Below are 57,352 nucleotides of genomic sequence, written 5' to 3'. Positions count from 1 at the left end.
CGATGATGGGCAGATTCACCTGTCGGTGCACAAGTCGGTATACACAAATTCAGATAATGCGGCGACGGACCGTATGCGTGATCTTTCGCCGGTGTTTGAAGGTGCGGATGACAACCTGACGCTGCGTGTTCCCACGGTGCAGGGCGGTACAGCCGATGTGACGCTGCTAGTGCCTCCCACAACCCGTCTGCTGCTGAACAGCACACGCGGTGACGTTCATGTGACGAATATGAAGGCGCCGCTGGTGGTGACAGCGGACAACGGCGATGTGGAAGTGGCAGCCATCACCGGCCCGGTGCAGGTGCACGGCAACAATCGCCATCACGACGTGAATATCCGCAGCGTTGCGGGTGATACGACGGTGGACGGCACCGGCAACGAAGTGACGTTGACCGACATTACGGGAAGCGCGACGATTCATGGCGACTTCTTTGGCGGAGCGAATGTGCAGCGTGTGAGCGGACGGGTGGCCTACAACAGCAGCCGCACCGATCTGAGTTTCTCGCGGCTGTACGGCAGTTTCTCCATCGATCGCGATGACATTGAGGCGGACCAGGTGGTGGGACCTGCGCTGGTGCAGACCCGCAGTCGCAACGTGACGCTGGATAAGGTCTCCGGCGAACTGAAGGTAGTGAACAATCACGGTGACGTGAAGGTGGATGCGGCGCTGCCGGTTGGCTTAATTACCATCGACAACCAGAATGGCTCCGTGACGCTGACGCTGCCGGACAAGGGCAAGTTCAATCTGCAGGCAGAGACCAGCGATGGCGATGTGAACAGCGAGTTCGATTCCACGAATTCGCCGGGCAAAGGCATCCTGACCGGTACGGTGAACGGTGGTGGGCCTCAGGTGCGGATCAACACCTCGCACGGTGACATTAACGTAAGCCGCAATACGGCGGGTGGTGGTTTGAAGCCGCCGGCTGCGCCGCAGAAGCTGTCGGGTGTGCCGGTTCCTCCCATGCCACCCACACCACCGGATACCCTCACTATTCAGATGCCGGATGTGAACGCGATTACGGCGAACGCGTTGAAGCAGGCGGAAGATGCGCTTGCGGCCAGCCAGAAGTCGCTGGAGGATGCAAAGGACCTGACCCGGGAACAGAAGGACCATGCGCGCCGGGAGATGGAGCAGGCGCGCGAAAAAATGAAGGAAGCGCGTGAGAAGCAGAGGCAGGCGGAACAGTTGTCGCGCGATGCTGCTCGAAGAGCGAAAGAGCAGGCCGATCAAATGGCACGCGAGGCTCGAAAGCAGGCACCGTAAGCCTGTTGCCAGTACAAATACCGAGGCCGCTTCCAGGTGGGAGCGGCCTCAGTGTTTGTACTGTTCTGTACTGCAAAAGCGGAACTACTTCACTTCGTAACCGGCGAAGAAGTAGCCGATCTCAAAAGCTGCGGTGTCCTCGGCATCGGAGCCGTGGATCGCGTTCTCTTCGATGGATGCGGCGAACTGCTTGCGGATGGTGCCTTCTTCAGCGTTGGCCGGGTTGGTGGCGCCCATCAGCTTGCGCAGGTCAGCAATCGCGTTGTCCTTCTCCAGAACCATGGGGAAGATGGGACCGGAGGACATGAACTTTGTCAGGTCCTTGAAGAAGGGGCGCTCGCTGTGAACGTGATAGAAGCCCTGCGCCTGCTCGTCGGTCAGCGACATCTTCTTGATGGAGACGATCTTGAAACCAGCCTCTTCAATCTTGGCGAGAATGGCTCCGGTGTGACCCTTGCGGACGGCGTCCGGCTTGACGATGGAAAACGTGCGCTGCGACATGGTGCTCCCTAGGTGAGTTGTGATCTCAACCCTACAATTGTACCGTTTTTTGTGGATTCAGGCGGCTCGCGCTATCCGTTCGTCTTCAGAGGATTGCTGTTCTATGACGACAGCATCCGGGATGAAGACGGAAAATGTGGTGCCGCCGTGGCTTCCGCCGCCTGTCCGGGAACGCATGGAGATACGACCGCCCATGCGGATGGCCAGCGTGCTGGAAATCCATAGACCCAGACCCGAGCCCCTGGCACCCTTGGTGGTGTAGAAGGGCTCGAAGATGTGAGCGGAGGTATGGCGCGGCATGCCGTGTCCGGTATCTGAGACGAGGATGCGGATGCCGGATTGGCCGGTGTGCCGATCGCGGGCGGGGGCGGTCCGCAGCGTCAGTGTGCCGCCTTCCTGACTCATGGCATCGATGGCGTTGCCCACCAGATTGTTAAGGATCTGGCGCACGTCGCCTTCCGCGCAACGGAACGCCGTGGATGGACGGTGCCTGCGATGAATCTGGATGCGGCGATGATGGAGCCGCCCCTGATGCAGCGACAGTACGGAGTCAATTAATGCTTCCGGGACGACTTCCGTTGGTATGGTACCGGCGCGCTGGAAACGCAGTGTCTGCGACACGATCTGCGTAACACGCGCCAGTTCTTCTTCCGCCTGGCGCAGGTATTCGTCCGATTCGCTGGAGAGGGATGTGTCATGCCGCACGATATAAAGCAGGTTGGTGACGGCTTCGAGAGGGTTGTTGATCTCGTGGGAGATGGAGGCTGCGAGACGTCCTACCGCGGCCAGTTTCTCCGATTCCAGAAGACGATCCTCGGCGGCGCGTTGCTGCGCCCGGAGCTGCTGTGTGGCGGCGCGTTCGGTTGCTACGGCGATTTCTCGCTGATGCAGTTCCTTTTCCCTGGCAAGGTCGCGTTCGATGCGGGCCGCGGCGTCGCGTTGGCGCAGCGCTTCCGTCTGCTCGTACTGGGCGTGCTCCAGACGTTCCTGCAGGTGGTGTAGCGAGGTGCCGTCCTGAATCGTGACCACTGTTCCTTTGCCGTTGGGCAGCGGGACGGAAGACCCAAACACATGGATGGGCTTGCCTGAGCGGGACCACAAGACCTCGTTCACGTTGCGAATCTTTTCGCCTGTGGTGGCGGATTGAAGGAAGGGGCAGGAGTTGCGGTCGTAGACGCTTCCGTCTGCGTGACGGGCGTGCAGAAGGGCGTGGATGTCTGCACCCAGGAGTTCGGAAACTTCATAGCCGAACATCCTGGCGGCGGCCGGATTCACGTGGGTGCAGATGCCTTGCGCATCTATTGCAAAGACCGCAACGGTTACATGCGACAAAAGGTCATCCGCAATGTTTTGCGGTGTTTTCTCCACGTCCCTTCGTCGTCCCGGCCTTTCCATTGCTGCTTCTCCAAGGCAACGAAGCTCCGTCAAGCAACCCTGCTACTCAAGATGGATGCAAAAGATGGCTGTGGCGTCTTTTCAGGGATTTAAAGGGTTTCTCCGGGTAACACGGTTCTTTGAGGCGGTGAAAGAGGGACCGGGAAAGACAACAGGGGACGCCGTGTGGCGTCCCCTGAGAGGCTGATGGTTAGGAAGGTTTACTTTCCGAGTACCCGCGCCATGGTTTCTCCAATGTCGGCGGGCGATTTCACCACGTGGATCCCGGCGGCAGTCATGGCTTCCATCTTGCTTTCGGCTGTGCCTTCACCGCCACTGATGATGGCTCCGGCGTGGCCCATGCGGCGTCCCGGAGGCGCTGTCTGACCTGCGATGAAGCCGACGACGGGCTTCTTCACGTGCGCCTTGATGTACTCGGCTGCCAGCTCTTCGTTGGTGCCGCCGATTTCGCCGATCATGACGATGGCCTCGGTGTCGGGGTCGTCGTTGAGCATCTTGATGGCGTCAATGTGTTTGGTGCCGATGATGGGGTCGCCGCCGATGCCGATGGCGGTGGACTGGCCGATGCCGCGCTGCGTGAGCTGATGGACGGCCTCATAGGTGAGCGTTCCAGAACGGGAGACGATGCCGACGTGGCCCTGCTTGTGAATGCGACCGGGCATGATGCCGATCTTGGCCATGCCAGGCGAGATGACGCCGGGGCAGTTGGGCCCAATCAGGATGGACCTGGAATCCTGCACGACGGTCCACGCCTTCACCATGTCCAGCACTGGGATACCTTCGGTGATGCAGACGACCAGCGGGATCTCCGCGGCAACGGCTTCCATGATGCCGTCCGCCGCAAACGGAGGCGGAACGAAGATCATGGTGGCGTTTGCGCCGGTTGCCTTCACGGCTTCTTCCACCGTGTTGAATACGGGCCAGCCTTCATGCGTGGTGCCGCCCTTACCGGGGGTTACGCCGCCGACAACCTTGGTGCCGTACTCCTGGCAGCCCTTGGCGTGATAAGTGCCTTCGCGGCCGGTGATGCCCTGCACAATGAGGCGGGTTTCGTTGTTTACCAGAACTGCCATCTTCGTTCTCCTCAGCAGAGGGAACAGGGAACAGGGAACAGGGAACAGGGTTCGAGGCTAAATCTTGTTCATCATCGCTACGAGCATTTTTCCGACTTCGTGCGAGAGTGACTCTGATTCCTTGAACTTCACTGGGTCTCCGAAACCTAACTCTCCTGCAATCACCAACTGCGTTTGAACTTCCATATTGGACCCGCGAGCCATGCCGAGAAATTGCTTGTACTCTCCCGTTGACCTGCGACCGTAACCTTCTGCGATATTGCTTGCTACTGACACCCCGGCACGCCGGAGTTGGCTCGTTAAGCCGTAAAGCTCTTCCCTCGGAAATGTCGCCGTCAGCTTGTAGAGAGCAACGCTCAGTTGGACTGCTCTCTGCCAAACGATGAGATCCCGATAGGATTCGCCAATCACACTGTTCCCTGTTCCCTGTTCCCTGTTCCCTGAGCTGCCTCCACGGCCAGCTTTGCAGCTTCTGCCATCGTCGCTCCTACCGCATACTTCAGGCCGGACTCCGCAAGGATTTTGCGGCCTTCTTCGACGTTGGTGCCTTCGAGACGAAGGATGAGAGGAAGCGTGACATTCAGATTGCGCGCTGCTGCGACGACTGCGGTTGCCAGTACGTCCACGCGCAGGATGCCGCCGAAGATGTTGATGAAGATCGCCTTCACGTTCGGGTCGGCGAGCAGGATGGCGAAGGCTGCTTCAATCTGCTGCTGGTTTGCGCCGCCACCTACGTCGAGGAAGTTGGCAGGCGAGCCGCCGCTGTACTGGATGATGTCCATCGTCGCCATCGCGAGACCAGCGCCGTTCACCATGCAGGCAATGGAGCCGTCGAGGCGGATGTAGTTCAGCGAGTCCTTGCTGGCTTCCACTTCAAGCGGGTCTTCTTCGCTGATGTCGCGGAGTTCCTTCAGGTCCTTGTGACGGAACATCGCATTGTCGTCGAAGTTGATCTTGCAATCGAGCGCGAGCAGCTTGCCGTCCTTGGTGGTGACGAACGGGTTGATCTCAAGCAGCGAGCAATCCGTTTCCACGTAGGCCTTGTACAGACCCATCATGAAGCTGACGGCCTGGTTGATCTGCGAGCCTTCGAGGCCGAGCTTGAATGCGAGATTGCGTGCCTGCCAGGGTTGGAGGCCGAGCGCGGGCTCGATGGCTTCCTTGTAGATGGCGTCCGGATTCTCGTGCGCGACTTCTTCAATCTCCATGCCGCCTTCACGCGATGCCATGAAGGTGAGCTTGCCGTTGCCGCGATCCAGCGTGACGCCGAGATAGAGTTCGCGGTCGATAGCGGAACCCTGTTCGATGAGCAGGCGCTGCACCTTCTGGCCCTGGGGGCCGGTCTGGTGCGTGATGAGCTGCATACCGAGGATGGCCTTGGACGCCTCGTTGGCTGCGTCGATGTTCTTGGTGACCTTCACGCCGCCGCCCTTGCCGCGACCGCCTGCGTGAATCTGCGCCTTGACCACAACGACGGGGTTGCCCGCGTCAAACAGGCCCTTGGCTGCGCGGTCGGCCTCTTCCAGCGTGGTGACCATTTCGCCTTCGGGGACGGGGACGCCGTATTTCCGCAGGATCTCTTTCGCCTGGTACTCGTGAATCTTCATCGTTCAGAACAACTCCGGAGCGGCGTTTTGTCCGGGGACAAAGCGCTCTTGGTTCAACACGGCTCATGGTAGCGGAGCGCGATGAAACACGTAAATGGATATCGCACGTGTGTTCGGTTATCGGATTACATCGCGCATCTGCGACCATGGAGATGCATGGCTTCCACCGATCTCTTTCAGTCTGTAGTCCACCACGGCGAGACGCTGCGTTTTGACGGCGCAGAACAGTTATTGACCGCTCTTTTGAACGGCGCGTTTGACGAGAGCGAGATGGCTGCTCTGTTGACGGCGTTGCATCGTCGTGGCGAGTCGGCAGAGGAGTTGGCGGGTTTCAACGCGGCGATGCGACGTGCTGCAACGACGTTGCCCCTGAGTGACGAAGAGCGCGAAAACACTGTCGATACGTGCGGTACAGGCGGTGATGGATCGGGAACGTTCAATATCTCCACGGCGGTGGCACTGGTGGCTGCGGCGGCGGGAGTGACCGTTGCAAAACATGGCAATCGTGCCATTACGTCGCGCAGCGGGTCCGCGGATGTGTTGCATGCGCTGGGCATTGAAACAGAGCATACGGCGGAGTCGGCAACGGCTGCGTTGCACGCGCATGGTTTCGCTTTTCTACTGGCGCCGAGGATGCATCCGGCTATGAAAATCGTCGCACCGGTGCGACGGGCGTTACCGTTCCGAACGGTATTCAACCTGCTGGGACCGATGACCAATCCGGCGGGAGCAAAGCGTCAGGTGCTGGGTGTGTACTCTGCCGAGGCGGTGGATCACGTGGCCCATGCGCTGGCCCATAGCGGCCACATGCATCATGCGCTGGTGGTGCATGGCGCGGGTGGTCTGGATGAGTTGTCGCTCTCCGGAGAGAGCATCGTCACAGAGGTGAAGGGGAGCAGCATACGCCGTTACACAGTGACACCGGAGAGTGCGGGATTGCAGGCTACAGACGATCCTTTGGCCGGTGGCGATGCGGCAGAGAATGCCGCGATTCTGCGCAGCATCTTTGCAGGAGAGACAGGGCCGCGACGGGATATTGTGTTGCTGAATGCGGCGGCTGTGCTGCAGGTGGCGGATGTCGTACAGAATCTGGCTGAGGGCGTGCAACGTGCTGCTGTCGTGATTGATAACGGTGCAGTGACAACGCTTGTGGACCGCTTGAGCGAGCGTGTGCGGTAGTCTTCCACGCACCCTTGGGCTTGTCGGCTCCATCTAACGACTCGAAGAGGGGACAGGACATGGATCTGGGACTCAAGGGAAAGCGTGCACTTGTAACGGGATCGACTGCGGGCATTGGGCTGGCGATTGCGAAAGGGCTTGCGGCGGAAGGTGCGACTGTCTGGATTAACGGACGCACGCAGGAACGCGTAGACGCTGCGCTGAAGCAGGTTTCTGGCGATGTCCATGGCATTGCTGCGGACCTGAGCACGGCGGAAGGCGCGCCGGCATTGTTCAAAGCGCTGCCTCAGGTGGATGTGCTGGTAAATAACCTGGGCATCTTTGAGCTGAAGCCGTTCCTTGAGATTGATGATGCAGAGTGGATGCGTTTTCTGGACACGAACGTGTTGAGTGGTGTGCGCATTACGCGTCAGTATCTGCCCGGGATGCTGGAGCGTAAGTGGGGACGCGTGTTGTTTGTCTCCAGCGAAAGTGGTGTCCAGATTCCGCCGGAGATGGTGCACTACGGCGTGACAAAGGCCGCGCAGATTGCACTGGCGCGTGGCATTGCGGAGACGATTCCAGCGAGCGGCGTTACGGTAAACAGCCTGTTGCCGGGGCCGACTGAGAGCGAAGGCGTTACCGCGATGATGGAAAAGATCGCGAAGGAAAAAGGCATCACTGTTGAGGAAGTGGAGAAGCAGTTTATTGCCACGGAACGCCCATCGAGCCTGAACAAGCGACTGGCCAAGGTGGAAGAAGTGGCCGCGATGGCTGTCTACCTTTGCAGCGAGCAGGCAAGCGGAACAAATGGTTCGCCAGTGCGTGTGGATGGCGGTGTGGTGAAGAGCGCCTGGTAGTACTTCGTACTGTCCTCGACGTGCTTTGCACGTGTTGTGGCTGGCTGGACCGGATCTTTTGGTTGCCGACGTCCGAATGTGGAATGTCGGCAATTCTTTCTGGGTAGTAGCACCGTCTTTAGTGCAACGCGATAAGCTGTTTCGCTTGATATTCGCTGCATGAGAGAATTGAAGTGATGATCTCTGTCTCGAATGTCACGATGCGGTACGGCTCGAAGATTCTGTTTGAGGACGTATCGACACAATTTATTGCGGGCCGTCGTTACGGTCTGACCGGTCCGAATGGCGCGGGTAAGTCGACCTTCATGAAGGTCCTTACCGGCGAGCTGGAAGCACAGAAGGGCACCATCGTGCGGCCGCGCAAGTTGGGCGTCCTGAAGCAGGACCAGTATGCCTTTGACGCCTATCGCGTGATCGATACCGTCATCATGGGCAATGCGCCGCTGTGGGCCGCTCTGGAAGAGCGCGAGACGCTGTACAACAAAGCCGAGCTGACCGACGATGACGGCATTCGTCTTGGCGAGCTGGAAGGCGTTGTGGGCGATGAGAATGGCTATGAAGCCGAGGCCGATGCGGCCATCCTTCTGCAGGGCCTCGACATCCCCGACGAGATTCACGAGCGCAAGATGAGCGAGTTGCAGGGCGGCCAGAAGGTGCGTGTGCTGCTGGCGCAGGCGCTGTTCGGTGAGCCGGATGCGCTGCTGCTGGACGAACCGACGAACTATCTCGATCTTGAGTCGGTGCACTGGCTGCAGGACTTCCTGCTGGCGTATCGCGGCACGCTGATTACGATCTCGCATGATCGCCATTTTCTGAATGCGGTCTGCACGCACATCGCCGACATCGATTACCAGACGATCATCACCTACAACGGTGGCTATGACGACATGGTGATGCAGAAGGTCAGCGTCCGCACACGCATCGAATCGCAGAATGAAGAGCGCGAAAAGAAGATTGAGCAGTTGAATGACTTCATTGCGCGATTCAGTGCCGGTACGCGTTCGTCGCAGGTGAACAGCCGTAAGAAGGAAGTGGAGCGTCTGGCCACGACAGAGCTGGCGCGTTCCAACATTCAGCGCCCGTTCATCCGCTTTGATCTTTTGCGTCCCAGCGGCAAGCACGTCCTCGAAGTGGAGAACGTTACGCACACCTATGACACGCCTGCTCCCGATGGAACGCATGGGCCTGTGTTCAAGCCTTTCACGTCGCAGTTGATGCGTGGCGAGAAGGTCATTCTGATGGGTCGTAACGGTACGGGCAAGACGACGCTGCTGAAGTCGTTGCTCTCGGGCATGCCGGACCTGCAGGACAATGACTTTCCGCGCTCCGCGGGTGAAGTGAAGTGGGGCCATGAGGCGCAGATTGGTTATTTTGCGCAGGACCACAAGGCTGCGATTCAGCACGGAACCACGGTTTCAGAGTGGCTGCACGGCTTTGATCCGAAGAAGTCGACGGAAGAGATTCGCGGCATCCTGGGTCAGATGTTGTTCCGCGGTGAAGAAGGTCTTAAGAAGACCGAGGCGCTCTCCGGTGGAGAGGCTGCACGTCTACTGTTCTGCAAGTTGATGATGCAGAAGCCGAACATCCTTATCCTGGACGAACCGACGAACCATCTTGATCTGGAAAGCATCAATGCGCTGAACCAGTCGCTGCAGAAGTATGAAGGCACCGTGCTGCTGGTGACGCACGATCAGGACCTGATTGAGGAAGTGGGCACACGTATCTGGCACTTCGAGCATGGACAGGTTACCGATCACAAGGGGCCGTACGAGGAGTATCAGCAGCAGCTTGCGATGAACGCGAAATAGCTCTCTCGCAGTAAGAATGAAGCGGTCACTTTGGTGGCCGCTTTCTTTTGTTTGTCATTCTGAGCGACGCGAAGAATCTCAAAGGATTTCACACTGGCAATGCAGCATCCGGCTTTTTTGCGAGAAAGCTTGTGGATGTATCGGTTGGGATACGTCGTTGGGATTCTTCGTCGCTTTGCTCCTCAGAATGACGGGCGTTGTTACTGGGCGTTCTGATGCGCGTTGTTACTGGGTGTTCTGACGGATGCTTTAATGGTCGCTTGCGGCTGCTACGAGCGCGTCCAGTGCGGAGACCTGTGTGCCTGCATTGATCTCTGCGGGAAGCCCGCTCCACACCACGCCTAGCTGATCCTTGCCTGTGCGCGCGTGTTCCCAGATGCTGGCAGCATTTGTGGCGAAGAAGGCGCGATAGCGGGGTTCATGCAGGTCGTGATCGAGAATGCGCAGATTGCGCACGAAGATACCTTTGAACTGGTTCGCATCGGAACCGCATTTCGGTTCGCAGGTGTCATGCAGGATGCCGTTGCTGTCGGTGAGATGGGTGAGTCCGGCATCGGCGAGAACGCGTGCATCGTCCAATGCTTTTGCGTCATGCGTGGCGCGCGAGTATTCGGCTAATGCGCCGAGCACGACGCCCTGGTTATAGGTCCATACGTTGCGTTTGTTGTTGCGGCAGGTGCCTTCGGACTTGTTGATGTCAAGGCCGTCGTTTACGAGATGGTCGGCGTTGATCATGCCGGAGGATTGGAACCATGCCCATTCCTTCTTTGCCCATGCCAGTGCTTCGGCACGGTCCGTGTGTGTGCCGCGGCGTGCAAGCGATGCGCTAACGTCAAAGAAAAGTTCGTTGGCGATGGCGTTCTTGTAATGGCGCTTCTTGCTCCACCAGATGCCGCCGCCGCAGGTGTCATCCCATCCGGTCTGCATGTCGCGAAAGATGGACTGCGCCATGGAAAGGTACTGCGGCTTCGATGTGAGGTCGTAGGCGTCGATCCATGCCAGGGCCCACCAGCCCTCGTCGTCGTAGAACTCGTTCAGGAAACCGGGATTGCCGCTCATCTTTGTAAGTTCACCGGTTTGTTCGGACCTGGGGACAACGATCTGCGCCTGCGTGAAGGTGTTGCTTACGAGGGCTTCGTTGGTGTGAGGCAGGCCCGCGTGCATGGCGTCCACCAGCACGGTGATGGCGTTGGCGGAGTTCCACCATCCGGTGGTCCGATACAAGCCCGTGCGTTGCACATACCAGCGCTGCAGCGCGGTGATGCCTGCTTCCACGCGGCGCATCGCTTCTTTGTGCGAGACGGCCGGTTGCTGTGCCGGAAGCGAGACTGCAGTAAGAACGAGAACGGCGAGAAAGAAGCGTCGCAGAAACATGCTCACAGTTGTACCGGGTGTGCGGCGGCTCTGTCTCGCTCCTATACTGGAAGAAGGAGTGTCGCATGTCATTTGTAGAACCCGTCAAAGCGGAATCGAAGAACGTATTGGGTCAGCCAATGCAGACATGTGGCTGTGATCCCATGACCGGCTTCTACCGCGATGGATGTTGCGACACCGGGCCGGATGACGTGGGTGTGCACACGGTGTGCTGCGTGGTCACGGAGGAGTTCCTGGCTGTATCGAAACACCTGGGCAACGACCTGATGACGCCGATGCCGCAGTACGGCTTTCCGGGGCTGAAGCCGGGTGATCGCTGGTGTGTGTGCGCGGCGCGTTGGCTACAGGTGTTTGAGGCGGGTGCAGCGTGCCCCGTGGTGCTGGAAGCTACGCACGAAAACACACTGCGCATTGTCCCCTTTGAACTGCTTTTGCAACACGCCGTGATCCCGGACAAGCTGCACTAATCGACGCGATTGAAACTGCCCGCAAGTCTATGATTTTCAGGAAATTCGTACATTCTGCCATAGATGTACGGGTTTTCCTGCGACAACCTGCGTCCGTTTACTTTCTTTTCATTTTTCTTGCTTGACATAGGGTGCAGACCTGCCCGACCGTAGAAATATCACTCTAATTTGCGTTTTCGACTTAATTGAACGGAAACAGATACTTCGATCGAAGCGCGAAAAACGCCGATGTTACGGCGAAGTTTTTTGAACCCGCGGCCACCCTCTAATGCCGCGGAAATCTGCATGAAGTTTTCAGGAGCCACCAGTTGAAGAACAACATGGGAACAACGAAGCTTTGGGCTACGGCGGTACTCGCCTGTAGCCTCAGCGCTGCAACCGCATTTGCGCAGACCGCCGCGCTGGGTAACATCTCAGGAATTGTGCGCGATGGTGCCGGAGCTGTTGTGCCGGGTGCAACCGTAACGGTGATTAATACCGGTACCGGTGCGAAGCGCGATCTTGCCACTGACAGCGAAGGACGCTACCTTGCTACCTTCCTGCAGCCCGGCCAGTACGAGGTGATCATTACCGCTTCTGGTTTTGGCAAGCTGGATCAGAAGAATGTCGCCGTAGTGGTGGGTAATACCAACACCATTGACGCGACGTTGCCCGCTGCTTCGGTCTCCACGGACGTGACCGTGACCACAGAGCAGACGTTGCTGGACGCGGACAAGGTAGACATTTCGCAGACGGTTTCAGAGCAGATGGTTGCCAATCTTCCGGTGAACGGGCGTCGCTTTGATAACTTCGTGTTGCTGACGCCGAACGTTGCTCCTGACGGTAATACTGGCCTCCTGAGCTTCCGCGGTATCTCCGGTCTGTACAACAGCAACCTGGTGGATGGCGCCAACAATAACCAGGCATTCTTCTCGGAAGCACGTGGCCGTGCGATTGGCGCTCCCTATGTCTTCCCGATCGACGCGATCAAGGAATTTCAGGCTGCCTCTTCCGGTTATTCGGCGGAATTCGGCCAAGCTGCCGGCGGCGTCATCAACGCCATCACCAAGAGCGGTACCAACAGCTTCCACGGTGATGTGTACGAGTACTACCGCACACCGGGTTATAACGCGCTGGATGCAGTAAGCAAATTCAGCAAGCTCTATACCCAGCCGGTAAAGGTGCAGCATCAGTTTGGCGTTTCCGTCGGTGGTCCGATCATCAAGGACAAGCTGTTCTTCCATGCCGTGTATGACGGCTATCGCCGTGTCAATCCCATCACCTATCTGTCGACGTACAACACGGCGACGCAGAGTATCGGTGACCTGACGGCCCTTTGCGATGGACGTACCTCGAACTATCTGACGCGCGGAAACAGCATCTATCCGTCGACGATTCCGGGTATCACCCTGTCGCAGTGCCAGCAGTCAGTGACGTTCGCCAATACGAAGCTGTTGGGTACATTCGGGCGTAACACGACGCAGGATATCTACCTGCCGCGCCTGGACTACCAGCTTTCGTCGAAGACGCATCTTTCGGCATCGTTCCTGTTTGAGAACCTGAAGCAGCCGAATGGTTATAACTCGTCTCCGACGGTTACGAACGGTTCCGTCACACAGAATGGCGCGATCAATTTCCACGAGCGCTTCCTGTTTGCGAATGCTGAAACCGCCATCAATGCCAATACGGCAAACGTGGTGCACTTCCAGTGGTCGCGCGATCTGGAAACAGCAGGGACAAACACGGGTGGCCCGGCCAACAACCTGACCAACCTGTACTCTTATGGCGAAACTTCGGCGCTGCCGCGTGGTGCGTTCCCGGATGAGCACCGCTGGCAGATTACGGACATCTTCTCCAAGACCATGGGCAAACATACTGCCAAGGTCGGCGCGGATGTGAACCTGATCCACGAACAGATTGCAAACCTGTTTGGCGGTAATGGCCAGTTCAACTACGCCAATGCGACCGCCGAGTACAACTTCGCGAGCTGGATCCAGGACGTTTACCAGGTGAACGGCGGTCGCCACTACAACTCGTTCTCGCAGACCGCTGATCCCATCACCGGTATCGGTGCAGACGACTTCTGGAACAAGAACATCGACTTCTTTGCGCAGGATGACTGGAAGATTACGTCGAAGCTGCTTCTGTCGCTGGGTGTGCGTTACGATCTGCAGCTGGTGCCGCAGCCTGATCGCCCCAACACGGCGAATCCGGTAGCATTGGCCGCAACACAGACCATCAACACCGACACCCACATGGTTGCTCCGCGTTTTGGCTTCTCCTGGAACCCGCAGGCTGGGACCGTGGTTCGCGGTGGATACGGCATCTTCTACGGCCTGACCTCGAACTCGCTGTGGTACACGCTGCGTCGTGAGAACGGTGTTTATCAGCAGCAGTTCTCCACGCCAACGGTTACGGTGGCAGCTTACGGTGGCCCGGCTCCCGGTACACCGACTGGACAGCCAAACATGGCCCTGCAGCAGCCCGCAGCAGGGGCTTATGCCTCCTATGCTCCGCAGGGTGGTATCCCCGCGTTCCTGCCGCCCGGACCGGCACCCGTGAATCAGGTGACAGGTACTTCGATCACGCCTGTGAACCCGGGACTGCCGTCGTCGGCAATCGGTGTTCGCGGTGCGAGTGCCAGCTTCCTGAACCCCTATACCCACTCCTTTGATCTGACCGTGGAGCAGCAATTGCCGGGGCGTGCCACGCTGACCATTGGTTACGTGGGAACCCGTGGTATGCGTCTGCCGGTGTATGTGGATACGAACGTCGATCCGACATCGGCTGTGAACCGTACCTACTCGCTGACGCGGTCTAACGGTCAGACCAGCACGTTCAGCTTCCCGTACTACACGCGTCGTCTGTACTCGAGCACGACCTCGGTGCTGACTGGCTTCTCCGATGTAAACAGCTGGTACCACTCCGGTGTGTTCTCGGTGCGCAAGCCCTTCTCGCACGGACTTGAGGTATTGGCGAACTACACCTGGGCGCGCACGATGGATGCGGGCCAGGCGGGCGCACCGAACGGTACGTTCAACGGTACGAATGCTCCCATCATTCCGTTTGCACAGGGCCACCGTCAGGGGCGTGGCGCAGAGTACTCGCGCTCTGACATCGACCAGCGCGGTCGCTTTGTAGGCACTCTGCTGTACCAGACCAGCTTCCCCATTGCCAACAAGTTTGCGGCATATGCGGCAAATGGATGGCAGATCTCCGGAAGCGTGACGGCGCAGAGCGGCTTCCCGGTGACCGGCTTCATCAACGGCTCCATCACCTCGCAGCTTGCAGGCGATGGTGGTATCAGCGGCGCGATGGTCACCTCCGGTACGGGCTATCGCGTGCCTGATGTGATTGCACGCCGTAACGGTTTCTCCGGTCCGGGAGTGCACAACACCGATATGCGTCTGTCTCGCGTGTTCCCGATCTGGCGTGAGGGTATGCGTCTGGAGCTTGCGGCGGAAGCATTCAACATTGCAAACCATCGCAACGTCCTCGCTGTGAACACCAGCGCGTACTCCTATGCGGCTCCTGTGAATGGCAGCGCAACCTGCCCGACCAGCCTGTACACGGGCGGCTGCTTCACACCGTACTCGCAGTTCTACACACCGACGTCGACCTCCAGCACGATCTATGGTCCGCGTCAGCTGCAACTGCTGGGGCGCCTGTACTTCTAAGCGAACTGCATCAACAACAGAAAGCCCCGGATTCGTTCGGGGCTTTTCTTTTGTTGATGTCTTTGTCGATTTCTACGCAAGAGAAAACCCCGGCGGTTGCCGGGGTTCTTCGTCGTTGCGAATATGGTGCACCCGAGAAGATTCGAACTTCTGACCTACAGCTTCGGAGGCTGCCGCTCTATCCAGCTGAGCTACGGGTGCTCGAGTGTTAGTGTACTACTGCGATGGTGTCGTACCCGCTGCTTCTTTCTTTTTGCGGATCTCTTCCATGGAAGAGCCGATGAGTTCCTTGGCGTCGTTGATACCGCGCATGACGGCCTGAATGTCGAGCGCGGGAACAGTCGGGTTGCGGTTGGAGGTGCAGTAGACGCCGTGCTGGCCTACGAGGGCGAGCGCGTCTGTCAGCACGTCCATGGCAACTGCCAGGCGGCCACGCTCGACGCCCATCATGAATTCGTATTTTTCGAGTTCGTCTTTGTGGTCCCAGAAGGCGGACATGGGTGGCTCCCTTCAGGTATGAAAGAGCGTCCGCAAAGTTCGCTAAGTTACCGCAAAGTTTCTTTTGCGTACTTCGTGTGACCATTGCGAACTTTGCGGACGCTCTTAAAGCTTATTGACCTTTCGATGGATGCCATCGCGAAGACTGGCAACATTGAAGTTAACAAGCAGACCGAGATGCTTATCTGAAAGTCTCAAGTAGCTCAGCAGTTGGGCATGGTGCACAGCGGCAATTGCTTCCACAGCCTTTATTTCCAATATCAGATGGCCGGATACAAGAAAGTCCAGCCGATAGCCTACATCCGCGAGCTTCTGGCCGTTGTAGACAAGAGGCATCGGGAGTTGTTGCTGAAATGGAAGGCCACGATGCGTAAACTCGCTGGCCAGGCATGCCTCATAAGCACTCTCAAGTAAGCCGGGGCCAAGTTCTGTATGCACGGCAAAGGCCGCATCCAGAACTCGTTTTGACAGTGTGTTGAGCGCGGCCACATCCATTGTGGTTTGGGTTACCACTCCTTGGCGGCGGTGTCTGCCTCCACTTCTTCGGGTGGGCCCTGCCAGCGCAGGATGGGTTTGCGGGCGGCGGCGGTTTCGTCGAGGCGGCGGATGCGCGTGGTGTGCGGTGCGGTCTTTACCAGCTCCGGGTTTTCCGCGGCTTCGCGGGCGATCTGCTGCAGGGCGTCGATGAGCAGGTCGAGTTCCTCGCGCGATTCGCTCTCTGTGGGCTCGATCATCATGGCGCCGCTTACGATCAGCGGGAAGCTGACAGTGTAGGCGTGGAAGCCATAGTCGATGAGGCGCTTGCCCATGTCGCCGGTCTTGACGCCGTTCTTTGCCTGTAGCTTGTCGCTGAAGACGACCTCGTGCATTGACTTCGTCTTGTAGGGCAGGTCGAAGACACCTTCGAGCTTGGCGCGGATATAGTTCGCGTTGAGCACAGCGTCTTCGGTGGTGAGGCGCAGGCCGTCCGGGCCGTTGGCCAGTGTGTAAGCGAGTGCGCGGACGAACATGCCGAAGTTGCCGTAGAACATGCGGACGCGGCCCACGGTATGCGGGCGGTTGTATTCGAATGTGAGCGTGCCATCTGCCTTCTCGACGACGATGGGCGCGGGCAGGAAGGGCTCAAGGATGGCCTTGCATGCAACGGGGCCGCTGCCTGGGCCACCACCACCGTGCGGGGTGGAGAAGGTCTTGTGCAGGTTCAGGTGCATCACGTCCACATCGAAGTCGCCGGGGCGTGTCTTGCCGACGAGCGCGTTCATGTTCGCGCCATCCATGTACAGCAGCGCGCCCTTGGCGTGCAGGATGTCCGCGATTTCCTTGATCTGCGATTCGAAGACGCCGATGGTGGAGGGGTTGGTGAGCATGAGCGCGGCGGTGTCTTCATCGACGGCGCGGCGGAGTTCTTCGAGGTCAACGCCGCCATCGGCGTTCGACTTTAGGTTCTGAATCTGGTAACCAACGACGGCAGCAGTGGCAGGGTTGGTGCCGTGCGCGGAGTCGGGGATCAGCACTTTCTTACGGGCGTTGCCCTTGCTCTCGTGATAGGCGCGGATCATCAGGATGCCGGTGAATTCACCGTGCGCGCCGGCTGCGGGCTGCAGCGTGATGGCATCCATGCCGGTGATTTCAAGGAGGCAGTCCTGCAACTGCTTCATGATGCCCAGCGTGCCTTGCGAGAGCGATTCCGGCTGGTAGGGGTGCGCTTCCGCGATGCCTTCCAGGCGTGCGACGGCTTCGTTCACGCGGCCGTTGTACTTCATGGTGCAGGAGCCAAGCGGGAACATGCCAAGGTCAATGGCGTAGTTCCATGTGGACAGGCGCGTGAAGTGGCGAACGATTTCGATTTCGCTCAGCTCCGGCATCAGGCCCAGGTTGTCTGTGCGCACGGCGTCGCCGAGCAGGGAAGCTGCGTCGATCGCCGGTACATCAAGCTGGTCCAGCCGGTAGGCCTTCTTGCCGGGTGAGCTCTTCTCGAAGACGAGGCCTTCGTTCTGGTTGACGTGCGTGGTGGCCTTGCGCGGCGTTCCAACAAAAGGTGTGTCTGCCATCAGATGTCCCTCGAATCGTTTGCGGCGTGTGTGGTTGTTGCTTCACACGCAACGGGAAAGTTAACGGAATTGGCGATGAAGCAAAGTTCATGCGCGCGATGATGCAGCGCATCTGCCTTGATAAGGTCGTGTCCTGCGGCGATGGTTACCTGCGGATGCAGCGTGACAGAGGTGAAATGGCCTGAGCCGTCCGGGGTCAACTGCATGGTGCCTTCGGCGTTGTCGCTGTAGGCGATGACAGAGATGCCGGCGTCTGCACACAGATGCAGATAGCTGAGCATGTGGCATGAGGACAACGAGGCGAGCAACATATCCTCGGGATTCCACTTACTGGCTTCCCCACGGAAGGTCGCATCGGATGAACCTGCGATGAGAGGCTTGCCCGGCGCGCTCAGGTCATAGGAGCGCGCATAGTCGCGATACGACGAAGTGCCGGTGCCGCGATTGCCCGTCCAGACGATGCTCGTGTTGTAGTGATGTTCGTTCTTCATAGAGCGCCCTAGAAGTCGAAAACCTCGCCATGAATATTGCGGAAAGAGCCTGCATCTGTGGCGTCGTCCCGATCCTCATCCCGCAGGCTCAGCGCGAGCAGGGTGCCATTTTCAAACTCGACAGTGAGCGCAGTGTCGTCGTGAAACTGCGCTTCACTCACGGTCTCTCCGATGAGGGAACAGAGCGCATCGCGATAACCTGCCTGCCCGTGGCCCACGGAGATGCCGTCAGCGTCCGCGACTTCAGGCCAGATGTAGAGGGTCAGCAATGCGTCGTCCGCAAAGCGAAGTTGCAGGTGCTTTTCTACGAATTCCACTGCGTACAGCTCTTCGCCTTGCAGGCTGTTCAGATCCATTGAACTCTGTCCCTCAGCGGCTAAAGCCGCGTCGATTCTAGCCATTTGATGGACGGGCTGAAGCCCGTCCCCTTCAAAACGTCTTTCACGCAAGCACCCTGCTCGTGGTTGACGTTTGGTATGCAGCGAGACGTTACGCCTTGCTGAGTGCTGCCGCTACTGCGTCGATTTCCTGGCGCGTGGTCAGTTCCGTGGCGCACCACAGCGATGCATTTTCACCAAGCTCCGGATACCACTTCGACAGCGAGAGGCCGCCGATGATCTTCTCTTTCAGCAATGCCGTGTTGGTGGCGTCTGCGGATTTTGGCGTGGTGATGACGAACTCGTTGAAGCGCGGTGCGCCAGCAAACAGCAGCTTCGCGCCGCTCTTTTCCAGCGACTGCGCGGTGAAGTACGCCTTGGCCAGGTTCTGCTCTGCCAGTTCCTGCAGGCCTTTGCCGTAAACGGTTAGGAAGACCGTGACCATCAGCGCGACGAGCGACTGGTTGGTGCAGATGTTGCTGGTGGCCTTCTCGCGGCGGATGTGCTGCTCGCGTGTGGAGAGTGTCAGCACGAAACCGCGGTCGCCGTTCTGGTCCACGGTTTGGCCGCAGAGACGTCCGGGCATCTGGCGCAGGAACTTTTCTTTTGCAGCGATGACACCGCAATACGGGCCGCCGTAGCCCACGGGAACGCCGAAGCTCTGCGCTTCCATCGAGACGATGTCGGCTTCCTTCGGCGGCTTTACGATGCCGAGTGAAACCGCTTCAGCGATAGAGACGATGAGCAGAGCACCCTTGGCGTGCGCGATTTCCGCGATCTTTGCGACATCTTCAATGGTGCCGAAGAAGTTGGGCGACTGGATGAGTACGCAGGCGGTGTCGCTGGTGATGGCGGCATCCAGCGCGGCATAATCCACGCGTCCATCGGTGGTGTAACCCACTTCCGTCTGCGGAATGCCCTGGTGCTGCGCGTAGGTGGCCAGCACTTCGCGGTATTCCGGATGTACGGTGCGTGCGATGACAGCGCCATTGCGACCAGTGACGCGCACCGCCATCATCACGGCTTCTGCCGCGCCGGTGCTGCCGTCGTACATGGAGGCATTCGCCAGGTCCATGCCGGTGAGTTCGCAGATCATGGTCTGGAACTCAAAGAGCGCCTGCAGCGTGCCCTGCGCGATTTCCGGCTGATAGGGCGTATAGCTGGTGAGAAACTCGCCGCGTGAAACGACCGTGTCAATCAGCACCGGGCGATAGTGATGATAGGCACCCGCGCCCAGGAACGATGAGTATCCCGTAGCGTTCTGGTTTGCGAAGACCTTGAACGCTTCAATGACTTCGTGCTCCGAGTGCTGGCGGGGAACGTTCAGATCACGTGTGAGGCGAAATTCGGCGGGGACGGAATCAAACAGGTCGTCGATGGAAGCAGCGCCAATCTCCTGGAGCATGGCGGCCCGGTCGGCGGGCGACTTAGGAAGGTAACGCATGGGAATGTTGCCTCGTCTGGTGTGGGTGCGGAGGGCGATGAGCAGAAGGTTCGCGGGCCGCTGCTGCGGAGCGGCGGCCCCTTTCGAACAGAAACTCGTTTAGTGCGTTTCTTCCGCTACGAAAGCTTCGTATGCGGCGGCGTCCAGCAGACCATCCAACTCGGATGCGTCCTTCAGCGTGAGCTTGATGAGCCAGGTATTGTTCGCGTCTTCGTTGATCTTTTCCGGTGCGTTGGCAAGCTCTTCGTTCGCCGCGGTCACGGTGCCTGAGACGGGGGCATACACGTCGCTGACCGCCTTCACGCTTTCTACCGAACCGAAAGATGCCTTATGGGCCAGCTGCGTGCCTGTCTTTGGCAGATCGACGAAAACAATGTCGCCAAGCAGGCTTTGCGCGTGTTCGGTGATGCCCACGGTGGCTTCGTTGCCGTTGACCTCAATCCACTCGTGTTCCTTGGTGTAGCGGTAGTTTGCCGGATAGCTCATAGCTTTGATTTTAAAGCCGTGATCCGGCTCTGAGGCCGAATATCGCCGGGAAATCCTCTGCGCGGGGAAAGAATCAGCTTCCCAGCGTAGGGGAGCCTGCCTCGTCAGGATGAGCGGTCGTTTGCGGCTGCGGCGGGGGAGCTTTCACCTTCCAGTCGCGGACGGCAAAGGCCGTGGCGGTGCGTGGAAGTTTGGCACGACCGCGGGTGAGGAAATCCACTGCAACGGCGCCCGTTGCAATGGGTTGCAGAATGGCCAGCGGAATCAGGTATTTCTTGCTCTTCACCAGCGATTCTGACACGCCATCAATGTTGCCACTGCGCGGCATTTCACCCGGAACCTGGTGCATTTCAAAGGTGGTCGGGTGCAGTTCCGGGTGTTTTTCCCCATATTTCACCAGGGAATTTGCAGCAGCCTTGGGCGTGGTCAAGCCAAGGTCGGCAAAGATGTTGCGATGAATCGCGCCGGGGTAATACATGTTCAGCACTGTGCGGGAGAAGTCTGCGCAGTTGTGGAAGAACAGGTTGAAGTGACCCACGTTGCGGCGGTCGTTAAAGATGGCGATGAAGCGATCATCCTGCTCCTGTGTGGAATGCACGGAGAACCCGAAGATGGTGCGGTCAAATAATGAACCTACAAGCTGCGGCCATTCGCCTTTGGGGGCGTCGCCATTTTTATTCGGCGGGGCAATCTGCTGCAGATGGTCGTGCCAATAGGCTTCGCGCAGTTGCTTCACCTGATCCTTCGTGACGGAGGCGGGAATCTGCGAGGGGCGTTCCACGCCGTAGAGATAGGGAACCAGCGGCATGGCGATCCAATCCTGGTGATGGATCTTGTGATAGCGGCTGATGACCGAGCCGTATTCGCCGGGACGGCAGCGGCGTAGTTGTGTCGGCGTCTCGGCGCAGATGTCGCTGAGAAAGACTGCAGCATGGCCTGTTGGATTGTATTTGCCGAACTCGCCATAGGGCTGTTCCATGAGCAATGCCACATCTGCGCGGGATGGCATTGCGCACGCAAAGGCACATAGAAGAGTGGCGGCAGCAAACAGTCGTTGCATCATCGCGATAGTACGAGCATATCCGTTCGTATGCGTGAAAGCTGTCTGTTGCTGCCGCGCGTTTGACGTCATCACAAGGCATCTTCCGGAAACGATGGACGCCATGCAGACGCCCACCTGGAGGGCTTTGCCCCCATGATGACGTGAAGCGTGGTGCCGGACTGGATCTGTTTCCATGTGATGACGGGCTTGTCCAGCGGCTTGACGTTCAGTGTGGCGGACTGGATGTAGACGTTGCTGCGGCTGTTGTTATCTGCGATGACGGTGAAGGTCTTGCCATTGGCCAGTTTGAGGCTCATGCGGCCGTACATGGGGCTGCCGATCATGTAGTCGCCGCTGGCGGGATTTACCGGATACATGCCGAGTGCGGTGAACAGGTACCACGCGGACATCTGGCCGCAGTCATCGTCACCGTCCAGACCCGCGGGTTGGTTGGCGTATTCCTTGTATGCAATTTCACGGACCCTGGCCTGCGTCTTCCAGGGCTGGCCGGTGAAGTCATACAGGTAGCCGTAGTGGTGGCTGGGTTCGTTCTTATGGACGTTGTGGTTACCTGCGAAGTGCTGATCAATCTGCTTGCTGGCGATCTCTGCGCCGCCCATCAGCCTTTCCACTCCGGCGATGTCATGGAAGGGCGACCACGTGTAGACCCATGCGTCGCCTTCAGTCCATCCGGAGACGCTGCGGTTGCCGTTGGTGTCTTTACTGCCGCCAAGCGGTGCCCACTTGCCGTCAGAGGTTTTGCCGCGCATCAGGTTGTTGGTCTTGTCGAAAAGGTTGCGGTCGTTCAATGAGCGCTTCAGGAAGAAGCGGTAGTCGTCCATGCGGCCAACCGCTTTCGCCACTTGCGCCACGCACCAGTCGTCATAGCTGTCTTCCAATGTGCGGCTGGTGGCTTCGTCGGTCTTATCGGTGGGGATAAAGCCAAGCTGCTTGTAGTAGGTCAGGCCAGCGCGCGCCTCATAGGGAGTGTGCTCTTCACGGTCCAGCCAGCGGCGTGTGGTGTCGCCATCGGGCGGTGACATGGCGTCTTTGTAGACGGCCTTCCATGCCAGTTCACGATCAAAGCCGTGGAAGCCTTTGCGGATGGCTTCCGCCACCATGCTGTCGGCGTGCGTGCCGATCATGATGTTGGTGTAGCTGGGATTGGGCCACTTGGGCATCCATCCGCCCTCTTTGTAATCCTGCAGCAGCGCGGTAATCATGCCGTCAATACGTTCCGGTGCGACGAGTGTCAGCAGGCTGTGTTCTGCGCGGAAGGTATCCCACGTGGAGTAGTCCGTGTACGACGAGCCGTTGTGAACGGTGTCGTCAAAGGCGCTGTAATAGCGGCCATATTCCGAGAACACGCGTGGATACAGCAGCGCATGATACAGCGCGGTGTAGGCTGTGGTGCGCTCGTCCTGCGTGGCGCCTGCAATGGTTAAGTTGCCTAACTTCTGTTGCCATGTAGCGTGGAGCTTCTGGCGTGTGGTGGCGAAATTCCATGTGGGAATTTCTTTGGCGATGTTCTCGCGCGCCTGATCGATGCTGAGGAACGAGGTACCGATGCGCATTTCAATCACGGTAGGCGCGGTTGTCTTAGCAAAGGTGACAGAGGCTCCGTGGGCAGCGGCTGTGTTCAGGCCATAGGTGTCGCCGCCGGTGGTGTGCTGGTGGAACTGCGCAACGAAGTAGCCGCTGAAGTTTGGCAGAGCGAATGGTCCAAGGTTGTTGTCGATACGGTGCGGGTTCTGGCCGGTGATTTCGCCATTGGTGATGCTGACTTTGCCGTCAATCTTTGGGCGTGACGCTTCCAGCAGAATGCGCGGTTCCACGCCAGCAGGGAAGGTGAAGCGCAGGTAGGCGCAACGCTCAGTCGCGGTCATCTCGGCGTGTATGGTTTTGCCGTCCTGCGTCTTCATGTCCACGCTGTAGAAGTCTGGATGCGTGGTTTCATGTGCATGGTCGTAGGCGAGCGCGCGGGCTTCGGGTGTGGTTTTCAATGCGCCGATCTCAGGCATCAGGGTGACGTAGCCGAAGTCGCCCATCCAGATGGCGGCCTGGTGCGTGCCCATGAAGCCCTGGATGGTCTTGTCACTGTACTCGTAGCTGGTAACGCTGAGGCGGTTCTGTCGCGTCTGCGGGGTCCAATTCGTCATGCCGAAGGGCGCGGTCACAAAGGGCATGGTGCCGCCGTAACCGATGGGGCCGCTGCCCGTACCGATGAGTGGATTCACTTCATTGACAACATCTTTTTGAGCGACTGCGGAGAGAGCGCAGAACAGCGACAGGCAGAAGACGAATCGTTTGCAAAACCGGACCATGGCGGAACGCTATCGTGTTCGGTGTACTCTCAGCAACTCGTTCCACCATGCACTTCCGTCATCCTGAGCGAAGCACGAAGTGCGCAGTCGAAGGACCTGCTTTCTTCTCCCATACTGGAGTGCTTAGGTGAAAGCATCCCTCTTCCTCAACCTGGCGTGTTCTTGTCTCCGTAAGAATCGTAGTGGGCACAGAAGAAAGCAGGTCCTTCGGCTGCGCTACGCTCCGCTCAGGATGACGGACCTGTGGGGGGCGGTGGATGAATCTTTTCTTTCGATGTCGAATCAATTATTGCGGAGGGTTAAGACAATGGCTACCGAACGGGCGAAGATCCAAGGGCTGCATCATGTGACGGCGATTGCTTCTGATCCGCAGCGCAACTTGGATTTCTATACGCAGGTGTTGGGTCTGCGGCTGGTGAAGAAGACCGTGAATTTTGATGATCCGGGGACGTATCACTTTTATTTTGGTGACGATGCCGGCACGCCGGGGACGATCCTTACGTTCTTCCCCTGGCCGGGTGCACGTCGTGGACTTGCAGGCGCGGGTGAAGTGACGCACACGGCATTCTCTGTGCCGACGGCTTCCATCCCTTACTGGGAGAAGCGGCTTACGGAGGAGGGCGTTCTGGTGGAACACACCGGTCTGCGCTTTAACGGCGCGGAAGATGTGCTGACGTTTGCTGATCCGGATGGCATGAAGCTGGAGATTGTGGGTCATGCAGATGCTCCTGCGGCGACGAAAGTACCGCGGTATGCGGACGTGCCTGCGGAACACAGCATTCGCGGCTTCTTTGGCGTGACCATGCTGCACCGCAGTGAAAAGGCGACGGCAGATACGCTGGCATGGATGGGCTTCGCTGAAACTGGCCGCGATGGTGACCGCATTCGTTATGCAGCGCCAGAAGGTGCGGCATTGGGCAACCACATGGATGTGGTGGTGAACCCAAATGCTGGTTATGGACGTAGCGGTGCGGGGTCGGTGCATCACATCGCGTTCCGCACGCCGGATGATGCCTCGCAGCTTGCATGGAGAGAGGAGATTCTGAAGCATCTGCCGGTGACCACGGTGCAGGATCGCGATTACTTCCACTCCATCTACTTCCGCGAGCCGGGTGGTGTGTTGTTTGAGATGGCGACGGATCTTCCGGGCTTTGCGATTGATGAGCCGGTGGAGACACTTGGGGAGGCGCTGCGTGTACCGAAGATGCACCAGGGGCTGCTTGATCAGATTGAACGCCGGTTGATGCCGGTGGAATTGAAGCAGTCGTCGAAGACGGCGGTGACGGCGTAAGGCCGTCCTCTCCGCGAAGAAGGGAGATTGAGAATGCAGGGACCGCATGATTTGAGCCCGGTTTACACGGCAGGCGAGCCTCTGAAGGAGGCCGCAGGAGCCGTTGTGCTGCTGCATGGCCGCGGCAGCAGCGCGGGAGACATTCTGGGGCTGTCGCGCGCTTTTATGGATATGAAGTTGGCGTTCGTTGCGCCGCAGGCTGCGGGCAATGTCTGGTATCCGCAGCGATTCATTGCGCCACGCGAAATGAATGAGCCGGATCTTTCTTCGGCTTTGACAAAGGTGAAGCGTGTCGTCGATGGGCTTGTGGGCAGTGGTATTCCCACAGCGCGCATTGTCATTGCAGGTTTTTCACAGGGTGCATGCCTGGCGTCGGAGTTCGTGGCGTCCAATCCTGCGCGGTATGCGGGTTTGATCGCTTTTACTGGCGGCTTGATTGGGCCGCTAGGAAGCGATCTGCATCACGACGGCGATCTGGCAGGCACGCCCGCATTATTTTTATGCGGCGACCCTGATCCGCACATACCTTTTGTGCGTGTGGAGGAGTCTGTAGAAGAGCTGAAGCGGATGGGCGCGGAAGTTTCATTACATCGTTATCCTGGAAAACCGCACAACGTAAGCGCGGAAGAACTGGAGCAGGCGCGTATCCTTCTCCAGAAGGTTTTTTCGCAGAATTCAACGAACTAGCAGAAGATGGAGAAAGCGCATGCAGACGATGCACGAATCCGAAACGAGCGAAACGCACTTTACATCGGCAGCCAGCCTATGGCTCGTGATGATGAAGGCGTACCGTTCCATGGAGGCGTATATCGAAAGCACCGTGGCGGCGCAGGACATCGGTCTGAGCGACTTCATGATCATGGAGGCCCTGATGCACAAGGGACCCATGAGCATGTCGCAGATCGGTGAGAAGGTGCTGCTGGCGAATCCCTCCATGACTGCTGCGGTCGACCGGCTGGAGAAGCTGGGGTATGTTTCGCGATGTAGCGGCACAACGGACAAGCGTGTCCGTACTGTGGACCTGACCAAAGAGGGCCGCAGGGTGATCCGCCGCATCTTCGCGCAGCATGAACTGGATCTGGAAGAGGTCATGGCGGGTGTCTGCGCGACCATGCGCGGGCCGGTGCGCGAGGCCTTGAAGAAGATCGGTCTTGCGGCCAAGGCGAAGACCGTAGCACGGTCCTGAATATCGGATTGGTTGCTTTCCAGCGCGTTTCCTTACGAATGTCGCAACATCCGGTGTGATCTCCGTACAATGTCTGCATGGATCGGGAACGTTTTGGACGTGTGCTTGGACGCGGAGCCCGCATGGCGGCACGCACTGCCCTGGAGGCAGTCGATGCGGCTACTTCTCCGTCGCCAGAAGCGCCATCACGGCCAACTTCTCCACCTCAACCACAAGTGATTCCGCCTCGTGCAGAGCGTGTGGTGCAACGGCCTGTCTCGCGCTCCGTTGCCACGGTTCGGCCAGACTTTTCGCAGGCGGCTGCGGCAGCCAGGCAAGGTGTGGCGGCTCCGCTGAAACGTGCGTCGAAGGCGCTGTGGCATGAACTTACGGGGAGCTTCTTCGCGTTGTTTGCGCTGTCATTCTCAGCAGCCACGTGGAAGACGCGACACAACGCGATGAGTGCCATTGCGGATGATCGTCACCGCTTTTATGCCTTCTGTGTGCTGGCTTTGTTGTTCGGCTATTTCAGCGTGAGCAGCTTTGTGCGGGCCCGCCGCGCCTGATGGTGGACATCACCTTTGGCTTCTCTGCATCTCATGGAATGAAATGCGGAAAGTGATCTTGCGCGTCCAACAATGAGGAATGGATAAGAGTATGGCGCTGAAGAAATCGTTGTTTGTGATTGGTGGTGTCTGTGCTGCGGCGGCGGGATGGATTGTGTGGGGCCCGAAGCGCACAGAGGTCGTGCAGGAATTGGCACGGCAACTGGAAACGGCCTGGTCCGATCATCATACGCAGGCATAAAAACGGACGACATTTCCTCACGCGATGCCCGATTGCGATGGGAGAGTTGCCCGCGTAAGGTAGAGAACACTGCACTTGCACGATGCGCTTCCGGACAGTTCGGACCGCACTTGACGGTAACGCAGGAGGAGGCGAGATGAACGGACGCATCAAGGAACTGATTCAGCAACTGGGCGAGGCCATTCACGAATCCGTCTCGGAGTCAGAACAGATATCCGGCGTGGTGCGGGAAATCCGTGAAGAGGGTTTTGATGTCCTGCTGATGTTGGAGGCCACCATTGGCCTGAATGAAGTCAGCGAGGATGACGATGCGGAAGAGGTTACGCAGCCGGGGGAAACTTTCACGCGGAATGATGTTTCGTTTCTGAAGTCGCTGCGCATCTCATTGCCTGACGAACCTGCTGATCCAGAAGAAAGCGAATCGTAATCTCATCGCGCTATACTCCTGCCGCGGTTGTCGGATTCTGCATCGAAGGGATCAGTGGGTGAAAGCTTCCGACTTGCGCAGACTGGTAGTGTCTGTCTAATGTTTCGCTGAAGCCTTTGAGGTCCGCCTGGGGATGAGTGAATGAAAGATACGCTTGGAGTATTGCTGGCGGGGGGCGCTGGCGAACGTCTGTTTCCGCTGACCAAGGAACGCGCAAAGCCCGCGGTCCCATTCGGCGGGCAATATCGCATCATCGACATCACGCTCTCAAACTGCATCAACAGTGGCCTGCGCAAGGTCTACATCATGACGCAGTACAAGGCGCTGAGCCTGAATCGCCACATCCGCGAAGGCTGGGGCACGGTCGTGGCGAATGAACTGGGTGAGTTCATTGAAATTCTGCCGCCCATGCAGCGTGTAAACAAGAGCTGGTATCAGGGCACGGCAGATGCGGTGTATCAGAACATTTATTCCATTGGCTCGGAAGAGCCAAAGCACGTGATCATCCTCTCCGGCGACCATATCTACAAGATGAACTATGGCCTGATGATGGATCAGCATGTGCAGAGCGGTGCGGCATGCACCATTGCCACGCTGCCGGTCGATCCCGGCGAAGTAGCGGGCTTCGGTGTGGTGGAAGTGTCCAGCAGCGGTGAGGTGATCGGCTTCCAGGAGAAGCCGAAGAGCACCAACATCCGGTCACCCTTCAACCCAGAGAAGGTGGATGCTTCCATGGGCATTTACATCTTCAATACGGACGTGTTGCTGCCGGAACTAATGGTGGACGCGGAGAAGACCGATTCCAAGCACGATTTCGGTCACAACATCCTGCCGAGTCTGCTGGGGCGCTACAAAGTTTCTGCGTATAACTTCGTCGACGAGAACCGTAAAGAGGCTCTCTACTGGCGTGACGTGGGTACGCTGGACTCGTTCTACGAGGCGAATCTGGATATCGCGTCGGTAAGTCCTATCTTCAACCTCTATGATCGTGACTGGCCCATGCGGACGCGGCCCACACAGTATCCTCCGGCGAAGTTTGTCTTCGGCGAGATGGGACGCACGGGCATGGCGATCAACTCCGTGATTTCGCCTGGCTGCGTGATCTCCGGGTCTGCGGTGCGCGGAAGCGTGCTTTCGCAGGATGTGCGTGTGAACTCGTTCTCAGATATCGATTCGTCCGTGATCTTCAACCACGTGAATATCGGCCGCCACTGTCGTATTCGCCGCGCCATTATTGATCGTGACGCACATATTCCGGATGGCACGGTCATTGGCTATGACAGCAACGAAGATCGCAAGAAGTATCACGTTACGCCGAGTGGCATTACCGTGGTGACGCGCGACATCACGCCGTATGAAAACCCGGTAAGCCCGGAGTTCATGCAGACGCGGTAAGTGTTGTTGTCTTAAGCAAACAAGAAAATGCCCGGAGACTCTCCGGGCATTTCTTTGCATACTCGTGAAGTGGTTTTAGCGATTACCGAAGCGATAGACCACACCACCGGAGACGGAGAAGAACTCACGCAGCTCCGTGCCGAAGTGTTCAAACACAAGGTCTGGCGAAAGGCGGATGGCCCAACGCGCCGAGCGATTGAAGTCAATGCTGGTACCCACGACGCCGTTGAACGCGGTGCGGTTGGTGTACAGGCCCGTGGTGTTGAAGAAGGTTCCCGAAGAAAGCCCCGCCGGGTTGCTGTGATCAAAATTGCCGCTGCTGGCACCGGCCAAAGCATGAAAGTTAACACCAACACGCTGGTTTCCGACCCAGTGATACTGCGCACCACCCATGTAGATCATCTGCGAGACGAAAGGCCGCGTCTGAATCTTCGGGTTGGTGGATTGCGCTGCGGGCAGGACAGGCGTGGTGCCGCCATCCCAGCGAAGATCGGCTGCAGCGCCCCATTTTGGCGTAAGCCAGTAGGTGCCCATCACTTCGCCGCCCGCCATGTTGTAGCGCTTGGGGATGTTCTGACCGGCCTGGCCGTTCAGGAAATTGAAACCACCAAAGACTTCATACTTTTCGGTGTAGGTGACCGGAGGTGGTGGACGGAAGGTATCCTGGGCCCGCGCCGTGGCGGCTGCGGCAAATCCGCAGAGGGCAGCAAGTCCAGCAATGACAACGTTACGGGCAGACACCAGGGACGGCCCGGCAGGACGCCGCCGGGGACGGGAAATAAGCATGTTCCTCCACTGCAGGCAGCCCCAAGGCGGTTCCGCGCGGTCGTGCGGCGGCGGTGTGGGACTGCACCCATTCAGGATATACCGTCTACTGCCGTTCCTGCCTTCGCATCATGCCAGACACACCGGATTTGTGCGACAATGGGCTGGATCAGGTAACGCCATTGCGCGGCCTGCTTTCGGAGGTTTCTGCCATGCTCAATGACCTGTTCCAGCCCATGCACCTGCTGATCATCGGCCTTATTGTTGTGGTGTTTTTCGGCGGGAAGAAGCTGCCGGAACTGGGTAAGGGACTTGGTGAGGGCCTGAAAGGCTTCAAGGAAGGCTTGAAGGGCGTGACAGACGACGTGAAGACCGATGCTCACATCGTAACGCCGGAGCCGAAGGAGCCTGCGACCAAGTCGTAGTCTGTTTCCCATGTTTTGCGAAGAGGCACAGGATGTATCCTGTGCCTCTTTCCTTTTGCGGAAACATTTGTCGTCTCCATGAAAGGCTGTATCGTGCATCGTACTGCTTACGAAAGGTGAATCCGCTCTTGAAGATTAAGTCGCCCTATCTGATTACCCCCGGTAAGAAAATCAGCCTGCAGAAGATCGACGCAGCACAGACTGGCAAGCTGAAGTCGGAAGACGCTGCACAACCCTACCTGCATCGGCATCGCAAGGAACTGGATCGGTTGCAGGAGGTGCTGTATGCCGGTGGGGAGCACGGTGTGCTGGTGGTGCTGCAGGGTATGGACACTGCGGGTAAGGATGGGACGATCCGGCATATCTTCTCTGGAGTGAATCCACAGGGATGTGATGTGACGGCGTTCAAGGTGCCTACTCCGTTGGAGGCGAAGCATGACTTCCTGTGGCGTTGCCATAATGCGGTGCCGCCGCGCGGCATGATCGGCATCTTCAACCGGTCGCATTATGAGGATGTGTTGTCGCCGCGTGTGCATGGGCTGATGGACAAGAAGACGGCGTATGTGCACATGGACCAGATCAATGACTTTGAGGGGATGCTGACAGAGAACGGCATCGCCATCCTGAAGTTCTTCCTGCACATCTCTGAGGCGGAACAGAAGCGGCGTTTGCAGTCGCGCATTGACGACAACAGCAAGCACTGGAAGTTATCTGCCGCGGACTTCGCCGAGCGCAAGTTCTGGCCACAGTATCAGGATTGCTATGAGGACATTCTGGAGCGGACCAGTAAGAAACATGCTCCGTGGTTCGTAATTCCGTCGGATAACAAGTGGTATCGCAACGTGGCGATCTCCGAGATCCTGGTGGAGACCATGAAGAGCATGAAGCTGCGCTATCCCAAAGCGACGGTCGATGTGTCGACGTTGAAGCTGTAGCTGCGATCAGCGCTTCTTTTTTCGTGTGTCGAGATTCTGGCCTGGCGCAACCGTGTCGCGGGCTGCGGGCTGGCCCCCGTCTACAGTGAAGTCGTAGGCCAGGGTATTGCCGGGGGTGGGGGCCTTCTGGACGGGGAGCAGCGCATACTCTCCCGGTGTCAAGGGCACCCGCGGGGTGACGCGGAGCCAGCCGTCCGGCAGAGACTCTGCCGTGGTGCAGATCACGGGGGCGGTGCATACGGTGGCGCTGTTGACGTCGGTGAATGTGGGACGGGCAACGGTGCGGTGACTGTCCGTGACCGGGGCGGAGAGCAGGGCCCATCCGGTGGGCGTCCCGCGGCCGCTATCGCCGGTGTTCTCCGTACGGTCACTGGTGTGGATGAAGAAGGCGGGTGTCGTGGAGTGCAACGGCGTGTGTGACGTCGGCCCTTCCAGCGTGCCGCTGGCTGCCGTGCCGGTGAGTGGTGTGTGATGGATGGGCACCAACACCTGCTTGCCGTTGACTGTGTCCAGCACCCAGGGCACGTTGCCGTTGGGGATGCGCAGGCCCGGAGCTACGACCAACTCACCGTTCTGGACGCTATAGACGCCTGCGCGTGCGGCGGGCGCTGTGGTGGCTGGATTGGATGGCGCTGCGGAACGATCGGCCGTCTGCGCCATGGCGGAGCCAGCAAGCACCGGCAACAGGATGGTGAGGGAGAGGCGCATCGCTGACAGCATACCCTGCCGCGCACGCGTGAGTGCGGGATACAAGCGGTGGTCGCACCGAATCATGGCGTGCTTCGGACGGTTGGCAGGGCGGATCGCGGTATCCTCGGAGATGAGTGTGGCAGGCATAAGCGCTGCCACCTTAGACCACATTTACATCCCAGAGGATTCATGGCCGACACAACTTCCGCTCCACTCCGCCGTACTGCACTCAATGCCACGCACAGGTCCCTTGGAGCGAAGATGGTGGACTTTGGCGGATGGGATATGCCGGTGGAGTACAGCGGCCTGGTGGCTGAGCACAATGCCGTCCGCACCGCGGTGGGCGTGTTTGACGTATCGCACATGGGCTGCATCCAGTTGCGTGGACCCGGTTCGCTGGATGCCCTGCAGAAGCTGCTGATGAACGATGCCTCCAGGCTGCAGGTGGGACAGGCACACTACTCGGCCATGTTGACGCCGGAAGGCACCTTTGTGGATGACGTCGTCCTGCACAAGCTGAGTGACAACGACTACCTGATCGTCATCAACGCCGGCACACGTGAGAAGGACATCAACTGGGTGCGCAAGATCGTTGGCGCGATGCCGAGCGTCCACATCAGCGACTACAGCGATCTGTATACGCAGATTGCCATCCAGGGACCGAAGGCGCAGGAGACGCTGCAGAAGCTGACCGATACCGATCTGTCGGTGATCAAGAACTATTGGTTCACCTGGGGCAAGGTTGCGGGGTTCTATAACGTGCTGATCGCCCGTACCGGTTATACCGGCGAGGACGGCTTCGAGATCTATGTGCCCAGCGATGTGGCTACCAGTGAGGCTGCGTGGAAGGCCGTGTTTGAGGCGGGTGCGGAGTTCGGCATTGTTCCCGCTGGTCTGGGCGCCCGCAATACGCTGCGCCTGGAGAGTGCGATGGCGCTGTACGGACACGAGATATCTGACGAGATCAACGTGTTTGAGGCTGGGCTGAACCGCTACTGCAAGCTGGAGAAGGACGCGGACTTCGTGGGCAAGGAGACGCTGCTGGCGTTGAGCGCGAATCCTCCGGCGAAGAAGCTGGTTGGTTTGGAGATGGTGGATCGTGGCATTGCGCGTGACGGTTATCCGGTGCGCTCGCTCACGGGAGAACCGCTTGGCGTGGTGACCAGCGGATCGCCTTCGCCGACGCTGAAGAAGAACATTGCACTGGCGTTTGTGCCGCCTGCGGAAGCTGAGCTGGGCAACGAGGTTGCGGTGGAGATTCGCGGGAACCTGGTGAAGGCGAAGGTGATTCCGACGCCGTTCTATAAGCGGGTTCGGACACCGAGGCCGACAGCTTAAGTTTCTCAATCCGTCACGATCCGTTGGCTTGGGGGAGTAACGGCTGATGTCGTCATATGGCGTCGTGGCGGAACGATGGGGAGTGGCTATACTGCGTCTACTTCTGCCGCTCCCGGATTCTAACCATGACCTTTGTTTTGCGTGCCTTGCTTGCTGCCAGCCTTGTCGCTGTTCCTGTTCTCGCGTGTGCCGAGAGCCATAACCCTGCCGATTATCCGTTGCGGTTACACATCTACGGGCGTAATCAGACGACCTTTTATCACAACCGGCAGGCGGATGAGGCAAAGGGTGAAGGCCGCGCCAATCTGTATGAAAGCGGCGAGCCGCGTGGGATGGATTTCCAGTTTGAGTGCGACACGCGGTTGCAGGCATCGTCAGGGTTTGAGACGTTTCCGGCTAAGTGGAAGAAGCCGAATCAGGAACTGGTGGTGTTGCTGCCGCAGTTTGGTAAGCCAGGCAGTTATGACACCTGCAGATTCAAGGTTGAGATGAAGGACTTTGCGTACTACATGCGCAATGGGCAGTTGGCGTCCGAACCAACGGCGGCATTTAAGCAGTGGATGGTGAAGCACGAGTATGACCCGGAACATGGGAAGAACTTTCCTGTGGCTGCTGCTCCGGCGGCGGGTGCCGCCCCAACGGGAGCGGTTCAGCCGTAGTCCGTCGGGCTGAAACACTCTCTCAGCGGCTGAAGCCTCTCCCCGGACGCGTTGGAGCATCGCTTTCCGGCGCGAGGATGAGTTCCTTCGGCTCCTGGTTCGATTTCACTTCGTTTCGCTCGGCGCCTTTGGCGTTTGAGCTTTGCTGGTCGTGCTTTCGCACGAATGGAGCAGCTTTGCTGCTCGGCCCAGGTTAGCTTCGCGAACCTGGGGCACCCGGTTTTTGGGTTGCTGGTTTGTTTTGGGTTTTCCGGTGCGTTGTAGAGGGTATGTAGGAATGCAGGTCCTTCGGCTTCACTTCGTTTCGCTCAGGATGACGATTCTTCGAATCGTATGAGCTTCGCTGGATGACGGTCTTTGATCGTTTGAGGTTCGTTTCGCTCAGGATGACGGTCTTTGACCGTATGAGCTTCGCTGTCTTCGACCGTTTGAGCTTCGCTATGTTCAGGGTGATGGTCTTTGATCGTATGAGCGTTCTCCCGACCATGCATTCTGGACTTCTGCGATCTGGACTTCTGCCATGCCGTCATGTTCGACCGCCAATGTTCCGAATCTAAGGCAGAAGCTGCTCTCAAAAGTCACCCCCGAAAACTGCGTGGGATGAATAAAAAGACCGGAAATTCCCAAAACGGAACCAATTGGCCCGAGGATGGAGGATATAGAGGAAAAGCATTGCAACCCTCTATATAGTTTCTGGATAGTTTCTCGATCAGGCCGGAGAGTCTGAAGAAAGGAGCTTTCCTGTCTGTAGTTATGAATCCCTTTCCCTCGTCGGAGGCCCTCAAAAATGAATCACAGAACGTATCCACTCCGCCTTAGCCCGTCCATGCGGGAGCAGGTGGAGCGTCTCGCCAAGAAAGATCAGGTCTCCCTGAATCACTTCATCTGTCTGGCTCTTGCGGAAAAACTAAGCCGAATGGAGCACCAAGCCTGGATGGGAATGGATGCTTCCCAAAGTTCTCGACATCCACCACATAATTCCGGCACTTTTGCGGCATAACGCAAAAAATCTTCCCCTCGCACACAGGTGTGGCACATGCCACACCTGTGTCATGTTTGGCGCTAAGGCATGGGGCGGGGAAACGTGCGACGGATTGGAGCCCCACTTTTAGTTCCGGGAACGGGGTTTTCAGCCTTCCCAAATAGAATTTCCCTTCGACTTCGTTTCGTTTCGTTTCGGATGACGGTCCTTGCCCGGTGGGAGCTTCGCTGGTTCACGCTTTCGCGTGAATGGAGCAGCTTTGCTGCTCGGCCCAGGTTAGCTTCGCGAACCTGGGGCACCCGGTTTTGTGGTTGCTGGTTTGTTTGGGTTTCCTTGTGCGCTGTAGAGGGTGTGTAGGAATGCAGGTCCTTCGGCTTCACTTCGTTTCGCTCAGGATGACGGTCTTTGACCGTTAGAGCTTCGCTACGTTCAGGGTGATGGTCTTTGACCGTGGGAGCTTCGCTGGATGACGGTCTTCGACTGGTTGAGCTTCGTTGGATAACTGTCTTTGACCGTAGGAGCTTCGCTACATTCAGCGGGCGGTCTTTGATCGTATGAGCTTCGCTGGACGCACTTAGTCTATTTATGGGAAATAACCATTTCAAAAGAAGCAATGCCCTGCGCTTAACTGCGCAGGGCATTTTGCTGTTGTAGGGCATATGGGGTTAGCGGAGGGCTTCGTCTACCTCTCGGTAGAAGTCGGGGGACTTCAGGATTTCGCGGGGTTTGCTGCCGTCTGCGGGGCCTACGAGGCCATCGCGCTCCATCATGTCGATGAGGGCGGCGGCGCGGCCGTAGCCGATGCGAAGGCGGCGTTGCAGGAGTGAGGTGCTGGCCTTGCCGAATTCGAAGACGAGGCGGACGGCGTCGTCGAAGAGTTCGTCCTGGGCGTTGTTGCCTTCGTCGTCGAAGAGGTTGTTGCCCTTGTCGTCCTTGGGGCCTTCGAGGAAGCCTTCAACGTATTCAGCTTCGCCCTGCTGCTTCCAGAAATCGACTACGTCGCTGATTTCCTTTTCTGTGACGAAGGGCGCGTGGACGCGTTGGAGGCGACTGGTGCCCGGTGGCAGGAAGAGCATGTCGCCGCGGCCCAGAAGCGATTCCGCGCCGTTGCTGTCGATGATGGTGCGGCTGTCGACCTTGGTGGCGAGGCGGAAGGACATGCGGGTGGGGACGTTGGCCTTGATGAGGCCGGTGATGACGTCCACACTCGGTCTTTGCGTTGCGAGTACGAGATGGATGCCGACGGCGCGGGCCATCTGCGCGAGGCGGGTGATGGACTCTTCGACGTTGGCCTTGTCGAGCATCATGAGGTCGGCGAGCTCGTCGATGATGATCATGATGTAGGGCAGGGGCTGCTGCTCTTCGCCGTCTTCGTTGAAGAGCTGGCCGCTGTCGAAGAGCTTGTTGTATTGATCGAGGTTGCGGACGTGGCGGCTGGCGAGGAGTTTGAGGCGGCGCTCCATTTCGCGGACGGCGTTGCGGAGTGCGTTGGCGGCGAGTTTGGGCTCGGTGATGATGGGCGTGAAGAGGTGCGGGATGCCCTCGTACATGCCGAGCTCGACGCGCTTGGGATCGACAAGGATCATGCGGACTTCTTCGGGTGTGGCCTTGAAGAGGACGCTCATGATCATGGCGTTGATGGCGACGGATTTACCCGATCCGGTTGAGCCTGCGATGAGGACGTGGGGCATGGCCGCGAGGTTGGCGGTGACGATACGTCCGTTAATGTCCTTGCCCATCGCGATTTCGACTTTGGAGCGGGAGTTGGCGAAGCCTTCGGACTCGACGACATCGCGGAGCCAGATGGTTTCGCGGTCGCTGTTGGGGACCTGGATGCCGACGGTGGACTTGCCGGGCATGCGCTCGATGAGGACGGACTCGGCGGCCATGGCGAGGCAGAGGTCGTCGGCGAGGCCGGTGACGCGGCTGTATTTCACGCCGGCGTCGGGGCGGAACTCAAAGGTGGTGACGACGGGGCCCGGGTTGATCTGGGTGACCTGGCCGTCGACGCCGAATTCGCCGCATTTTTCGACGAGGATGCGGGCTTCTTCGCGCAGGGCTTCTTCGCGGACGGCGGCGTGTTTGTTGTCGTGGTGCAGCAGGGACGACGGCGGCAGCTTGTAACCGTGGACGGATTTTGCGGTGAGCGTGACGGTCTTGATGGACTCGTCGGCGCGCTTGCCGAAAGAGATTTTCTCTTCCGGGGGAGCGGGCGGTGCGGGAGGCTCCATGCGTGTTGCTGCGGGGAAGGGCACGACCTCGGCGGTGCGCGGGCGCTGTTGCTGTTCTGCTCGGCGACTGTTCAGCCAGGCGAAGGCCTGATCGTCCTGCGGTGCGTGGCCGGGCTGGTGCCAGTCTGCGAAGTTTTCCTGTGTGGGCGCGGCTTCGAGCAGGCTGCCGTTGAGCGGGGCGTCGATGCCGGTGACTTCGGCCTGGAGTGCAGCGTCGGCTTCGGCCTGGAGATGGCCGGGCAGCGGCGCGAATTCAGGGTCGGGGCCTGCGTCAACGTTGGTGCGCGGCATTTTGGACCACATGGTGCGGGAGGAGGGCATGTCGTCAATGATTTCGCTGTCGGGACGGATGCCCTTGCGCCAGAGGCTCCACTTGGCGAAGAGGCTGGTGATGAGCGAGCCGCCGCTGGCGGCACGTTGGGCGGCTGCGGTGGCCTTGGCGTCGGCGGCGTCCTGCCGGGCGATTTCGCGTTCGCGGCGGGTTTCCAGCTTGTCTGCGGCGCGTGAGGCTTTCAGGTCGCCACGGTCACCGCGCCATGCGAGATAGCGCTCCTGCAGGCGGCCGAAGATGCCGAGGCGTTGACCGGCCCAGTCCTGCGCGGTGTTGAAGGTGAAGGTGGTGGAGAGGTAGAGGCTGAGGACGACGAGCAGGCCGACGACGACGCAGGCGCCGGGGTAGTTGAGCAGGCCGACGATGAAACCGGAGAGGACACGACCGAGGGCGCCTTCAATGGGCAGAGCGCTGCGCCACAGGAGGTGCATGGGCATGAGCGCCAGTGCGGTGGGTGCGGCGAGAATCCAGAGGACGATGCCAATGGTTTTGGCGGCGGGTGAGCCCTGCGCCTGCGAGCGCATCCAGCAGATGCCCAGACGGCCCAGCATGAGCGGGAAGACGAAGGCAGCGATGCCGAGGATTTGCAGAAGGAGGTCGCTGAGGAGCGCACCGATGCGTCCAGCCCAGTTATGCACGGGGCGCAGCGCGGTGGCACTGCTGAATCCGCCGACGGTGTTCAGGGAGGGGTCGTCGGGGGTGTAGCTGACCAGCGAAAGCAGCAGCAGTACGGCAGTGGCCAGCAGCAGCAGGCCGAGCACTTCGTTCAGCCGGCGGCTGCGGGTGGGGGTCATCTCCAGGCGGAGCGGCTTCATAGGCAGCGATTCTCCTGCGAACCTTTCCTTGTACGCGGAAGTGCGGACACGGAGGGTATCATGCCCGATTCTCTACCGCATGGCAGCGGAAAGGGGGCGCAATCTGGGGGAGGAACCCGCGTGGGCAACCCGCACGGCGGCAGATGGCTCCTAACGTTTAGAAACACACCGGGTGGATTTTCCGGCGGCACACACTGAACCCGCTGCATGAGCCGCGGGTCCTTGACACAAAGACCATGGCAGGGCGGTGGCGGGGTTTTCGCGATTTCCTCCCCTAGCCTCCGGCCAAGGAGAATCGCAATGCAACCGGGGGACACCGCCCACGGCCATGGCAAGGATTTTGTTTCTGCCGCAACATGCGGAGATCCATCTAAAACGACACAGGGCAACCAGCCCGTAAGGAAACGGACGCAATGGCAGAGCTGCTGAAGCAAACGGAATCGGTACTGAAAGACGTCATTGAATCGCTGATTGATAGCCAGGAAGGTTTTCGTGAGATTGGTGAGAAGCTGCACGACGAGACGCTGAAGCGCTATTTCCTGGCAGAGAGCCTGAAGCGTGCTTCGTTCAAGGGCGACCTGGAAGATGTGTTGATTAAGGAAGGCGTCGGCGATGCATACAAGGAAACTGGCAGCGTGGCTGGAGCGATTCATCGTACGTGGGGCGATCTGAAGGCGAAGCTGGGTGGCGGCGACCACTCGCTGCTGGAGACGGCCGAAGCGGGTGAGGATAAGGCGAAGAAGGTGTATGCCGATGCGTTGAAGCATGACCTGCCGCTGCCGGTTCACCAGTTGTTGAGCACGCAGGCTGCGCATGTTCAGGCGAGCCATGATTATGTGAAGGCCGCCCGGGATTCGCGGAAGTAACACGGTTGCTGTTGGGTGGGGAGCCTCGCTTCGGCGGGGCTCTTTCGTTTTGCTGATTAACGTCCGGACCATGCGGTGAAGAAGATTTCAGCGGAGCGTATGCCGGTGGCGCCCATCGGACCTGCTGCGATCAGGTAGGCAAGCCATGCTGTGGTGTTTTCACTGGCTGCCCATTGCGTTAATGCGTTGCAGACGACCGCGTTGGTTTGTGCGAGGAAGAGGATGAAGAGGCTGGCATCAATGCAGGCGGCGCCGATCCATCGCGTGAAGTCGTGGCCCAGGTAGCAGAGCAGAAGCGGTGAAAAAAAGAGCAGGGATGTGATGGCCTGTTGCCACGAAGGCATGATGGCTGCGCGCATGGAGCGGCGAAGCAGTTTGCCGAGAAGAAAAAAGTATGGCGCTGCGATGCAGAGTGTGAGTGCCAGCAGCCTCCATATTCCGGGCGTGTACAGGCGGAGGACGAGAGCGCGCTGTTCGGCGAAGCTGGAGGCCATCACGTCGTAGACCTGGCGTTGTATGGCGACGTTGGTTCTTGCGAGGGCTTCCTGAAGGATGATGTCAGGTGAGATTTTCAATTTGCCGAAGTGAAGGATGGCGACAAAGGCTGCACCGATGATGGCGACATGCGCGATGGCTGCGATCCAGGGCAGGCGGCGTGTTCTGCATTGCTCCAACAGGATGGCGACCACGAGTGGATAAAACATGAGCGAGTAGGCTTCATGCGTGCAGAGAGCGAGGATGCAGAGCGGGATGGTGGTACATGTGGCTGCGATGGGAGGCATGGTGAACAGCATCCACAGGCAGAGCAGCAGGAGAAGGAAGAGTGTCACGTCGGGTTGTGCGAAGAGATAGCCGATGTGTGGCAGAGCTGCGGGTGCGCTTAACAGCAGCACGGCGATCATGGCGGTTTCGCGATTGCGAAAGAGTATGGGACGGAAGACGGCGTAGCAGAGCAGGAAGGCTGCGGCGAGGAAGAGGTATTCCGTCAGCAGAAGCTGGCTGCGTGTGAGGAATGCGAAAGGCGAAAAGAGTTCGCCGACAAATCCGCGCTTTACGAAGCCGTGGTTGTAGTTGAGGAAGTACAGCGCGAAGCCGTAGTTCCAGCCGACTGGGCCGTAGCTGGCGAATGCAGCCACGATGAGCGGTGTCCAGGGCAGGAGGGAGGGGCGCTGCGTGGCTTCCATGGCGGTATTGGATGCGGATGTTGGCTCATGCTTTGTGTGGTGTTTGTTAGAGCATCGTCGTGAGGGATGGGAGTGCAGCTCTCTCTCGTTTCGCTCGGCGCCTTTGGCGTTTGAGCTTCGCTGGTCGTGCTTTCGCACGAATGGAGCAGCTCTGCTGCTCGGCCCAGGTTAGCTTCGCGAACCTGGGGCACCCGGTTTTGTGGTTGCTGGTTTGTTTTGGGTTTCCGGTGCGTTGTAGAGGAGGTAGGAATGCAGGTCCCCTTCGCTTCGCTCGAGGGCATGCTTCGGCTTCACTTCGTTTCGCTCAGGATGACGATTCTTTGGAGGTTCGCTTCGCGAAGCTGGTTGGGTATTGTGGCTGGAAGGGATGAGCAGCTTTGGTGCGGTGAAGTGTGTCGGGGTTCTTCGCTGCGCTCAGAATGACGGCCCTGGGCCGTATGATCGCGCATGAAGCGCGATACCCAGGTTAGCTTCGCGAACCTGGGGCACCCAATTTTGCTTTGCGAACCTAGGGACGCATTTTTTCGGTGTGTACTTGTAGAGGAGTAGCAGATGCTTTTCGTCTGAACCAACCCGGATGGATGCTGCCGCGTCCACACAAGAGAAGCAGGGAGAAGGATAGTTATGAACATGAAGCGTTTTATTTTTCTTGCGACATTGGCAGCGGGTGTGACCGCCGCATATCTCATGCAGAAGCGCGGTGAATCGCTGCTGAGCATCATCAAGAAGACGGTGAGCAATCCGCTGGGCGCACTGGCAGAGGAGCTTCGGCTGGCGTTGCTGCCGGCATCGCAGCGTTCGCTGCCTTCCGCTACTTAGGTGCTTTCTTTTGGGGCGAGTGGCGATGACGCATATACTCGCGCCATGAAGAGATTTGCCTTCGCCCTTCCCGCCGTACTGTTGGCGGCTTCCTGTGTTGCGCAGATTCCCACAGCCACGCTGCAGAGCGATGCGGCTGCGCAGATGCCCACGCTGGAGAAGACATACCTCATGCTGCATCAGGCTCCTGAGCTGTCGCGGCAGGAGGAGAAGACGTCTGCGTTTGTGGCGTCGCAGCTTCGCTCATTGGGCTATCAGGTTACCGATCACATTGGGAAATATGAAGACGGCAAGCCTGCGTTTGGCGTTGTGGGTGTGCTGAAGAATGGCAGTGGGCCGACCGTGCTGATCCGCACGGATATGGACGCGTTGCCGGTGACGGAAGAGACCGGCGTGGCCTATGCCAGCAAGGTGCGCGCGAAGAATGCGCAGGGCGAGGATGTGGGCGTGATGCAGGCATGCGGTCATGACATTCATATGTCTGCCTTCATTGGCATTGCAACGGAACTGGCGAAGCACAAGGATGCGTGGCATGGCACGGTGTTGATGCTGGGCCAGCCCGCGGAAGAGGTGATTCAGGGCGCAAAGGCGATGATGGCCGATGGCTTGTACACGCGTTTTCCGCGACCGGATTATGTGCTGGGGATGCATGACTTCGGCAACATCGCCGCAGGAACGGTCGGCATCAGCGCAGGGCCAATGTTGGCCAGTGCGGATTCGATCACGGTGGTGTTTCATGGTGTGGGCGCGCATGGGTCGCAGCCGCAGAACTCGAAAGATCCCATCTTCATGGGTGCGGAGTTTGTCAGCCTGCTGCAGGGTGTGGTGAGTCGGCAGATCTCGCCGCAGTCGCCGGGTGTGATCACGGTGGGCACGTTTCATGCGGGGACGAAGAACAACATCATTCCTGCAGAAGCAACGCTGGGACTGACGGTTCGCAGCTATGACGAGGTGACGCGACAGAAGCTGCTGCAGGGGATTACGAATACTGCCAATGCGATTGCGGTTGCCTATGGGCTGCCTGCGGACAAGATGCCGACCCTTACGACGGTTGAGACAACCACGCCGACGGTGAATAATGATGCGTTGACGGAACGTGTGCGTAAGGCGGCGGTTGCCACGCTGGGTGCGGATAAGGTGTTGCCGCAACAGGCCGTGATGGGCAGCGAGGACGTGGGCTATCTGACCGACGGCTACAAGATTCCGATGACGTTCTTCCGGCTGGGTGCGGGTGATCCGGCGAAGGTGGCGGAGGCGCAGAAGAAGGGCTTGGCGCTGCCGGATATCCACTCGGCGCTGTATGCGCCGGATTACAAACCGGCGATTGAGACGGGTGTGGTGACGATGACGGCGGTGGCGGTTTCGCTGTTGCAGTAGTGTCGCTGCGTGTGCCGACTCATCACCGGATTATTTAGCGGCTGGCTTTGGCATCTTTGGAAACAGCAGCGAGACTGATAGACGCATGCTCCAGGGAGAGCCGCCGGTTGGATACACCGCGTTCCTGTAGAACTGCACGCCAATGTTGGCGGGCTGGTATCCAAGACGCATCACACGGCCGACTCCGCCGCCGATGGGGACTGTCCAGACGTTCCCGCTGGAACCCTTCCAGTTGGCGGAAATGATGGGGCCAGTGGAAAGAGCCCAACCCTTCTTCAGGTTGTAGTTGACGAAGTACTGGAAGCTCATCTGGTTGACATCGCTGCGGCTGGAATCGCCTGCAACGGACCAGACATTGCTGATCAACGCACCGACAGTCCAATGCCCGGGCTGGACCAGGGTGAGAATGGAAGGCCCCATGCTGAATTTTCCCTGGCCGAGCACCCTGCTGGTGCCGGTGGGCAGGACAAACATGGGACCTGTGGCGAAGATCATTTTGTGTGCTTTGGCCGAAGTGAGGAAAAAAGTCGGTGCCATGTCGCCGAGGCCACCAATGGCTGCGTGTTGTTGCACATCGACGGCCGCGAAATAGGCTGGTGTGTCCTCGTTGATGCCATAGACCTGAAGGTTTGCCGTTCCCGGTGCAGGCTGGTAAACGATGGGGGCGATCCAACGGACGATAAGGTTCAGATCCGGCGTTACTTTCACCGGAATCACAGGCTGGATATTCAACACATTCTGAATGCGCCCGTAGGGGCCGATTCCGAAGTTGCTGTTGTTCTGAAAGGGGACGCTGATCATGCTGGCTACAGGATTCTGTGTAGCTTTTTGCAGGTTTTCGGTGGAATGCGCTTCTTCCGTCTGGGTCTGTTGCGCCGCCGCCAGTCCAGGCAGGAGGCAGGCCGATACGAGAGCAACGAATGGAAGATGCAGAATGCTTTTGTGCACGCTATACCTCTGCAATTGCAATAGAGAGCAAGATATTTGGCGCTGGACGATACGTCGCCTGTCAGTATCGACAGAGCGAAATGCATCGCGGTCTTTTGGGAGTACACAAAAGCGAAGGGCGCGGAGGATATCTCCGCGCCCTTTAGCTTGTCTTGCGGGTTGCTTAGGCGACTACGTCGAGGCCCATGGAGCGGGCGGTGCCCTTGATCATCTTAATTGCGGCTTCAACGGTCGCTGCGTTCAGGTCGGGCATCTTCTGGGTGGCGATCTCGCGCACCTGAGCTTCGGTCACGGTGCCGACCTTCGCCTTGTTCGGCGTGCCGGAACCCTTTTCGATCTTGGCAGCCTTCTTCAGGAGCACCGGAGCCGGAGGCGTCTTGGTGATGAAGGAGAAGGTACGGTCTGCATACACGCTGATGACGACCGGGATGGTGAGGCCCGCCATCGACGGGTCCTTGGTGCGGTCGTTGAACTGCTTGCAGAACTCCATGATGTTGACCTGCGCCTGACCGAGCGCGGGGCCGATCGGCGGAGCGGGAGTGGCCTTGCCGGCCATCACCTGGAGTTTGACGTATCCAGTAATTTTCTTCGGTGCCATGTTCTTGTCCTTTTCGATTCAATCGTGAACGACTACGCGTTTACGGCTTGGTCGCGAGCAGGGTAGAAGCCACCGGTACGCGACGGGTTACAAATGTGCAGGAGAAGCAACGGGTAGTTTCCGCTACTCGATGGTCTTCTCCACCTGCGAAAACTCGACTTCGGTCGGAGTGGGGCGTCCGAAGATGCTGACCATAACCTTCAGGGTCTGCTTGTCTTCGTTGACGTCGTCCACAGCGCCGTTGAAGTTGGCGAATGGTCCCTCGGTGATGCGGACCTGCTCGCCCTTCTCGAACTTGACCTTCAGCTTGGGCTTGTCCTTCACCACGTCCGCGCGGTTCAGCATCGAGTTGACCTCGGCTTCACTGAGCGGGGTGGGGGTGTCGCCGGTCTGGAGGAATCCCGTGACGCGTGGCGTGTTCTTCACCAGGTGCCAGAGGTCGTTGTCGAGGTCCATTTCGACGAAGACGTAGCCGGGAAGGAAGACGCGGTCAATGGTGTACTTCTTGTTGTTGCGAATCTCGGTGACCGGCTCGGTGGGGATTTCGATGCGGCCGATCTTGTGGCCCAGGCCGAAGGCGTGCATCCGGCTCTCCAGCGACTCTTTGACCTTGCGCTCAAAGCCCGAGTAGGCGTGGATGATGTACCACTTCAGGTTGCTTTCCTGCGCGGGAGCCTCTGCCTGTTCCGTTGCTTCCGGAGCGGGGGTAGCTTCGATTGTCTCTTCCACGGGTGCGAACTCTTCAGCCATCGTGTCCTTCTTTAAAACTTCAGGTGCGCGCCAGAAGCGCGATCAAACTTAGCGCTGCGTCAGTTTGGTGATCAGCGCGTTCAACGAGTGATTGATGCCGAAGTCGACGGCCCAGAAGTATGCGGCAAAGGCGAAAACGGTCACAATCACGACGGCGGTCGTGGTGCGCGTTTCCGCAGTCGACGGTGTGGACACCTTGCGCATTTCGCTGCGCACGTCGCCGAGGAATGCTCCCAGCTTCATGCCGGGTTCCTTGATCTTCTGGAGTGCTGCGTTCTCTTCCACCACTGCTGCCTTGGCCATTTGTTGCCTCAACTCTCGTAACTGCTTACTGCACTTACCTTTGCTGCTTCCGAACACGCCGCAACAAACCTTCGGCAGTGTACAGAATGTGCTGCGGGAAAACTGGCAGGGGAGCTCGGATTCGAACCGAGAAGTTCGGTTTTGGAGACCGACAGTTTAACCGTTGAGCTTACTCCCCTGCATTCAGGGCTATCGCCCTGATGGAGCCACATGCACCGCTCAACAGCAGGCACGGTCAACGACTAATGATACCGTATTGCGCGCCATCGGGGAAGTCTGGGGAGATCAGGGTTGGTAGGCGGCGGGAGAGGACGAACTTCGTTCGTAGGAGCTTCGCTGGTCGTGCTTTCGCACGATACCCAGGTTAGCTTCGCGAACCTGGGGCACCCAGTTCGTGGGTTGCTGATGCGTTGTAGAGGATTGAGAGAAATGCAGGTCCCCTTCGCTTCGCTCGAGGGCATGCTTCGGCTTCACTTCGTTTTGCTCAGGATGACGCCAGAGAAGTTTTGCCTCAGGATGACGCCGTAGAAGTTTTGCTCAGGCTGACGCCAGAGAAAGAATAGAAAGAATCGCGGCGCATACAAAGCAGGGATGCGCCTTGTAGCGCATCCCTGTGTTGTTCTGCTCACCTTCACGTTGCTAGAGCGATGTCGAGAACGGTGCGAAGCACTAGATGTCGAGGTTCTTTACGTCGAGGGCGTTTTCCTCGATGAAGCGACGGCGGGCTTCCACGTCTTCGCCCATGAGGGTGGTGAAGATTTCCTCGGTGGCTGCGATGTCTTCGAGCTTGACCTGGAGGAGGGTGCGGCGTTCGGGGTCCATGGTGGTCTCCCAGAGCTGTTCGGCGGTCATTTCGCCGAGGCCCTTGTAGCGCTGTACCTGGTATTCCTTCTTGCCCTGCTCGATGACGTACTCGAAGAGTTCGCGCGGGGTGTCTTTCTGGACGGGATCCTGGCCGATCTTCGAGTTGCGCTTGGCTCCCTTGGCTTCCACTGCGGTGCCGGGGGCTGCGGCGATGGTCTCGTTCACCTCAGTTTCGGCGGCTTCTTCCGCTTCCTCTTCTGCGGCTACGGCAGCGGCCTTGCCGGTCTTCTGCGCGTATTCCACGAGGAAGGGAGGCTTCAGGTATTCGCTGATCTGCGCGTACTTGCCGAGCATCTGGCGCATCTCTGGAGCGGAGATAGTGGTGAAGTCGATGTGGCGAGTGGCACCCTGAGCGTCGGTGTAGTCCAGTGACCAGGTGCTGTGCTCCTCGTCCTTGATGGGCTTGCCGACGGCCTTGAACTGGAATTCCCGGGCGATGGACTCAAGGAACTTCGCCATCTCTTCCAGCTTTTCCGGTGTTTCAAAGTCAGAGCGCTTGGCCTGCTCCTTGCCCTCGTGGGCGAAGAGTTTGGCGACCTGTTCGGTGACCTTCTCGTTGCGGAAACGCTTGTCTGCCTTGTCGAAGAAGCCGATGTACTCGTTCAGGTTGCCCATGAAGGCAGTAAGATCGGCGCCGTCGATGGTCTGGGCGTCGTCGCCGTAGCGGACGACCATGCCATCGGCAGCGCGCTTGACCATGACCTTGACGAAGTCGCGGTCGTCCTTGATGTACTGCTCGAACTTGCCCTTCTTGATCTTGTAGAGAGGCGGTTGCGCGATGTAGACGTGGCCGCGCTGGATGAGCTGCGTCATGTGACGGAAGAAGAAGGTGAGCAGCAGCGTACGGATGTGCGAACCGTCGACGTCGGCGTCCGTCATGAGGATGAGCTTGCCGTAGCGGAGCTTGTCCAGCGTGAAGTCGTCTTTGCCGATGCCGGTGCCGAGCGCTGTGATCATGGCGCGGATTTCTTCGTGGCCCAGCATTTTGTCGTAGCGGGCCTTTTCCACGTTGAGGATCTTACCCTTGAGGGGCAGGATGGCCTGGAAGCGGCGGTCGCGGCCCTGCTTGGCGGTGCCACCGGCCGATTCACCCTCGACGAGGTAGAGTTCGCAGCGGTCAGGCTGACGCTCAGAGCAGTCGGCGAGTTTGCCGGGGAGGCCACCGCCGTCGAGTGCGCCCTTACGGCGTGTGAGGTCGCGGGCCTTGCGGGCTGCTTCGCGTGCGCGAGCGGCGTCGATCGCCTTGTTGATGATCTTCTTGGCGACCTGCGGGTTCTGTTCAAAGAAGACACCGAGACGCTCGTTGACGAAGGACTGCACCTGTCCGGCGATGTCGGAGTTCAGTTTGCCCTTGGTCTGGCCTTCAAACTGCGGCTGCGGCAGCTTGACGCTGACCACGGCCACAAGGCCTTCGCGGACGTCGTCGCCGCTGAGCGCTTCCTTCATGTCTTTAAAGAGGCCGAGGGACTGGCCTGCCGCGTTGATGGTGCGGGTGAGCGAGGTGCGGAAGCCGGAGAGATGGGTGCCGCCGTCGACCGTGTTGATGTTGTTGGCGAAGCTGAAGACCGTTTCGGAATAGGCGTCGTTGTACTGCAGCGCGATCTCCATGGTGAGCTGGCCCTTTTCGGCCTCCATGTAGATGGGCTTTTCATGCAGCACGATCTTGCCCTTGTTCAGATGGCGGATGAACTCTTCAATGCCGCCCTTGAAGCGGAAGTTGATCTGCTTGAATTCGCCGGTCTTGGCGTCGGTGGCGCGCTCGTCGGTGAGATTGATCTCAATGCCCTTGTTCAGGAAGGCGAGCTGGCGCAGGCGTCCGGCGAGGGTGTCGAAGTTGTACTCGTGGACGGAGAAGATGCTCTTGTCGGGCAGGAAGTGGACCTTGGTGCCGCGCTTCTGGGTGACGCCGACCTTGCGGACCTCGGAGATGGGGTCGCCCTTGGAGTAGTCCTGCTGCCAGGTGTGGCCGTCGCGCCAGACCTCGACGTCGAACTCCTCGGAGAGCGCGTTGACGCAGCTTACGCCCACGCCGTGGAGACCGCCGGAGACCTTGTAGCTGTTGGCGTCGAACTTGCCGCCTGCGTGGAGCTTGGTGAGAACGACCTGGAGGGCGGGCATCTTCACGCCATTGCCAAGGTCCTTCATGTCGACGGGGATGCCGCGGCCGTCGTCGATGACGGTGATGGAGTTGTCGGCGTGAATAAAGACATCAATCCGGGTGGCGTGGCCGGCGAGGGCTTCGTCGACGGAGTTGTCGACGACCTCGTACACGAGATGGTGCAGACCCTGCTCGGACGTGGAGCCGATGTACATGGCCGGGCGCAGACGGACAGCCTCCAGACCTTCCAGCACGCGGATGTTGTCGCTGGTATAGGTGGGCTGGCCGGTCTCCGACGTGATTTTAGGCTCGGGAGCGTTGGTGGGGTCAGTCTGCTGCAGGTCGATCAGGGGTGTCTCGGTGGCCACTCGTTCTCCTAAGGTTCCGGGTGAGCGCAAACCGGCAAAATTGCAAGGAATTTGCAGGATTTCCGGAGGCTCTGTTCGTCTTTTATTCTACCATTTCGAACGCGCCTGGGGCTGGAGCGATAGACTGTGGGCCATGGAGATTCAGCGCGCAGGTTCGAAGCCTTCAGGAGTTGGTCCGGCGGATTGGTTTACGGGGTCGGTGCGGATTGATCCTTTGTTTCAAGCGCCTGATCCTGCGCTGGTTGCAGGCGCGAGTGTGACGTTTGAGCCGGGTGCGAGGACGGCGTGGCATACGCATCCGCTGGGACAAACGCTGATTGTGACGGCGGGTCTTGGCTGGGTGCAGCGTGAAGGCGGGCCGGTGGAAGAGATTCGGCCGGGTGATGTGGTCTGGTTTGCGCCGGGCGAGAAGCACTGGCACGGCGCGACGTCGACCACCGGAATGACGCACATTGCGATTCAGGAGCGGCTGGATGGCAAGGTGGTGGACTGGATGGAACACGTTACAGACGAACAATACCGCCGCTAACCGGGAAAATTGCGCTACAATCAAAGGGTTGTCCAGAACATCGGCGCAACACTCAGGCGGACGCGGTTTCTCGCGTCCAGCTTCCAGACAGGAACACCCAATGCCTAAGATGAAGACCCACACAGGGGCTAAAAAGCGCTTTTCTAAGACTGGCACCGGCAAGATCAAGCGCGGCCAGACGAAGAAGCGTCACATCCTGACCTCGAAGTCGACGAAGGTGAAGCGCAAGCTCACGTCGCAGGCTTACGTTTCCGATGGCGATCACGCCAAGGTCTCGCGGATGATCCCCTACGCCTGAGGCAATTGCCTTAGGTACTTAAAGATTTTCCGCCCAGCCGCTGACGTGGTTGTCAGCAACGGTCCGAAAAGCGTAACCGGGCCCTCGTTCTTCGAAAGCAATTTTGAAGCGCGATTACGAGGCAGGAAAGCAGCAAGCGTGTGAAGAGGCCGTAATGGATGCAAAACCATCCATGACCTTACCTCCAGCCGCTGACCAACGAAGTACGCAAAAGGAGACACACCTATGCCCCGCGTAAAACGTGGCACAAAACGCAATGACCGCCGCAAAAAGATTCTTAAGCGCGCGTCTGGCTACTTCCTCACGAAATCAAAGCTGTACCAGGCAGCCCAGGAAGCCGTTGAGCGCGGCCTGAAGTTTGCCTATGTTGGCCGTAAGCAGAAGAAGCGTCAGTTCCGCTCGCTGTGGATCGTCCGCATCGGTGCGGGTGCTCGCCTGAATGGCCTGAGCTACTCGACGTTCATCAGCGGCCTGAAGAAGGCTGGCGTGGAGCTGGACCGCAAGGTTCTCTCGGATATCGCAACCAATGATGCTGCAGGCTTTGCTGCTCTGGCGGCACAGGCCAAGGCTGCGAACGATAAGGCCAAGGCAACAGCGTAAGCTTCTCTCCCGTATTGGGAAGTGATGAAGGCCCGATCCCTCAAGGGACCGGGTCTTTCGTTTGTCAGAATGAAATAAGTTACGTTCCGAACAAAGTTATTTCAGGCGATACTTTGGCCATGAAGTTTCGGGTGTCACTGTCTTTTGTTTTATTTTTGATGGCCTGCTGCGGCACCTTTGCGCAACAAGATGTTGCTACGGCAAGGAAGATGCAACTGCTGGGTGAGTACGGTCCGTATCGCGCCAATAATGACCTGCTGCATTACACGCTGACGGTGCGTGTGAATCCTGAAGACCAGAGCATTGCCGGAGATAACCAGGTGCGGTTTCGCATGCTGGAGGATGGGCAGCGCATTCAGTTGGACCTGGCGCAGGAATTGACCATTGACAAAGTGCTGTATCGCGGGAAGCCGGTGAAGGTGACGCGCGAGGAAGAGTCGTTCTTTGTGGATGTGCCGCGGGTGATGCGCAAGGGATCGGTGCAGACGCTGGACGTGTTTTACAGCGGCCATCCGCGCAAGGCCGGGCGGTTTGGCGGCATGAGTTATGAAAAGGACTCTGCAGGAAAGCCGTGGGTCTTTACCGCGTGCGAAGGCAATGGCGCGCGCGTGTGGTGGCCGAACAAAGACCAGTGGAAGGACGAGCCGCAGCAGGGAGTGGACCTGCATGTGAGCGTGCCAACGGGGCTGGTGGACGTTTCCAACGGTCGGCTGCTGGGGCATCGCGATCTGCAGGATGGATACACGCAATGGAACTGGCGTGTGACTTATCCGATTAATAACTATGACGTGGCTTTGAACATTGGCACGTACGTTCATTGGAGCGATAAGCCGTTAGGTAAGTTAACGATTAATTTTTATGCCAAGCCGGAAGACCTGGAGAAGGCGAAGGAGCAGTTTGCGCAGGCGCGGCCGATGCTGGAAATCTTCAATAAGAAGATTGGTGAGTATGCCTTTGTGCGCGATGGTTACAAGTTAGTCCAGGTGCCGTATGCGGGTATGGAACATCAGAGCGCGGTGGCGTATGGCAACGGTTTCAAGAACAGCTATCACGGTGGTGACTGGACGGGCGTGGGGATTAGTCCGCGGTTTGACTTCATCATCATTCATGAGAGTGGCCATGAGTGGTTTGGCAATGCGATTACGGCGGCTGACCCTGGGGATATGTGGATCCATGAGGGATGGTGTACCTACGCGGAAGATATCTATGTTGAAGGCCGCTGGGGTAAGGATGATGCCATCAAGTATGTGAATGGCTATAAGAAGAAGGTAAAGAATCAGCGACCCATCCTGGGGCCGCGTGGCAAGGATCGTGAGCCACGGGATGAGGATCAGTACTTCAAGGGCGCGTTGTTTCTGAATACTCTGCGGTCTGTGCTGGATGATGATGCGAAGTGGTATGCGGGGATTCATGCGTACTACCAGAGATTCAAATACAAGACGATTCTGACGGAAGATGTGGTGTCGTTCTGGAACAAGTACACCGGGCGTGATCTAACGCCGATCTTCAATGAGTATCTGCGGCATGCTGCGTTGCCAAAGCTGGAGTTGAAGTTTGATGATGCGGCGGGTACGGTGCAGTATCGCTGGGATGCAGAGGAGACGGGTTTCAATATGCCGGTGAAGGTGGGTGATCCACAGCACTGGACATTGTTGCATCCTGCGGCGGAGTGGCAGACGATGCAGGCGAAGCGCGACGGATTTCAGGTGGCGGAAGACTTGTATTACATCGACGTTGTGAAGATGTAGCGGGTTCCAGAAAGTACAAGAGCGAACGCAGCGCTCGCAGCGAATCCGCCGCGAGCGCTGCGTTCGTTTTTATTTCGGATGTTTGTGGAACCGAGGGTATTCTCAGCGCGTATGGTGTTGGCATGATCGCTCGTGTTGCTCTTTCGCTGGCTGTTCTTTCGTCTGCAGTGGTTATGTCTGCACAGAACATACGCAAGCTGGATGGCGGCCATGTTTCTGTTGCCGAAGCAGAGCAGTTTGCTGCGAAGACGTTGGCGGCGAACCATGTGACGGGTGCGCAGATTGTGGTGCTGAACAATGGCAAGGTGGCATGGAGTTACGCCTATGGTTTGCGGCGTAAAGACCCTGATCTGCCGATGACCACGAATACTACGACATGGGCCGCTTCGATTACGAAGGCAGTGTTTGCGACGTATGTGATGCAGTTGGTGCAGCAGGGTAAGTTCGACCTGGATAAGCCGATGCCGCAGCAATTACCAAAGCCGTGGAATGAGTATGACGCGTACAAGGATTCCGCTTCGGAGATTGTGAACGATCCGCGATGGGCGAAGCTGACGCCGCGTATGTGTTTATCGCATACGGGTGGGCTGTTGAACATTGTGAGCATGCAGGAGCCGGACAAGAAGCTGCGTTTTCACTTTGAGCCGGGCGATCATTTTTCGTACTCGGGAGAGTGTTTGAACCTGGTGCAGTTTGCGATTGAGCAGCAGCAGGGCAAGACGCTGGACATCCTGATGCAGGATGCGATCTTTGGGCCGCTACAGATGACGCGGACGTCAGAGATTTATCAGGCTCGTTTCGCGGAGGATGTCGCGGATCGTTTTGATAAGGACGGTAAATTCCGCTCGCAGACCAAACGATTTCCTGCGCGTGCGAGTGGGAATATGACGACGAGTGCTGCTGATCTTGGGCGGTTTGTAGAAGCGCTGTTTGCGGGAAAAATTATTGATACCACGACGCAGAAGAAGATGCTGGCGCCGCAGGTGCAGATCCACACGTTGCATCAGTTTGCTCTGGCAAAGGATGAGCCTGAAGGAACAGAAGCGAAGCAGGTGGGGCTGGCGTATGGCATTGGCTGGGGTTTGCTGACGAAGACGAAGTTCGGGCCTGCGTTCTTTAAAGAAGGGCATGGCGATGGCGCGCAGAACTACATGGTGTGTTTCACGCGTCGCAAAGACTGCATGATCCTGCTGACGAATTCGGACAATGGCGAGTTTGCATTTCAGCCGCTGCTGGAGACCATCTTTGGCGATACGGTGACGCCGTGGGAGTGGGAGATGTATACGCGCTCGGCGATTGAGGCTGCGCGCAAGTTCAACTAGTCACCGGATATCATGCGGGGATGAAGTTTCTTTCTCTTGTTCTTGCCGCTGCCGTTTCTTCTTCTGCTGTTGCGCAACATCCTGTGCAGGACAGGCCGCAGCCTCGTTCGTCGCCCCGGCCTTCGGCGCAGACGGTGCAGCAGTGGCAGGAGCAGAAGTTTGGCATGTTCATTCACTTTGGGCTGTATTCGCAGCTTGGCGGTGTATGGAAGGGCAAGCAAATTGACAACGGCTACAGCGAGCAGATCATGGCGAATGCGCCGATTCCGATGGATGAGTATGCCGCGACTGCGAAGACGTTTAATCCCACGAAGTGGGATCCGGATGCCATTGTGAAACTGGCGAAGGATGCGGGGATGAAGTTCATCGTGATTACGTCGAAGCATCACGATGGATTCAACATGTTTCATACAGCGCAGACGAAGTACAACGTGGTGGATGCAACGCCGTATCACCGCGACATTGTGAAAGAGCTTGCGGAGGCATGCAGGCGCGGCGGCATTGGCTTTGGTGTGTACTACTCGTCGATTGACTGGCATGAGCCGGGGATGGATACGTACATTCCCACGAACAGCAATCCGCTGAGTGATGCACACGCGAAGTTTAATGTGGCGCAGTTGCGCGAGTTGATGACGAAGTACGGGCCGATCCGCGAAATATGGTTCGACATGGGCAAGCCTACGCCTGCGCAGAGTGATCTGTTTGCAACGACCGTGCACAAGCTGCAGCCGCAAACGATGGTGAGTGGTCGTGTGTGGAATTACGAAGGCGACTTCACTGTGATGGGCGATAACGAAGTGCCGCAGTATGGGCTGGATGAGCCGTGGCAGACGCCTGCCTCGATGTTCAATGCGACGTGGGGCTATCGTTCGTGGCAGGTACGAGACGATGTGCAGGGGAAGATCAACGAGAACATTCTGAAGCTGGTGCAGGTGGTGAGCCGTGGCGGCAATTACATCCTGAACATTGGGCCAGAGGGCGATGGCAGTGTGGTTCCCTATGAAGCCGATGTGTTGCGTGGTGTGGGTGCTTGGCTGAAGCCGAATGCAGAAGCCATCTATGGCACGCAGGCTTCGCCGTTTGCGCCGCTTGATTTTGGTTATGCCACGGTGAAACAGGGAACGGTGTACCTGTTTGTGAAGTCGTTGCCGAAGGATGGTAAGTTGCGGCTGCCATTGGCGGGACGTACGCGCTTTATTTCTGCGAGTGTGATGGCGTCGGGCAAGAAGTTATCAGTGCAGCATGATGGCAGAGATGCCGTTGTTACAGTTGGCGATACGCTCCCGCAGGGGGATCTTCCTGTCATTGCTGTGAAGTATGCGGGCGCGTTGCTGCTGGATAAGGTGTTGGTGGCGAAGGGCGATGCGCCTTATGAACTGAACCAGAAGAATGCGGAGATGTTCTGGAATTACAACGGCGAAGGTTATGAAGCGAAGAAGACGCTTTATAAGTTGCGCTGGCTGGTGCCGCAGGGATGCTCGACGATAACCTTTCACGCGAATGGCGAGGGCAAGGTTGCTCTTATTGCGAATGGAAAAGCTCGCGAGGTGATGCTGCGCGATGGTGTTGCGGAGAAGGTGGCCGTGGGGAAGGATGAGTCGTTTGAGATAACGCCCACGCAGCCGTTTGTGAAGGGGACTGCTTTGCCGTTGGCTGTGACTGGAGTGGATGTGGTGCCTGAGGCTTGTTCTCGTTAGTTTGCTGGCAGTTGAGGATCAGCGCGGGCAGGGGTGGTTTTGATGGGGATGCATTCACAACAAATTTGGAAGGGATTCGACGGTGCTCCGGTAGACTGGACGTAATGGATACCCCCGTTCAATCTCCGGAATTGCAGCATCGTAATGTGCCGGCGGAGTTGCCGCCTGCGCGTCCTGAACCGCACTCGGATGATCAGTTTCAGGGCAAGTCGCCGTTCAGCTCCTGGGGGCGCTATCCGAATTACAACGCCACCGTGGTGCCGCTGACGTGGCAGACGGACTATCCCGCCGTGGTGCAGAAGTATGACGGTATGCCTGCGGGCGCGCTGGCCGTGGGCATGGGCCGCAGCTATGGCGATAGCTGCCTGCTGAAGGATGGCTTCCTGCTCAATGCTACGGGCATGAATCGCCTGCTGGACTGGGACCAGGAGAACGGCATTCTGACTGCCGAGGCGGGGCTGACACTGGCGCAGTTGCTGGATTTTGCGGTGCCGCGCGGGTACTTCCTGCCGGTGTCGCCGGGAACGAAGTATGTGACGCTGGGCGGCGCGATTGCCAATGACATTCACGGCAAGAACCATCATGTGAACGGCACGTTTGGCTGCCATGTGACGCAGTTTGAGCTGGTGCGCAGCGACGGGACACGGATGCATTGCTCGCCAACGGAAAACCCGGACTGGTTTGAGGCCACGATTGGTGGGCTGGGGCTGACCGGTGTGCTGACCTGGGTGCAGATCAAGCTGAAGCCGATCGTCAGCCGCCTGATTGATTACGAGGGAATTCAGTTTCACGGTGTGGATGAATTTCTGGCGCTGACCGAGCAGTACAAGCACATTGAATACACCGTGAGCTGGGTGGACTGCACCGGCACAGGTAAGAACTTTGCGCGTGGCGTGTTTATGCTGGGCGACCACTCAAAGATTCCGGATAAGCTGACGCCGTCGCCGGAGCCGAAGCTGGTGTTTCCGATGGACCTGCCGGGACAGGCGTTGAACTCCATGACCGTGTCGGCATTCAACACGGTGTTCTTTCATAAGCAGATCAAACAGCGTGTTCGCGCGTTGCAGGATTACGAGCCGTTCTTCTATCCGCTGGACAAGGTGCTGCACTGGAACCGTATGTATGGCAAGAGCGGGCTGTTGCAATTCCAGTACGCCATTCCGTGGGAGAGCGCGCGCGAAGGCACGATTGCCATTTTGAATGAAGTGTCGAAGAGCGGGTTGGCGAGCTTCCTGGCGGTGCTGAAGGCGTTTGGCGATGTGAAGTCGCCGGGCATGATGAGCTTTCCGCAGCCGGGTATTACGCTGGCGCTGGACTTCCCGATCAAGCCGGGCAAGAGCTTTCCGCTGTTTGATCGGCTGGCGAGCATGACGCTGGATTACGGCGGCAAGCTGTATCCCGCGAAGGATGCGAGGATGACGGCGGGCCAGTTTCAGAAGAGCTATCCGCAGTGGCAGCAGTTTGCGCGGTATAAGGATCCTCTGCTCTCCAGCAGTTTCTGGGAACGGGTTACGCAGTAAGTTTTCGTGGTGTGAAAAGCCCTCCGCAAGGAGGGCTTTTGTTTTGTGGACTTACGGAAGCGTTGTAGAGGGTTGAGAGGAATGCAGGTTCCTTCGCTTCGCTCGAGGGCATGCTTCGGCTTCACTTCGTTTCGCTCAGGATGACGGTATTTGACCCTTTGAGATTGCCGGGGGACGCACTTCGTGCGTTGGATCGCGCGTTGCGCGATGGCCCAGGTTAGCTTCGCGAACCTGGGGCACCCGGTTCTGTGGCTGGAAGGGATAGGCAGTATGGGCGCGTGAAGTGTGTCGGGATTCTTCGCTGTGCTCAGAATGACGGTCTTCGACCGTTTGAGCTTCGCTGGGGGACGCACTTCGTGCGTTTGAGCTTTGCTGAGGGAGAATCTTTGGTTGTTTGAGTTTCGCTCGTCTGCCTGGAAATGGTGATGGCGGATTCCCCTTGAAGAGAATCCGCCATCGTTTCGTTTTTGATTTTTGTTGCTTTCGGCGCGGTTACTTTTGCGGGGTGGTGGTGTTTCCGCCGGTTCGCATCATGTTTTCTGCGGTGGGGTAGTAGCCCTTCTTCGCGATGATGTTCAGGTCCGGGCGCGTGACGCGGACTTCCACTGTGCGGAATTTGCCGTCGGTGATGGGTTCGTGGGAGTAGTAGCCGACGGTGTACTGCAGGCGTATGTCCTCGGCGACCTTGGCGAAGCTCTCCTCAATGCCCTTGCGGCTCCACTGCGAGACGGCTTCGCCGCCGGTGGCTACGGCATACTGCGGCAGCACGTTTTCGCGCATGGTGTAGGGGATGTGGAACTTGTCCAGCCAGCCGACGTAGGGAGTGGCGGAGTCGCCGACGACCGTGGAGTAGATGGCGATCTTGTTGGTCTGGAGGAACTGGACCACGTCCTTGAACTTGACCTTGGAGCCGTATTCCTTGCCATCGCTGACGACGTAGATGATGCGGCGGCGCTCACCGGGACGTTTGGCGAGGGACTTGGCGGCTTCAAAGATGGCGTCGTTGAGCGGATGCTGTTCTTTGGGCGGCGCCTGGAAGGTGGAGGCGGAGTTGCGCACCGGGGCCGTGTTGGGGTCGAACTGGTGGCCGTTGATGTTGGTGGTCTGCGAGAGGGGGCCCATGGGCGAGGCGAGATAGGCTTCGCGACCGGTGGACTTGGCGCGCTCGATGGCGGCGATGGCGCGGTTGCTCTGCGCGCCGGTGTACTCGGTCACCAGCCGAGTGCTGTTGTTGTAGGTGAAGACGGCCATTTCGTCGTAGGGCGTGAAGGCGCCCTGCACGGCACCGAGGGCGTCGTTGACGCGCTGCATGACGTCAAAGGGAAGCGACT

At 58.4% G+C, this 57,352-nt stretch carries 53 protein-coding genes and 2 tRNA genes (2 of these 55 running past the window's edge); 28 read left to right on the top strand and 27 right to left on the bottom strand.

What is annotated here, in order from left to right:
* Positions 1-1,264: the 3' portion of a DUF4097 family beta strand repeat-containing protein gene (locus AB6729_RS16830; RefSeq protein WP_371082820.1), read on the top strand. The gene continues 728 nt to the left of window position 1, outside the view; only the last 1,264 of its 1,992 coding nucleotides appear in the window; its start codon lies off the left edge, out of view; the stop codon is at positions 1,262-1,264.
* 84 nt (positions 1,265-1,348) lie between these two features.
* Here AB6729_RS16830 and ndk read toward each other — a convergent pair whose 3' ends face one another.
* From ndk to sucC, 5 genes are all read right to left on the bottom strand, one after another.
* Positions 1,349-1,765, bottom strand: a complete 417-nt coding sequence (gene ndk, locus AB6729_RS16825; RefSeq protein ID WP_047497502.1) for a nucleoside-diphosphate kinase — start codon at positions 1,763-1,765, stop codon at positions 1,349-1,351.
* Between the two features lie 57 nt (positions 1,766-1,822).
* Positions 1,823-3,133 (bottom strand): nitrogen regulation protein NR(II), encoded by a 1,311-nt coding sequence (locus AB6729_RS16820; RefSeq protein ID WP_371082819.1) that lies wholly within the window; start codon positions 3,131-3,133, stop codon positions 1,823-1,825.
* Positions 3,134-3,360: 227 nt separating this feature from the next.
* The gene (gene sucD, locus AB6729_RS16815) at positions 3,361-4,233 is read right to left on the bottom strand and encodes a succinate--CoA ligase subunit alpha (RefSeq protein ID WP_371082818.1); all 873 of its coding nucleotides are present in this window, start codon (positions 4,231-4,233) and stop codon (positions 3,361-3,363) included.
* 57 nt (positions 4,234-4,290) lie between these two features.
* Positions 4,291-4,644, bottom strand: coding sequence for a four helix bundle protein (locus AB6729_RS16810; protein ID WP_371082817.1), 354 nt, complete (start codon positions 4,642-4,644; stop codon positions 4,291-4,293).
* Positions 4,641-5,840, bottom strand: coding sequence for an ADP-forming succinate--CoA ligase subunit beta (sucC, locus tag AB6729_RS16805; protein WP_371082816.1), 1,200 nt, complete (start codon positions 5,838-5,840; stop codon positions 4,641-4,643). Before sucC ends, AB6729_RS16810 begins: the two co-directional genes overlap by 4 nt.
* Before the next feature lie 156 nt (positions 5,841-5,996).
* Here sucC and trpD point away from each other — a divergent pair, with 156 nt between their 5' ends.
* From trpD to AB6729_RS16790, 3 genes are all read left to right on the top strand, one after another.
* A complete protein-coding gene (gene trpD, locus AB6729_RS16800) occupies positions 5,997-7,019 on the top strand; it encodes an anthranilate phosphoribosyltransferase (protein WP_371082815.1) in 1,023 nt (340 codons plus the stop codon).
* A gap of 59 nt (positions 7,020-7,078) precedes the next feature.
* Entirely contained in the window at positions 7,079-7,858 is a 780-nt protein-coding gene (locus AB6729_RS16795) for an SDR family NAD(P)-dependent oxidoreductase (RefSeq protein ID WP_371082814.1), read from the top strand.
* A gap of 176 nt (positions 7,859-8,034) precedes the next feature.
* Positions 8,035-9,666: an ABC-F family ATP-binding cassette domain-containing protein gene (locus AB6729_RS16790; RefSeq protein WP_371082813.1), complete on the top strand. Its 1,632-nt coding sequence runs from the start codon at positions 8,035-8,037 to the stop codon at positions 9,664-9,666.
* A 249-nt stretch (positions 9,667-9,915) separates the two neighbouring features.
* Here AB6729_RS16790 and AB6729_RS16785 read toward each other — a convergent pair whose 3' ends face one another.
* Positions 9,916-11,040, bottom strand: a complete 1,125-nt coding sequence (locus AB6729_RS16785; protein WP_371082812.1) for a glycoside hydrolase family 76 protein — start codon at positions 11,038-11,040, stop codon at positions 9,916-9,918.
* A 65-nt stretch (positions 11,041-11,105) separates the two neighbouring features.
* Here AB6729_RS16785 and AB6729_RS16780 point away from each other — a divergent pair, with 65 nt between their 5' ends.
* The gene (locus AB6729_RS16780; protein WP_371082811.1) at positions 11,106-11,507 is read left to right on the top strand and encodes a DUF2237 family protein; all 402 of its coding nucleotides are present in this window, start codon (positions 11,106-11,108) and stop codon (positions 11,505-11,507) included.
* A 320-nt stretch (positions 11,508-11,827) separates the two neighbouring features.
* Positions 11,828-15,163, top strand: coding sequence for a carboxypeptidase regulatory-like domain-containing protein (locus tag AB6729_RS16775; RefSeq protein WP_371082810.1), 3,336 nt, complete (start codon positions 11,828-11,830; stop codon positions 15,161-15,163).
* Positions 15,164-15,287: 124 nt separating this feature from the next.
* On the opposite strand, the gene AB6729_RS16770 is transcribed toward AB6729_RS16775, so the two are convergent.
* From AB6729_RS16770 to AB6729_RS16725, 10 genes are all read right to left on the bottom strand, one after another.
* Positions 15,288-15,364: transfer RNA gene (locus tag AB6729_RS16770), tRNA-Arg, on the bottom strand.
* A gap of 15 nt (positions 15,365-15,379) precedes the next feature.
* Positions 15,380-15,661, bottom strand: coding sequence for a hypothetical protein (locus AB6729_RS16765; protein WP_371082809.1), 282 nt, complete (start codon positions 15,659-15,661; stop codon positions 15,380-15,382).
* A 105-nt stretch (positions 15,662-15,766) separates the two neighbouring features.
* Positions 15,767-16,156 (bottom strand): GxxExxY protein, encoded by a 390-nt coding sequence (locus AB6729_RS16760; RefSeq protein WP_371082808.1) that lies wholly within the window; start codon positions 16,154-16,156, stop codon positions 15,767-15,769.
* An 11-nt stretch (positions 16,157-16,167) separates the two neighbouring features.
* On the bottom strand, positions 16,168-17,712 hold the full coding sequence (gcvPB, locus tag AB6729_RS16755) for an aminomethyl-transferring glycine dehydrogenase subunit GcvPB (RefSeq protein WP_371082807.1): 1,545 nt from the start codon (positions 17,710-17,712) through the stop codon (positions 16,168-16,170).
* Positions 17,712-18,203, bottom strand: a complete 492-nt coding sequence (locus AB6729_RS16750) for an OsmC family protein (protein ID WP_371082806.1) — start codon at positions 18,201-18,203, stop codon at positions 17,712-17,714. Before AB6729_RS16750 ends, gcvPB begins: the two co-directional genes overlap by 1 nt.
* A gap of 8 nt (positions 18,204-18,211) precedes the next feature.
* The gene (locus tag AB6729_RS16745; protein WP_371082805.1) at positions 18,212-18,559 is read right to left on the bottom strand and encodes a hypothetical protein; all 348 of its coding nucleotides are present in this window, start codon (positions 18,557-18,559) and stop codon (positions 18,212-18,214) included.
* A gap of 133 nt (positions 18,560-18,692) precedes the next feature.
* Positions 18,693-20,024 carry an aminomethyl-transferring glycine dehydrogenase subunit GcvPA gene (gene gcvPA, locus AB6729_RS16740; RefSeq protein ID WP_371082804.1) on the bottom strand — a complete coding sequence of 444 codons (1,332 nt, stop codon included), beginning with the start codon at positions 20,022-20,024 and terminating at the stop codon, positions 18,693-18,695.
* Between the two features lie 99 nt (positions 20,025-20,123).
* Positions 20,124-20,510, bottom strand: coding sequence for a glycine cleavage system protein GcvH (gene gcvH, locus AB6729_RS16735; RefSeq protein ID WP_371082803.1), 387 nt, complete (start codon positions 20,508-20,510; stop codon positions 20,124-20,126).
* 73 nt (positions 20,511-20,583) lie between these two features.
* The gene (locus AB6729_RS16730; RefSeq protein ID WP_371082802.1) at positions 20,584-21,519 is read right to left on the bottom strand and encodes a hypothetical protein; all 936 of its coding nucleotides are present in this window, start codon (positions 21,517-21,519) and stop codon (positions 20,584-20,586) included.
* Between the two features lie 122 nt (positions 21,520-21,641).
* Positions 21,642-23,876 (bottom strand): GH92 family glycosyl hydrolase, encoded by a 2,235-nt coding sequence (locus AB6729_RS16725; protein WP_371082801.1) that lies wholly within the window; start codon positions 23,874-23,876, stop codon positions 21,642-21,644.
* Positions 23,877-24,183: 307 nt separating this feature from the next.
* Between AB6729_RS16725 and AB6729_RS16720 the strand changes: the two genes are divergently transcribed.
* From AB6729_RS16720 to glgC, 7 genes are all read left to right on the top strand, one after another.
* Complete coding sequence (locus tag AB6729_RS16720; protein ID WP_371082800.1) at positions 24,184-25,167, top strand: VOC family protein; 984 nt, start codon at positions 24,184-24,186, stop codon at positions 25,165-25,167.
* 51 nt (positions 25,168-25,218) lie between these two features.
* The gene (locus AB6729_RS16715; RefSeq protein ID WP_371082799.1) at positions 25,219-25,854 is read left to right on the top strand and encodes an alpha/beta hydrolase; all 636 of its coding nucleotides are present in this window, start codon (positions 25,219-25,221) and stop codon (positions 25,852-25,854) included.
* A 19-nt stretch (positions 25,855-25,873) separates the two neighbouring features.
* Positions 25,874-26,353 carry a MarR family winged helix-turn-helix transcriptional regulator gene (locus tag AB6729_RS16710; protein ID WP_371082798.1) on the top strand — a complete coding sequence of 160 codons (480 nt, stop codon included), beginning with the start codon at positions 25,874-25,876 and terminating at the stop codon, positions 26,351-26,353.
* Between the two features lie 122 nt (positions 26,354-26,475).
* On the top strand, positions 26,476-26,898 hold the full coding sequence (locus tag AB6729_RS16705; RefSeq protein WP_371082797.1) for a hypothetical protein: 423 nt from the start codon (positions 26,476-26,478) through the stop codon (positions 26,896-26,898).
* A 91-nt stretch (positions 26,899-26,989) separates the two neighbouring features.
* Positions 26,990-27,139 (top strand): hypothetical protein, encoded by a 150-nt coding sequence (locus AB6729_RS16700; protein WP_371082796.1) that lies wholly within the window; start codon positions 26,990-26,992, stop codon positions 27,137-27,139.
* A gap of 136 nt (positions 27,140-27,275) precedes the next feature.
* Positions 27,276-27,566, top strand: coding sequence for a hypothetical protein (locus tag AB6729_RS16695; protein ID WP_371082795.1), 291 nt, complete (start codon positions 27,276-27,278; stop codon positions 27,564-27,566).
* Positions 27,567-27,707: 141 nt separating this feature from the next.
* Positions 27,708-28,961, top strand: coding sequence for a glucose-1-phosphate adenylyltransferase (gene glgC, locus AB6729_RS16690; protein ID WP_371082794.1), 1,254 nt, complete (start codon positions 27,708-27,710; stop codon positions 28,959-28,961).
* Between the two features lie 75 nt (positions 28,962-29,036).
* Here glgC and AB6729_RS16685 read toward each other — a convergent pair whose 3' ends face one another.
* Positions 29,037-29,747 (bottom strand): hypothetical protein, encoded by a 711-nt coding sequence (locus AB6729_RS16685; protein WP_371082793.1) that lies wholly within the window; start codon positions 29,745-29,747, stop codon positions 29,037-29,039.
* A gap of 110 nt (positions 29,748-29,857) precedes the next feature.
* Here AB6729_RS16685 and tatA point away from each other — a divergent pair, with 110 nt between their 5' ends.
* Both tatA and AB6729_RS16675 read left to right on the top strand, forming a co-directional pair.
* The gene (gene tatA / locus AB6729_RS16680; protein WP_371082792.1) at positions 29,858-30,151 is read left to right on the top strand and encodes a twin-arginine translocase TatA/TatE family subunit; all 294 of its coding nucleotides are present in this window, start codon (positions 29,858-29,860) and stop codon (positions 30,149-30,151) included.
* Between the two features lie 128 nt (positions 30,152-30,279).
* Entirely contained in the window at positions 30,280-31,086 is an 807-nt protein-coding gene (locus tag AB6729_RS16675) for a polyphosphate kinase 2 family protein (protein WP_371082791.1), read from the top strand.
* A gap of 6 nt (positions 31,087-31,092) precedes the next feature.
* Here AB6729_RS16675 and AB6729_RS16670 read toward each other — a convergent pair whose 3' ends face one another.
* On the bottom strand, positions 31,093-31,923 hold the full coding sequence (locus AB6729_RS16670) for a hypothetical protein (protein ID WP_371082790.1): 831 nt from the start codon (positions 31,921-31,923) through the stop codon (positions 31,093-31,095).
* Between the two features lie 42 nt (positions 31,924-31,965).
* On the opposite strand from AB6729_RS16670, the gene gcvT reads away from it, so the two are divergent.
* The 3 genes from gcvT to AB6729_RS16655 all read left to right on the top strand — a co-directional run bounded on the left by gcvT (position 31,966) and on the right by AB6729_RS16655 (position 34,773).
* Positions 31,966-33,114 (top strand): glycine cleavage system aminomethyltransferase GcvT, encoded by a 1,149-nt coding sequence (gene gcvT / locus AB6729_RS16665; protein WP_371082789.1) that lies wholly within the window; start codon positions 31,966-31,968, stop codon positions 33,112-33,114.
* Positions 33,115-33,239: 125 nt separating this feature from the next.
* Positions 33,240-33,773 carry a hypothetical protein gene (locus AB6729_RS16660; protein ID WP_371082788.1) on the top strand — a complete coding sequence of 178 codons (534 nt, stop codon included), beginning with the start codon at positions 33,240-33,242 and terminating at the stop codon, positions 33,771-33,773.
* Between the two features lie 787 nt (positions 33,774-34,560).
* Positions 34,561-34,773 carry a toxin-antitoxin system HicB family antitoxin gene (locus AB6729_RS16655; RefSeq protein WP_371082787.1) on the top strand — a complete coding sequence of 71 codons (213 nt, stop codon included), beginning with the start codon at positions 34,561-34,563 and terminating at the stop codon, positions 34,771-34,773.
* Positions 34,774-35,420: 647 nt separating this feature from the next.
* On the opposite strand, the gene AB6729_RS16650 is transcribed toward AB6729_RS16655, so the two are convergent.
* Complete coding sequence (locus AB6729_RS16650) at positions 35,421-38,132, bottom strand: DNA translocase FtsK (protein ID WP_371082786.1); 2,712 nt, start codon at positions 38,130-38,132, stop codon at positions 35,421-35,423.
* Positions 38,133-38,545: 413 nt separating this feature from the next.
* On the opposite strand from AB6729_RS16650, the gene AB6729_RS16645 reads away from it, so the two are divergent.
* Positions 38,546-38,998 carry a PA2169 family four-helix-bundle protein gene (locus tag AB6729_RS16645; RefSeq protein ID WP_371082785.1) on the top strand — a complete coding sequence of 151 codons (453 nt, stop codon included), beginning with the start codon at positions 38,546-38,548 and terminating at the stop codon, positions 38,996-38,998.
* 56 nt (positions 38,999-39,054) lie between these two features.
* Here the strand turns inward: AB6729_RS16645 and AB6729_RS16640 are convergent, their stop codons facing one another.
* Complete coding sequence (locus tag AB6729_RS16640; protein WP_371082784.1) at positions 39,055-40,182, bottom strand: hypothetical protein; 1,128 nt, start codon at positions 40,180-40,182, stop codon at positions 39,055-39,057.
* Positions 40,183-40,812: 630 nt separating this feature from the next.
* On the opposite strand from AB6729_RS16640, the gene AB6729_RS16635 reads away from it, so the two are divergent.
* Both AB6729_RS16635 and AB6729_RS16630 read left to right on the top strand, forming a co-directional pair.
* Positions 40,813-41,001, top strand: coding sequence for a hypothetical protein (locus AB6729_RS16635; RefSeq protein ID WP_371082783.1), 189 nt, complete (start codon positions 40,813-40,815; stop codon positions 40,999-41,001).
* 45 nt (positions 41,002-41,046) lie between these two features.
* The gene (locus AB6729_RS16630) at positions 41,047-42,378 is read left to right on the top strand and encodes an amidohydrolase (RefSeq protein WP_371082782.1); all 1,332 of its coding nucleotides are present in this window, start codon (positions 41,047-41,049) and stop codon (positions 42,376-42,378) included.
* A gap of 30 nt (positions 42,379-42,408) precedes the next feature.
* On the opposite strand, the gene AB6729_RS16625 is transcribed toward AB6729_RS16630, so the two are convergent.
* The 6 genes from AB6729_RS16625 to gyrB form a co-directional block, all read right to left on the bottom strand.
* Entirely contained in the window at positions 42,409-43,326 is a 918-nt protein-coding gene (locus AB6729_RS16625; protein WP_371082781.1) for a neuromedin U, read from the bottom strand.
* 163 nt (positions 43,327-43,489) lie between these two features.
* Complete coding sequence (gene rplK, locus AB6729_RS16620) at positions 43,490-43,924, bottom strand: 50S ribosomal protein L11 (protein WP_047489956.1); 435 nt, start codon at positions 43,922-43,924, stop codon at positions 43,490-43,492.
* Positions 43,925-44,047: 123 nt separating this feature from the next.
* The gene (nusG, locus tag AB6729_RS16615; RefSeq protein ID WP_371082780.1) at positions 44,048-44,674 is read right to left on the bottom strand and encodes a transcription termination/antitermination protein NusG; all 627 of its coding nucleotides are present in this window, start codon (positions 44,672-44,674) and stop codon (positions 44,048-44,050) included.
* Positions 44,675-44,722: 48 nt separating this feature from the next.
* Positions 44,723-44,977 (bottom strand): preprotein translocase subunit SecE, encoded by a 255-nt coding sequence (gene secE / locus AB6729_RS16610; protein ID WP_371082779.1) that lies wholly within the window; start codon positions 44,975-44,977, stop codon positions 44,723-44,725.
* Between the two features lie 103 nt (positions 44,978-45,080).
* Positions 45,081-45,156, bottom strand: a tRNA-Trp gene (locus AB6729_RS16605).
* A gap of 490 nt (positions 45,157-45,646) precedes the next feature.
* Positions 45,647-48,307, bottom strand: a complete 2,661-nt coding sequence (gene gyrB, locus AB6729_RS16600) for a DNA topoisomerase (ATP-hydrolyzing) subunit B (protein WP_371082778.1) — start codon at positions 48,305-48,307, stop codon at positions 45,647-45,649.
* 133 nt (positions 48,308-48,440) lie between these two features.
* Here gyrB and AB6729_RS16595 point away from each other — a divergent pair, with 133 nt between their 5' ends.
* The 7 genes from AB6729_RS16595 to AB6729_RS16565 all read left to right on the top strand — a co-directional run bounded on the left by AB6729_RS16595 (position 48,441) and on the right by AB6729_RS16565 (position 56,021).
* A complete protein-coding gene (locus AB6729_RS16595; RefSeq protein ID WP_371082777.1) occupies positions 48,441-48,836 on the top strand; it encodes a cupin domain-containing protein in 396 nt (131 codons plus the stop codon).
* 100 nt (positions 48,837-48,936) lie between these two features.
* Entirely contained in the window at positions 48,937-49,134 is a 198-nt protein-coding gene (rpmI, locus tag AB6729_RS16590; RefSeq protein WP_047489931.1) for a 50S ribosomal protein L35, read from the top strand.
* Positions 49,135-49,359: 225 nt separating this feature from the next.
* A complete protein-coding gene (gene rplT, locus AB6729_RS16585; RefSeq protein ID WP_371082776.1) occupies positions 49,360-49,734 on the top strand; it encodes a 50S ribosomal protein L20 in 375 nt (124 codons plus the stop codon).
* 119 nt (positions 49,735-49,853) lie between these two features.
* A complete protein-coding gene (locus AB6729_RS16580; RefSeq protein ID WP_371082775.1) occupies positions 49,854-51,482 on the top strand; it encodes a M1 family metallopeptidase in 1,629 nt (542 codons plus the stop codon).
* Between the two features lie 122 nt (positions 51,483-51,604).
* Positions 51,605-52,804: a serine hydrolase domain-containing protein gene (locus AB6729_RS16575; protein WP_371082774.1), complete on the top strand. Its 1,200-nt coding sequence runs from the start codon at positions 51,605-51,607 to the stop codon at positions 52,802-52,804.
* A gap of 20 nt (positions 52,805-52,824) precedes the next feature.
* Entirely contained in the window at positions 52,825-54,501 is a 1,677-nt protein-coding gene (locus tag AB6729_RS16570; protein WP_371082773.1) for an alpha-L-fucosidase, read from the top strand.
* A gap of 104 nt (positions 54,502-54,605) precedes the next feature.
* Positions 54,606-56,021, top strand: coding sequence for an FAD-binding protein (locus AB6729_RS16565; RefSeq protein WP_371082772.1), 1,416 nt, complete (start codon positions 54,606-54,608; stop codon positions 56,019-56,021).
* Positions 56,022-56,513: 492 nt separating this feature from the next.
* Here AB6729_RS16565 and AB6729_RS16560 read toward each other — a convergent pair whose 3' ends face one another.
* Positions 56,514-57,352, bottom strand: the 3' portion of a protein-coding gene (locus AB6729_RS16560; RefSeq protein ID WP_371082771.1) for a VWA domain-containing protein. 493 nt of this gene lie beyond the right edge of the window; 839 of the gene's 1,332 nt are visible here — the last part of the coding sequence; its start codon lies beyond the right edge, outside the window; the stop codon is at positions 56,514-56,516.

Origin of the sequence: Terriglobus sp. RCC_193 (assembly GCF_041355105.1) — a bacterium.
Lineage (GTDB): Bacteria > Acidobacteriota > Terriglobia > Terriglobales > Acidobacteriaceae > Terriglobus.
This window is presented reverse-complemented; position numbering and strand designations above follow the sequence as displayed.

Coding starts and splice junctions, on each gene's coding strand:
- rpmI (WP_047489931.1), top strand. CDS start 48,937: ATGCCTAAGATGAAGACCCACACAGGGGCTAAAAAGCGCTTTTCTAAG.
- AB6729_RS16700 (WP_371082796.1), top strand. CDS start 26,990: ATGGCGCTGAAGAAATCGTTGTTTGTGATTGGTGGTGTCTGTGCTGCG.
- nusG (WP_371082780.1), bottom strand. CDS start 44,674: ATGGCTGAAGAGTTCGCACCCGTGGAAGAGACAATCGAAGCTACCCCC.
- rplT (WP_371082776.1), top strand. CDS start 49,360: ATGCCCCGCGTAAAACGTGGCACAAAACGCAATGACCGCCGCAAAAAG.
- gcvPA (WP_371082804.1), bottom strand. CDS start 20,024: ATGCGTTACCTTCCTAAGTCGCCCGCCGACCGGGCCGCCATGCTCCAG.
- AB6729_RS16750 (WP_371082806.1), bottom strand. CDS start 18,203: ATGAAGAACGAACATCACTACAACACGAGCATCGTCTGGACGGGCAAT.
- AB6729_RS16655 (WP_371082787.1), top strand. CDS start 34,561: ATGAATCACAGAACGTATCCACTCCGCCTTAGCCCGTCCATGCGGGAG.
- AB6729_RS16725 (WP_371082801.1), bottom strand. CDS start 23,876: ATGGTCCGGTTTTGCAAACGATTCGTCTTCTGCCTGTCGCTGTTCTGC.
- gcvPB (WP_371082807.1), bottom strand. CDS start 17,712: ATGGCAGACACACCTTTTGTTGGAACGCCGCGCAAGGCCACCACGCAC.
- AB6729_RS16635 (WP_371082783.1), top strand. CDS start 40,813: ATGAAGCGTTTTATTTTTCTTGCGACATTGGCAGCGGGTGTGACCGCC.
- AB6729_RS16730 (WP_371082802.1), bottom strand. CDS start 21,519: ATGCCATCCCGCGCAGATGTGGCATTGCTCATGGAACAGCCCTATGGC.
- AB6729_RS16685 (WP_371082793.1), bottom strand. CDS start 29,747: ATGCTTATTTCCCGTCCCCGGCGGCGTCCTGCCGGGCCGTCCCTGGTG.
- gcvH (WP_371082803.1), bottom strand. CDS start 20,510: ATGAGCTATCCGGCAAACTACCGCTACACCAAGGAACACGAGTGGATT.
- AB6729_RS16785 (WP_371082812.1), bottom strand. CDS start 11,040: ATGTTTCTGCGACGCTTCTTTCTCGCCGTTCTCGTTCTTACTGCAGTC.
- AB6729_RS16595 (WP_371082777.1), top strand. CDS start 48,441: ATGGAGATTCAGCGCGCAGGTTCGAAGCCTTCAGGAGTTGGTCCGGCG.
- AB6729_RS16580 (WP_371082775.1), top strand. CDS start 49,854: ATGAAGTTTCGGGTGTCACTGTCTTTTGTTTTATTTTTGATGGCCTGC.
- AB6729_RS16660 (WP_371082788.1), top strand. CDS start 33,240: ATGACCTTTGTTTTGCGTGCCTTGCTTGCTGCCAGCCTTGTCGCTGTT.
- secE (WP_371082779.1), bottom strand. CDS start 44,977: ATGGCCAAGGCAGCAGTGGTGGAAGAGAACGCAGCACTCCAGAAGATC.
- AB6729_RS16640 (WP_371082784.1), bottom strand. CDS start 40,182: ATGGAAGCCACGCAGCGCCCCTCCCTCCTGCCCTGGACACCGCTCATC.
- tatA (WP_371082792.1), top strand. CDS start 29,858: ATGCCAGACACACCGGATTTGTGCGACAATGGGCTGGATCAGGTAACG.
- gcvT (WP_371082789.1), top strand. CDS start 31,966: ATGGCCGACACAACTTCCGCTCCACTCCGCCGTACTGCACTCAATGCC.
- glgC (WP_371082794.1), top strand. CDS start 27,708: ATGAAAGATACGCTTGGAGTATTGCTGGCGGGGGGCGCTGGCGAACGT.
- AB6729_RS16780 (WP_371082811.1), top strand. CDS start 11,106: ATGTCATTTGTAGAACCCGTCAAAGCGGAATCGAAGAACGTATTGGGT.
- AB6729_RS16745 (WP_371082805.1), bottom strand. CDS start 18,559: ATGGATCTGAACAGCCTGCAAGGCGAAGAGCTGTACGCAGTGGAATTC.
- sucC (WP_371082816.1), bottom strand. CDS start 5,840: ATGAAGATTCACGAGTACCAGGCGAAAGAGATCCTGCGGAAATACGGC.
- sucD (WP_371082818.1), bottom strand. CDS start 4,233: ATGGCAGTTCTGGTAAACAACGAAACCCGCCTCATTGTGCAGGGCATC.
- AB6729_RS16795 (WP_371082814.1), top strand. CDS start 7,079: ATGGATCTGGGACTCAAGGGAAAGCGTGCACTTGTAACGGGATCGACT.
- AB6729_RS16705 (WP_371082797.1), top strand. CDS start 26,476: ATGGCGGCACGCACTGCCCTGGAGGCAGTCGATGCGGCTACTTCTCCG.
- AB6729_RS16650 (WP_371082786.1), bottom strand. CDS start 38,132: ATGAAGCCGCTCCGCCTGGAGATGACCCCCACCCGCAGCCGCCGGCTG.
- ndk (WP_047497502.1), bottom strand. CDS start 1,765: ATGTCGCAGCGCACGTTTTCCATCGTCAAGCCGGACGCCGTCCGCAAG.
- AB6729_RS16775 (WP_371082810.1), top strand. CDS start 11,828: ATGGGAACAACGAAGCTTTGGGCTACGGCGGTACTCGCCTGTAGCCTC.
- AB6729_RS16565 (WP_371082772.1), top strand. CDS start 54,606: ATGGATACCCCCGTTCAATCTCCGGAATTGCAGCATCGTAATGTGCCG.
- rplK (WP_047489956.1), bottom strand. CDS start 43,924: ATGGCACCGAAGAAAATTACTGGATACGTCAAACTCCAGGTGATGGCC.
- AB6729_RS16570 (WP_371082773.1), top strand. CDS start 52,825: ATGAAGTTTCTTTCTCTTGTTCTTGCCGCTGCCGTTTCTTCTTCTGCT.
- AB6729_RS16695 (WP_371082795.1), top strand. CDS start 27,276: ATGAACGGACGCATCAAGGAACTGATTCAGCAACTGGGCGAGGCCATT.
- AB6729_RS16710 (WP_371082798.1), top strand. CDS start 25,874: ATGCAGACGATGCACGAATCCGAAACGAGCGAAACGCACTTTACATCG.
- AB6729_RS16630 (WP_371082782.1), top strand. CDS start 41,047: ATGAAGAGATTTGCCTTCGCCCTTCCCGCCGTACTGTTGGCGGCTTCC.
- AB6729_RS16760 (WP_371082808.1), bottom strand. CDS start 16,156: ATGGATGTGGCCGCGCTCAACACACTGTCAAAACGAGTTCTGGATGCG.
- AB6729_RS16575 (WP_371082774.1), top strand. CDS start 51,605: ATGATCGCTCGTGTTGCTCTTTCGCTGGCTGTTCTTTCGTCTGCAGTG.
- AB6729_RS16765 (WP_371082809.1), bottom strand. CDS start 15,661: ATGTCCGCCTTCTGGGACCACAAAGACGAACTCGAAAAATACGAATTC.
- trpD (WP_371082815.1), top strand. CDS start 5,997: ATGGCTTCCACCGATCTCTTTCAGTCTGTAGTCCACCACGGCGAGACG.
- AB6729_RS16645 (WP_371082785.1), top strand. CDS start 38,546: ATGGCAGAGCTGCTGAAGCAAACGGAATCGGTACTGAAAGACGTCATT.
- AB6729_RS16670 (WP_371082790.1), bottom strand. CDS start 31,923: ATGCCTGCCACACTCATCTCCGAGGATACCGCGATCCGCCCTGCCAAC.
- AB6729_RS16790 (WP_371082813.1), top strand. CDS start 8,035: ATGATCTCTGTCTCGAATGTCACGATGCGGTACGGCTCGAAGATTCTG.
- AB6729_RS16720 (WP_371082800.1), top strand. CDS start 24,184: ATGGCTACCGAACGGGCGAAGATCCAAGGGCTGCATCATGTGACGGCG.